The sequence below is a fragment of the Mangrovicoccus algicola genome (genome assembly GCF_014903745.1).
Taxonomy (GTDB): Bacteria; Pseudomonadota; Alphaproteobacteria; order Rhodobacterales; family Rhodobacteraceae; genus Mangrovicoccus; species Mangrovicoccus algicola.
This window is the reverse complement of sequence record NZ_JACVXA010000003.1, coordinates 1-56005: the sequence shown is the minus strand read 5'-3', so window position 1 is coordinate 56005 and position 56005 is coordinate 1. Positions and strand designations below refer to the sequence as shown.

General features: G+C 68.5%; 52 protein-coding genes and 1 pseudogene (1 of these 53 cut by a window edge). 26 read left to right on the top strand and 27 right to left on the bottom strand.

Going from position 1 to position 56005, the window contains the following annotated elements; genetic code table 11:
- The 7 genes from ICN82_RS01075 to manD all read left to right on the top strand — a co-directional run.
- Positions 1–552: the 3' end of a type 2 periplasmic-binding domain-containing protein gene (locus ICN82_RS01075; protein WP_193178979.1), read on the top strand. The gene continues 1011 nt to the left of window position 1, outside the view; the window shows 552 of its 1563 coding nt (coding positions 1012–1563); its start codon lies beyond the left edge, outside the window; the stop codon is at positions 550–552.
- A gap of 77 nt (positions 553–629) precedes the next feature.
- Positions 630–2948 (top strand): DUF4962 domain-containing protein, encoded by a 2319-nt coding sequence (locus ICN82_RS01070; protein ID WP_193178978.1) that lies wholly within the window; start codon positions 630–632, stop codon positions 2946–2948.
- A 42-nt stretch (positions 2949–2990) separates the two neighbouring features.
- Positions 2991–3734, top strand: coding sequence for an SDR family NAD(P)-dependent oxidoreductase (locus ICN82_RS01065; RefSeq protein WP_193178977.1), 744 nt, complete (start codon positions 2991–2993; stop codon positions 3732–3734).
- A 105-nt stretch (positions 3735–3839) separates the two neighbouring features.
- Positions 3840–5273, top strand: coding sequence for a polysaccharide lyase family 7 protein (locus ICN82_RS01060; RefSeq protein ID WP_193178976.1), 1434 nt, complete (start codon positions 3840–3842; stop codon positions 5271–5273).
- A 59-nt stretch (positions 5274–5332) separates the two neighbouring features.
- Positions 5333–6268, top strand: coding sequence for a sugar kinase (locus tag ICN82_RS01055; RefSeq protein WP_193178975.1), 936 nt, complete (start codon positions 5333–5335; stop codon positions 6266–6268).
- Between the two features lie 45 nt (positions 6269–6313).
- Entirely contained in the window at positions 6314–7444 is a 1131-nt protein-coding gene (locus ICN82_RS01050; protein ID WP_193178974.1) for a Gfo/Idh/MocA family protein, read from the top strand.
- Positions 7445–7463: 19 nt separating this feature from the next.
- Complete coding sequence (gene manD / locus ICN82_RS01045; protein WP_193178973.1) at positions 7464–8687, top strand: D-mannonate dehydratase ManD; 1224 nt, start codon at positions 7464–7466, stop codon at positions 8685–8687.
- A 36-nt stretch (positions 8688–8723) separates the two neighbouring features.
- On the opposite strand, the gene ICN82_RS01040 is transcribed toward manD, so the two are convergent.
- The 3 genes from ICN82_RS01040 to ICN82_RS01030 all read right to left on the bottom strand — a co-directional run bounded on the left by ICN82_RS01040 (position 8724) and on the right by ICN82_RS01030 (position 11115).
- Entirely contained in the window at positions 8724–9398 is a 675-nt protein-coding gene (locus tag ICN82_RS01040) for a glutathione S-transferase family protein (RefSeq protein ID WP_193178972.1), read from the bottom strand.
- Positions 9399–9417: 19 nt separating this feature from the next.
- Complete coding sequence (gene yghU / locus ICN82_RS01035; protein ID WP_193178971.1) at positions 9418–10278, bottom strand: glutathione-dependent disulfide-bond oxidoreductase; 861 nt, start codon at positions 10276–10278, stop codon at positions 9418–9420.
- A 162-nt stretch (positions 10279–10440) separates the two neighbouring features.
- A complete protein-coding gene (locus tag ICN82_RS01030) occupies positions 10441–11115 on the bottom strand; it encodes a GntR family transcriptional regulator (RefSeq protein WP_193178970.1) in 675 nt (224 codons plus the stop codon).
- Between the two features lie 106 nt (positions 11116–11221).
- Here ICN82_RS01030 and uxuA point away from each other — a divergent pair, with 106 nt between their 5' ends.
- The 5 genes from uxuA to ICN82_RS01005 all read left to right on the top strand — a co-directional run bounded on the left by uxuA (position 11222) and on the right by ICN82_RS01005 (position 16532).
- Complete coding sequence (uxuA, locus tag ICN82_RS01025; protein ID WP_193178969.1) at positions 11222–12433, top strand: mannonate dehydratase; 1212 nt, start codon at positions 11222–11224, stop codon at positions 12431–12433.
- Positions 12430–13647 carry an AGE family epimerase/isomerase gene (locus ICN82_RS01020; protein ID WP_193178968.1) on the top strand — a complete coding sequence of 406 codons (1218 nt, stop codon included), beginning with the start codon at positions 12430–12432 and terminating at the stop codon, positions 13645–13647. The genes uxuA and ICN82_RS01020 overlap by 4 nt, the downstream gene beginning before the upstream one ends.
- 38 nt (positions 13648–13685) lie before the next feature.
- Positions 13686–14657, top strand: coding sequence for a C4-dicarboxylate TRAP transporter substrate-binding protein (locus tag ICN82_RS01015; protein WP_193178967.1), 972 nt, complete (start codon positions 13686–13688; stop codon positions 14655–14657).
- Positions 14658–14733: 76 nt separating this feature from the next.
- Positions 14734–15249, top strand: a complete 516-nt coding sequence (locus tag ICN82_RS01010; protein WP_193178966.1) for a TRAP transporter small permease — start codon at positions 14734–14736, stop codon at positions 15247–15249.
- Positions 15246–16532 (top strand): TRAP transporter large permease, encoded by a 1287-nt coding sequence (locus ICN82_RS01005; RefSeq protein WP_193178965.1) that lies wholly within the window; start codon positions 15246–15248, stop codon positions 16530–16532. Before ICN82_RS01010 ends, ICN82_RS01005 begins: the two co-directional genes overlap by 4 nt.
- Positions 16533–16565: 33 nt before the next feature.
- Here the strand turns inward: ICN82_RS01005 and ICN82_RS01000 are convergent, their stop codons facing one another.
- From ICN82_RS01000 to ICN82_RS00990, 3 genes are read right to left on the bottom strand one after another with little or no spacing between them, the layout of a single operon-like run.
- Positions 16566–17300: an amino acid ABC transporter ATP-binding protein gene (locus ICN82_RS01000; RefSeq protein WP_193178964.1), complete on the bottom strand. Its 735-nt coding sequence runs from the start codon at positions 17298–17300 to the stop codon at positions 16566–16568.
- Positions 17297–17971 (bottom strand): amino acid ABC transporter permease, encoded by a 675-nt coding sequence (locus ICN82_RS00995; protein ID WP_193178963.1) that lies wholly within the window; start codon positions 17969–17971, stop codon positions 17297–17299. Before ICN82_RS00995 ends, ICN82_RS01000 begins: the two co-directional genes overlap by 4 nt.
- A gap of 4 nt (positions 17972–17975) precedes the next feature.
- Positions 17976–18722, bottom strand: a complete 747-nt coding sequence (locus ICN82_RS00990) for an amino acid ABC transporter substrate-binding protein (protein ID WP_193178962.1) — start codon at positions 18720–18722, stop codon at positions 17976–17978.
- A 458-nt stretch (positions 18723–19180) separates the two neighbouring features.
- Between ICN82_RS00990 and ICN82_RS00985 the strand changes: the two genes are divergently transcribed.
- Together ICN82_RS00985 and ICN82_RS00980 are read left to right on the top strand one after the other, a co-directional pair.
- Positions 19181–20656, top strand: coding sequence for a polysaccharide lyase family 7 protein (locus ICN82_RS00985; protein WP_193178961.1), 1476 nt, complete (start codon positions 19181–19183; stop codon positions 20654–20656).
- A gap of 241 nt (positions 20657–20897) precedes the next feature.
- Positions 20898–21560 carry a L,D-transpeptidase gene (locus tag ICN82_RS00980; protein WP_193178960.1) on the top strand — a complete coding sequence of 221 codons (663 nt, stop codon included), beginning with the start codon at positions 20898–20900 and terminating at the stop codon, positions 21558–21560.
- A gap of 3 nt (positions 21561–21563) precedes the next feature.
- Here ICN82_RS00980 and ICN82_RS00975 read toward each other — a convergent pair whose 3' ends face one another.
- The 3 genes from ICN82_RS00975 to ICN82_RS00965 form a co-directional block, all read right to left on the bottom strand.
- Positions 21564–21881 (bottom strand): hypothetical protein, encoded by a 318-nt coding sequence (locus ICN82_RS00975; protein ID WP_226898192.1) that lies wholly within the window; start codon positions 21879–21881, stop codon positions 21564–21566.
- A gap of 103 nt (positions 21882–21984) precedes the next feature.
- Entirely contained in the window at positions 21985–23757 is a 1773-nt protein-coding gene (locus ICN82_RS00970; protein ID WP_193178959.1) for a sodium:solute symporter family transporter, read from the bottom strand.
- Positions 23758–23894: 137 nt separating this feature from the next.
- A complete protein-coding gene (locus ICN82_RS00965) occupies positions 23895–24230 on the bottom strand; it encodes a cupin domain-containing protein (protein WP_330998941.1) in 336 nt (111 codons plus the stop codon).
- Positions 24231–24703: 473 nt separating this feature from the next.
- Between ICN82_RS00965 and ICN82_RS00960 the strand changes: the two genes are divergently transcribed.
- On the top strand, positions 24704–25585 hold the full coding sequence (locus ICN82_RS00960; RefSeq protein ID WP_193178957.1) for an NAD(P)-dependent oxidoreductase: 882 nt from the start codon (positions 24704–24706) through the stop codon (positions 25583–25585).
- A 66-nt stretch (positions 25586–25651) separates the two neighbouring features.
- Here the strand turns inward: ICN82_RS00960 and ICN82_RS00955 are convergent, their stop codons facing one another.
- The 3 genes from ICN82_RS00955 to ICN82_RS00945 are packed head-to-tail and all read right to left on the bottom strand — an operon-like array spanning position 25652 to position 29357.
- Positions 25652–27883: a TRAP transporter permease gene (locus tag ICN82_RS00955; RefSeq protein WP_193178956.1), complete on the bottom strand. Its 2232-nt coding sequence runs from the start codon at positions 27881–27883 to the stop codon at positions 25652–25654.
- Entirely contained in the window at positions 27880–28377 is a 498-nt protein-coding gene (locus tag ICN82_RS00950; RefSeq protein WP_193178955.1) for a DUF1850 domain-containing protein, read from the bottom strand. The genes ICN82_RS00955 and ICN82_RS00950 overlap by 4 nt, the downstream gene beginning before the upstream one ends.
- A gap of 5 nt (positions 28378–28382) precedes the next feature.
- On the bottom strand, positions 28383–29357 hold the full coding sequence (locus ICN82_RS00945) for a TAXI family TRAP transporter solute-binding subunit (RefSeq protein ID WP_193178954.1): 975 nt from the start codon (positions 29355–29357) through the stop codon (positions 28383–28385).
- A 139-nt stretch (positions 29358–29496) separates the two neighbouring features.
- On the opposite strand from ICN82_RS00945, the gene hutG reads away from it, so the two are divergent.
- From hutG to ICN82_RS00930, 3 genes are read left to right on the top strand one after another with little or no spacing between them, the layout of a single operon-like run.
- Positions 29497–30327 (top strand): N-formylglutamate deformylase, encoded by an 831-nt coding sequence (gene hutG, locus ICN82_RS00940; RefSeq protein WP_193178953.1) that lies wholly within the window; start codon positions 29497–29499, stop codon positions 30325–30327.
- Positions 30324–31736 carry a formimidoylglutamate deiminase gene (locus tag ICN82_RS00935; protein WP_193178952.1) on the top strand — a complete coding sequence of 471 codons (1413 nt, stop codon included), beginning with the start codon at positions 30324–30326 and terminating at the stop codon, positions 31734–31736. Before hutG ends, ICN82_RS00935 begins: the two co-directional genes overlap by 4 nt.
- A 12-nt stretch (positions 31737–31748) precedes the next feature.
- Positions 31749–32498, top strand: a complete 750-nt coding sequence (locus tag ICN82_RS00930) for an IclR family transcriptional regulator (protein WP_193178951.1) — start codon at positions 31749–31751, stop codon at positions 32496–32498.
- Between the two features lie 8 nt (positions 32499–32506).
- Here ICN82_RS00930 and ICN82_RS00925 read toward each other — a convergent pair whose 3' ends face one another.
- The 5 genes from ICN82_RS00925 to ICN82_RS00905 form a co-directional block, all read right to left on the bottom strand.
- The gene (locus ICN82_RS00925; RefSeq protein WP_193178950.1) at positions 32507–34033 is read right to left on the bottom strand and encodes a UxaA family hydrolase; all 1527 of its coding nucleotides are present in this window, start codon (positions 34031–34033) and stop codon (positions 32507–32509) included.
- On the bottom strand, positions 34030–35040 hold the full coding sequence (locus tag ICN82_RS00920; RefSeq protein ID WP_226898191.1) for a zinc-binding alcohol dehydrogenase family protein: 1011 nt from the start codon (positions 35038–35040) through the stop codon (positions 34030–34032). The genes ICN82_RS00925 and ICN82_RS00920 overlap by 4 nt, the downstream gene beginning before the upstream one ends.
- A complete protein-coding gene (locus ICN82_RS00915; RefSeq protein WP_193178949.1) occupies positions 35037–35816 on the bottom strand; it encodes an ATP-binding cassette domain-containing protein in 780 nt (259 codons plus the stop codon). The genes ICN82_RS00920 and ICN82_RS00915 overlap by 4 nt, the downstream gene beginning before the upstream one ends.
- 65 nt (positions 35817–35881) lie before the next feature.
- Positions 35882–36820 (bottom strand): ABC transporter substrate-binding protein, encoded by a 939-nt coding sequence (locus tag ICN82_RS00910; RefSeq protein ID WP_193178948.1) that lies wholly within the window; start codon positions 36818–36820, stop codon positions 35882–35884.
- 80 nt (positions 36821–36900) lie between these two features.
- On the bottom strand, positions 36901–37944 hold the full coding sequence (locus ICN82_RS00905) for an ABC transporter permease (protein WP_226898190.1): 1044 nt from the start codon (positions 37942–37944) through the stop codon (positions 36901–36903).
- Positions 37945–38076: 132 nt separating this feature from the next.
- Here ICN82_RS00905 and ICN82_RS00900 point away from each other — a divergent pair, with 132 nt between their 5' ends.
- On the top strand, positions 38077–38979 hold the full coding sequence (locus ICN82_RS00900) for a GntR family transcriptional regulator (RefSeq protein WP_193178947.1): 903 nt from the start codon (positions 38077–38079) through the stop codon (positions 38977–38979).
- A gap of 3 nt (positions 38980–38982) precedes the next feature.
- On the opposite strand, the gene ICN82_RS00895 is transcribed toward ICN82_RS00900, so the two are convergent.
- A complete protein-coding gene (locus ICN82_RS00895) occupies positions 38983–39948 on the bottom strand; it encodes an aldo/keto reductase (protein ID WP_193178946.1) in 966 nt (321 codons plus the stop codon).
- Between the two features lie 99 nt (positions 39949–40047).
- On the opposite strand from ICN82_RS00895, the gene ICN82_RS00890 reads away from it, so the two are divergent.
- From ICN82_RS00890 to ICN82_RS00880, 3 genes are read left to right on the top strand one after another with little or no spacing between them, the layout of a single operon-like run.
- Positions 40048–40875, top strand: a complete 828-nt coding sequence (locus ICN82_RS00890; protein WP_193178945.1) for an amidohydrolase family protein — start codon at positions 40048–40050, stop codon at positions 40873–40875.
- Position 40876: 1 nt separating this feature from the next.
- Positions 40877–41206 carry an L-rhamnose mutarotase gene (locus ICN82_RS00885; RefSeq protein ID WP_193178944.1) on the top strand — a complete coding sequence of 110 codons (330 nt, stop codon included), beginning with the start codon at positions 40877–40879 and terminating at the stop codon, positions 41204–41206.
- A gap of 36 nt (positions 41207–41242) precedes the next feature.
- Positions 41243–42172, top strand: a complete 930-nt coding sequence (locus ICN82_RS00880) for an SMP-30/gluconolactonase/LRE family protein (RefSeq protein WP_193178943.1) — start codon at positions 41243–41245, stop codon at positions 42170–42172.
- Between the two features lie 19 nt (positions 42173–42191).
- Here the strand turns inward: ICN82_RS00880 and ICN82_RS00875 are convergent, their stop codons facing one another.
- From ICN82_RS00875 to ICN82_RS00855, 5 genes are all read right to left on the bottom strand, one after another.
- Entirely contained in the window at positions 42192–42944 is a 753-nt protein-coding gene (locus ICN82_RS00875) for an SDR family NAD(P)-dependent oxidoreductase (RefSeq protein WP_193178942.1), read from the bottom strand.
- A gap of 10 nt (positions 42945–42954) precedes the next feature.
- Positions 42955–44283 carry a TRAP transporter large permease gene (locus ICN82_RS00870; protein WP_193178941.1) on the bottom strand — a complete coding sequence of 443 codons (1329 nt, stop codon included), beginning with the start codon at positions 44281–44283 and terminating at the stop codon, positions 42955–42957.
- Entirely contained in the window at positions 44276–44764 is a 489-nt protein-coding gene (locus ICN82_RS00865; protein WP_193178940.1) for a TRAP transporter small permease, read from the bottom strand. Before ICN82_RS00865 ends, ICN82_RS00870 begins: the two co-directional genes overlap by 8 nt.
- A 62-nt stretch (positions 44765–44826) precedes the next feature.
- Entirely contained in the window at positions 44827–45831 is a 1005-nt protein-coding gene (locus ICN82_RS00860) for a DctP family TRAP transporter solute-binding subunit (protein WP_193178939.1), read from the bottom strand.
- Between the two features lie 154 nt (positions 45832–45985).
- The gene (locus ICN82_RS00855; RefSeq protein WP_193178938.1) at positions 45986–47167 is read right to left on the bottom strand and encodes an MFS transporter; all 1182 of its coding nucleotides are present in this window, start codon (positions 47165–47167) and stop codon (positions 45986–45988) included.
- Between the two features lie 173 nt (positions 47168–47340).
- On the opposite strand from ICN82_RS00855, the gene ICN82_RS00850 reads away from it, so the two are divergent.
- Positions 47341–48213 (top strand): LysR substrate-binding domain-containing protein, encoded by an 873-nt coding sequence (locus tag ICN82_RS00850; protein WP_193178937.1) that lies wholly within the window; start codon positions 47341–47343, stop codon positions 48211–48213.
- Positions 48214–48269: 56 nt separating this feature from the next.
- Here the strand turns inward: ICN82_RS00850 and ICN82_RS00845 are convergent, their stop codons facing one another.
- Both ICN82_RS00845 and ICN82_RS00840 read right to left on the bottom strand, forming a co-directional pair.
- The gene (locus tag ICN82_RS00845) at positions 48270–49652 is read right to left on the bottom strand and encodes a sensor histidine kinase (RefSeq protein ID WP_193178936.1); all 1383 of its coding nucleotides are present in this window, start codon (positions 49650–49652) and stop codon (positions 48270–48272) included.
- Positions 49649–50320, bottom strand: a complete 672-nt coding sequence (locus tag ICN82_RS00840) for a response regulator transcription factor (RefSeq protein WP_193178935.1) — start codon at positions 50318–50320, stop codon at positions 49649–49651. Before ICN82_RS00840 ends, ICN82_RS00845 begins: the two co-directional genes overlap by 4 nt.
- Before the next feature lie 144 nt (positions 50321–50464).
- Here ICN82_RS00840 and ICN82_RS00835 point away from each other — a divergent pair, with 144 nt between their 5' ends.
- Positions 50465–51559, top strand: a complete 1095-nt coding sequence (locus ICN82_RS00835) for a Bug family tripartite tricarboxylate transporter substrate binding protein (protein WP_193178934.1) — start codon at positions 50465–50467, stop codon at positions 51557–51559.
- A 143-nt stretch (positions 51560–51702) separates the two neighbouring features.
- The gene (locus ICN82_RS00830; protein WP_226898202.1) at positions 51703–53619 is read left to right on the top strand and encodes a tripartite tricarboxylate transporter permease; all 1917 of its coding nucleotides are present in this window, start codon (positions 51703–51705) and stop codon (positions 53617–53619) included.
- Positions 53620–53625: 6 nt separating this feature from the next.
- Here the strand turns inward: ICN82_RS00830 and ICN82_RS00825 are convergent, their stop codons facing one another.
- Positions 53626–54666 (bottom strand): AbrB family transcriptional regulator, encoded by a 1041-nt coding sequence (locus ICN82_RS00825; protein WP_193178932.1) that lies wholly within the window; start codon positions 54664–54666, stop codon positions 53626–53628.
- Positions 54667–54740: 74 nt separating this feature from the next.
- Between ICN82_RS00825 and ICN82_RS00820 the strand changes: the two genes are divergently transcribed.
- Complete coding sequence (locus ICN82_RS00820; protein ID WP_193178931.1) at positions 54741–55415, top strand: GntR family transcriptional regulator; 675 nt, start codon at positions 54741–54743, stop codon at positions 55413–55415.
- Positions 55416–55491: 76 nt separating this feature from the next.
- Here ICN82_RS00820 and ICN82_RS00815 read toward each other — a convergent pair.
- Positions 55492–56005: pseudogene (locus ICN82_RS00815) on the bottom strand (hypothetical protein); the annotation flags it as partial.

The following is a 56005-nucleotide window of genomic DNA, read 5'->3' as shown; positions in this document are numbered from 1 at the left end:
CGCATCCCGATCAAGCCGGATGGCTGGGCGATCTCCTTCTCCAACGAGCACCCGGAGGAGACGATCCGCTATTTCGACTACTGGTTCACCGAAGAGGGCCGGAACCTGTCGAATTTCGGGGTCGAGGGCAAGACCTGGAACATGGTCGACGGCGAGCCCGTCTTCACCGACGAGGTGCTTTCCAGCAGCACGCCGGTTAACAGCCAGATGTACCTGGAAGGCGCGCAGATCTACCGCGGCTACTGGATGGACTACCGCTATGAATGGCAGTGGACCTCCGAGGGCGCGCGCGAGGGGATCAAGCTCTATGACACGGAGGATCTGCTGGTCGACCAGTTCCTCGGCGTCGCGCTGAACAAGGACGAGCAGGAGGTCTATGACCGCTTCTGGCCGTCGATCCAGACCTACATGCTGGAACGCCAGCAGGCCTGGATCCTCGGTTCGGGCGATGTGACCGCCGACTGGGACAGCTATGTCTCCACCCTCGACCGGATGGGGCTGCCGCAGGTGCTGGAGGCGATGAACAGCGCCTATCAGCGCCAGTACAACTGAGCAGTTCCCCAAGGGCACGGCGGACTCTTCCCCCGCCGTGCCTGCCTTCCCAAAGACACGAACCGGAAAGACGCCCCATGCTCGGCACCATCACCCCCGATCTCGACGAACCGCGCGCGGGCCGCCTGACGATCAGCTACGCCCCGGATGACAGTTCGGAGATCCGCGAGAACCCGCCGCGTTTCACCTGGCTGCCCGTCATCGAGGACACGGCGCGCTATGTGCTGCGCCTGTCGCAGGATCCCGATTTCCCCTCCGAGGGGACCCGGCTCTTCGGCCCGATCGACCTGAATTTCTTCACCCCCGACACCGTTCTGCCCGAGGGGGTCCATTACTGGAGCTACGCGGTCTGCGACGATGCCGGCCGCCCCGCCAGCGCCTGGAGTTCCGTGCGCAGCTTCGCCATCGCCGCGGGTCTGCCCGAGACGCCGCTGCCCGCGCGCGCGGCGCGCTACGCCTCCGCGGACATGGCCCATCCCCGGCTGTGGATGGGGGCCGCGCGGCTGCCGGAATTCCGTGCCGCCATTGCCGCCGACCCGGCGCATTGCACATGGCAGACCTTCTACGACAAATCCGTCCTGCCCTGGATGGATCGCGAGATCATGCGCGAACCCGCGGGCTATCCCGGTCACAAGCGCGTCGCGCCGGTCTGGCGCAAGACCTATATCGAGCTGCAGGAATGCATGTATGCCGTGCGGCACCTGGCCATCGGCGGCAAGGTGACGGGCGATGCCGCGATGACGGCGCGGGCGAAGGAATGGCTGCTGGAAATCGCCTCCTGGGATCCGATGGGCGTCACCTCGCGCGCCTATACGGACGAATGGGCCTACCGGGTGAACAACGCCCTCGCCTGGGGCTATGACTGGCTGCATGACGATCTGGACGCGCAGGAGCGCGCGACCGTGCGCGACGCGCTGCTGGCGCGGACCCGCGACATTGCCGAACATGCCATCGTCAACGCCAAGATCCATCTGTTTCCCTATGACAGCCACGCGGTCCGGTCGGTCTCGCTGACGCTGGTTCCGGCCTGCATCGCGCTTCTCGACGAGGATGAGGACGGCGAGGCGCGCGCCTGGCTGGATTACTGCATCGAGTTCCTGTTCACCGTCTATTCGCCCTGGGGCGATGCCGATGGCGGCTGGGCGGAGGGCACCAATTACTGGATGATGGGCATCGCCTATCTGATCGAGGCGGCCAACCGGCTGAAATCCTTCGCCGGGCTCGACCTGTATGCGCGGCCCTTCTTCCAGAATACCGGGGATTTCCCGCTGTATTGCAAGGCGCCCAACACGCGCCGGGCCAGTTTCGGCGATGACAGCACCCAGGGCGACCTGCCCTGCATCAAGACCGGGCTGAACATGCGCCAGTTCGCGGGCGTTACGGGCAAGGGCGCTTACCAGTGGTATTGCGACGAGAACCTGCGCCTGAACCCGGGCACGGAAGGCGCGTTCTACAATTGGGGCTGGTGGGACACGAATTTCGACGAGCTGACCTTCCGCACCGACTTCCCGGTGGTGGAGGCGACCGCGCCGGAAAGCGGGCTGCGCCATTTCCGCGGCATCGGCTGGGTCGGGGTCCAGCACGAGATGGCCGATCCCGACAAGCATGTGCAATTCGTGTTCAAATCCTCGCCCTTCGGGTCGATCAGCCACAGCCATGGCGACCAGAATGCCTTCTGCATGGCGGCCTTCGGCGAGGACCTGGCGATCCAGTCCGGGTACTATGTCGCCTTCAATTCCACCATGCACCGGCTGTGGCGGCGCCAGACCCGGTCCAAGAATGCGATCCTGATCAACGGCAAGGGCCAGTATGCCGAGAAGGACAAGGCGCGGGCGATGGCCGCCTCGGGCCGGATCCTGGCCGCCGAGCAGCGCGAGGACCACATCTTCATCCATGGCGATGCGACCGCCGCCTATCAGAGCCTCTCTCCCGAGGTGACGCGCGCCGAACGCGAGGTCTATTTCGTGCGCGGCAGCTATTTCGTGATCGTCGACAAGGTGGATGCCTCCGAGCCGGTTAGCCTGGACTGGCTGCTGCATGCCAATGGCCGCTACGAGCTGGGCACCAATTCATTCCGCTACAAGGGAGAGCGCGCGGGGTTCTACGGGCAGGTCGTGTGGTCCGAGGGCGGCAAGCCCGAGCTGAGCCAGGAGACCGGGTTCCCCGATGTCGATCCGGCGGAATACGAGGGCCTGCCGGTCAGCACCTGCCTGACCGCGCGCTACCCGGCCGCCACGCGCCACCGCATCGCCACGCTGCTGGTGCCCTACAGGCTGGAGGAGCCGCAGCGGATTTTCAACTTCATGGACGATCAGGGCTATGACGCGGACCTGTATTTCACCGATGCCGACGAGAACAGCTTCAAGGTCGTGATGAAGAAGCTGGCCAATACCTGAGCGACCGCGGCCCGGGACCGGGCAAGACGAGAAGGACAGATCATGAAACTCAAGGGACAGACCGCCATCGTCACCGGTGGCGGGCGCGATATCGGCGCGGCCTGCGCATTGAAGCTGGCCGCCGAGGGCGCGAATGTGGCCGTCAACTATTTCTCCTCCTCCGCCGGGGCGGATGCGGTTGTGGAAAAGATCCGCGCCGCGGGGGGGCAGGCCTTTGCCATGCAGGGCGACCTCAACGACCCCGAACAGGTCATCGCGCTGGTGGCCAGGACGGTGGAGACCTTCGGCGGGCTGAATATCCTGGTGAACAATTCCGGGGGGCTGATCGCGCGGGTGCCGATCGCCGAGATGACGCTGGAACACTGGAACAAGGTCATGGACCTGAACCTGACCAGCACCTTCCTGATGATCCATGAAAGCCTGAAATTCATGGATTACGGCACGATCGTGAACCTTGCCAGCCAGGCGGGGCGCGATGGCGGCGGTCCGGGGGCTGCGGCCTATGCCGCCTCGAAGGGGGCGGTGATGACGCTGACGCGGGGGCTGGCCAAGGAACTGGGGCCGAATATCCGGGTCAACGCGCTGTGCCCGGGCATGATCGACACCGATTTCCACAATGTCTTCACCCGCGACGAGGTGCGCCGCAACGTGGAGGCCGCCACCCCGGTCCGGCGCCAGGGCCTGCCCGAGGACATCGCCAATGCGGTGCTGTTCCTGGTCAGCGACGACTCCGCCTTCATCACGGGCACGAATATCGACATCAACGGCGGCATGCTCTTCAGCTGAGCGGCTGCCTGCGGAACATCCCGGCAGGCGCCGCCGTGGCGGCTGCCGGACAGGGACGGGAGGAGGCCCCGCGGGGCCCGTCATCATCATCCGGGAGGATTCATCTTGCAACGCTTGACACTTGCCTGCGGCACCGCCGCCCTGGCGCTCATGGGCGGGGCTGCCCTGGCGCAGACCGCCTGCACCGATCCCGCGCAGCTGCGCGTGGTCTCGGCCGTCGATGACGGCAGCTTCGACGGGTCCTACGGCCCGGAATACGCCGTGGACGGCATGTTCGACCCGGATTCGCGCTGGTCCTCGAAAGGGGCCGGCAAGACGCTGACCCTGGATCTGGGCGAGGCGCAGCAGCTGCGCGAGGCCGGGCTTGCCTTCTACAAGGGCGACGAGCGGCGGAACATGTTCCGGCTGGAGGCCTCGATGGACGGCGAGACCTTCGCGCCGGTGCTGGGCGAGACCACCAGCCAGGGCGGCACCACCGCGATCGAGCGCGTGGATATCGAGGATGTCGAGGCCCGCTATCTGCGCGTCGTGGGGCTGGGCAACGAGGGCAGCGAATGGAACAGCGTGCTGGAGGTGCAGGTCTATGGCTGCGGCTCCGGCGAGATGGCGGCCTCCGGCGACGGCAGCGACGGAGCGCGGGTCGCGGGGCTGAGCGCCTACGGGCTGAGGACCGATGCCCCGCCCAGCGAAAATTTCGACCTGACGCGGTGGAAGATCACGCTGCCGGTGGATCGCGACGGCAACGGCAAGGTCGACGAGATCGAGGAGAACGACCTTCAGGGCTGGTCGGATCCCGATTTCTTCTACACCGACCCGGTGACCGGCGGCATGGTGTTCCGTGCCGTGCCCGGCGGCGTCACGACCCAGAATTCCAGCTATGTGCGCAGCGAGCTGCGCGAGATGATGCGCGGCGGCGACGAAAGCATCTCCACCCGCATCGATGACGGCACGCCGAACAAGAACAACTGGGTCTTCGGCACGGCACCCGCCGAGGCGCAGGAGCTGGCCGGCGGCGTCGACGGCACGATGCGCGCCACGCTGGCGGTCAACCAGGTCACCCGCATCGGCGAACGCGGCAAGGTCGGCCGGGTCATCATCGGGCAGATCCATGCCAAGGATGACGAACCCATCCGGCTCTATTACCGCAAGCTGCCGACCAACAAGTTCGGCTCGATCTATTTCGCCCATGAGCCGGTCGAGCAGGACGACCTGTATGTCGAGGTCATCGGCGATCGCGGCGACATGGCGCCCAACCCCGAGGACGGGATCGCGCTGGACGAGGTCTTCTCCTACGAGATCCGCGTCAGCACCGAGGATGACGACGGCACGGCGCGCCCGATGCTGCATGTCACCATCACCCGCGACGACGGCAGCGTGATCGAGGCCGAACCCTTCGACATGAGCGACAGCGGCTACTCCCACGGCAAGGACTTCATGTATTTCAAGGCCGGGGCCTATTCGCAGAACAACACCACCACCTGGCCGGAGCGCGATTTCGACCAGGTCACCTTCTACAAGCTCGAGGTCGAGCACGAATGAGCCGGGCGGGGCCGCCTTTGCGGCGGCCCCTTCGCGGCAGGACAGCAGCAGGGCATCCCATGGATCAATCTCCGCCATCCACTCCCCGGATCCTCGCCATCGGCGAATGCATGATCGAGTTCAGTCCCGCCGGGGAGGCGGAGGCCTATCGCCGCGGCTTTGCCGGGGACACGTTCAACACCGCCTGGTACATCCGCCAGGTCCGGCCACAGGCGCTGGTCTCCTACCTGACGGCCATCGGCGACGATGCCGTCTCCGACCGGTTCCTGGCCTTCCTCGACGAGACCGGGATCGACCGGCGTTTCGTGCGGCAGGTGCCGGGCGGGACGATGGGGCTGTACCTGATCGCGCTGAAGGATGGCGAACGCAGCTTCTCCTATTGGCGGGACATGTCGGCGGCGCGGCTGCTTGCGGAGAATTCGCGCCGCCTGGATCAGGCGATGGCCGAGGCGGACACGATCTATTTCTCGGGGATCACCCTGGCGATCCTGTCGGATCCCGCGCGGACGCGGCTGTTCAGGGCGCTGGAACGGGCCCGCGTGCAGGGGCGGCTGGTGGCCTTCGATCCCAACCTGCGTCCGCGCCTGTGGGAGGATGCCGCCACGATGCGCGACCGGACCATGCAGGCGGCGGCGCTGAGCGACCTGGTGCTGCCCTCCTTCGAGGATGAGGCGACCCATTTCGGCGATGCCGATCCGCAGGCGACGATCGCGCGCTACCGCGCGGCCGGGACGCTGGCGGTGACGGTGAAGAACGGGCCGGGGGCGGTCCATTACCTCGAAGGCGCCGCGCAGGGCGTGGTCGAGATCCCCGCCGCCGCGGAGGTGGTCGACACCACCTCGGCGGGCGACAGTTTCAACGCGGTCTACCTGGCCTGCCTGGGCGACGAAGGGATGACGATCCGCGACCGCATCCTCGCCGCGGCGGCCATGGCGCGCCACTGCATCGGCGGGCGCGGCGCGCTGGTGCCGCTGAAGGACGCCGCTGTGCTTTGACACGGGGGCTGGCCGCGCAGGACGCGGCCGGAAGGAGATGACGACATGCTGAAAGTCCTGATTGCCGGAACCGGTTTCGCCGGCGAGGGCCATGCCGATGCCTTCCGCGCGGCGGGATGCGAGATCGCGGGCATCGTCGGGCGCACGCCCCATGTGACCGAGGACGTGGCACGGCGGAAGGGCATCCCCTTCGCCGGCACGGATTGGCAGGCGGCGCTGGAGCGGTGCCGGCCCGACATCGTTTCGATCGCCACGCCGGGCGGCGCGCATTACGATCCGATCTGCCGGGCCATCGCCGCGGGCTGCCATGTCTTCTGCGACAAGCCGATGACCGACCGGGCGGACACGGCGGCGGAGCTGGCCCGGCTGGCGCGCGCGGCCGGGGTGAAGACCGCCTATGCCGCCAGTTTCCGCTATGCGCCCAGCGTGCAGCACGCGAAACGACTGGTGGCCGAAGGCGCCATCGGCGCGCCGACCGAGATCGAGTGCATCTCGCATTTCAACCTGGACCGCAACATCCCCTTCGGCTGGTCCCACCAGAAATCCGCCGGCGGCGGACGGCTGAACAACAACTTCACCCATACGCTGTCCATCGCCTGTGCCGTGGCCGGCGAGAAGATCCTCTCGGTCATGGGCGAGGTGCGCGACGACCTGGGCCGGGCGCCGATCGTCGAGGGGGTGCACAACTTCGCCACGCGGCGGGACCACATCCCCGAGGATCTGGGCGATCCCGCGCTGAAATGGGGCGAAAGCGATGTCGAATGGTCCTATACCGTGCTGGCACGGTTGCAGAGCCCCTTCGCGGAGAAACCGGTCTCCGTCCTGTTCAAGCATGGCGGGCTGGTGCCGCGGTTCCACGAGGATCACATCGTGATCTATGGCGCGAAGGGCGCGATCTACATCAAGGGACACTATGGCAGCGGGCAGCTGTCGCTATGGGGGCCGAAGGCGGGCTGGCGGGATCTGCCGCTGCCCGGCGATATCGCGGCCTCCGTTCCGGATGTGGCGGGCGAGACCGAGCAGTGCTGGCACTATCTTGCGCGCGCCTTCGTCGGCGACATCCGGGGCGAGCCGGTCGAGCCCTACCCGACCTTCCGCGAGGGGGCGCGCTATCAGCAGATCATCGACCTGATCCGCCGCGATGACGGCTGGACGGACGTTTCGGGCCTGGACTGAGCGGGCGGAAGGACAGGACATGAAAATTACCGATGCCAAGGTCTTCGTCGGCGGGCCGGGCAAGAACTACGTGACGCTCAAGATCCTGACCGATCAGGGCGTCTACGGGCTGGGCGATGCGACGCTGAACAACCGCGAGACGCTGCCGGCCGCCTATCTGCGCGATTACCTGATCCCGGCGATCATCGGGATGGACCCGCGCAACAGCGAGGATATCTGGCAGTTCCTCTATCGCGGGGCCTATTTCCGCGGCGGCCCGATCGCCATGGCCGCCTATGGCGCGATCGACATGGCGCTGTGGGACATCAAGGGCAAGATCGCCGGGCTGCCGGTCCATCAGCTGCTGGGCGGACGAAGCCGCGACGGCGCGCTGGTCTATGCCCATGCCGCCGGATCGGACCTGGAGGATCTGGCGGATTCGGTGGCCGCCCGCATCGAAGAGGGCTACAGGGCGGTGCGGGTGCAATGCGGCATTCCCGGCATGCCGGGGGCGGGCTATGCCGTGCCCGGGACGCGCGGCGCGCGCCATTACATCACCGATTTCGGCGGCCTCCGCCCGAGCGTCGAATACTGGGACAGCGGCCGCTATCTGCGCTACATGCCCGGCGCCCTGTGCGAGTTGCGCGACCGCTTCGGGCCCGAGCTGAAGATCCTGCATGACGTGCATCACCGGCTGATGCCGCGGGAGGCGGCGGCCTTCGCCCGGGCGGTGGAGCCTGCCGACCTCTTCTGGCTGGAGGACCCGACGCCTGCCGAGGACCAGGATGCGCTGCGGCTGCTGCGGCAGCATTCGACCGTTCCGGTCGCCATCGGCGAAGTGTTCCAGTCGCTCTGGCAGTGCAACAGGCTGATCAAGCAGGAGCTGATCGATTTCATCCGCGTGGCCGTCACCTATGCCGGGGGGATCACGCCGGTGCGCCGGATCGTCGACCTGGCCGGGATGCATCATGTGCGCACCGGTTTCCACGGCGCCCCCAGCCATTCGCCCGTCTCGATGGCGGCGCAGGCGCATCTGAATGCCTGGGCCCCCAATTTCGGCATCCAGGAATACCTGGTGCTGGGCACGGCCGAATGCGACGCGCTGTTTCCCTCGGATCACCGCATGGAAGGCGGGCTGTTCCATGTCAGCGACGCGCCGGGGCTGGGGGTGGATTTCGACGAGGCCCTCGCCGCGCGCTACGTCTATGCGCCGGGCAGCCACCCGGTGGTGCGGCTCGAGGACGGGACGATGTGGGATTACTGAGGCGCAGAGGGGCGGCAGGCCGCCCCCCGGCCGGGATCAGGCGTAATTGCCGGGATAGAGCGCCCGCAGCGACGCCGCGTCGCCCGGGGTCTTGAAGGGAATGCCTTCGGCGATGCGGCCGGCCACTTCCACGGCGGGGCGGGCATTGATCGCCTCGAACCAGCGCGCGACCTCGGGAAAATCGGCCAGCGCGTCCTCGCCCATCACCCGCGGCGCGCGCATCACCCAGCCCCAGGCCGAGATGTCGGCGATCGAATAGCTGTCGCCCACGATGAAGTCGCGGCCCCGCAGATGGTCGTTCAGCACCTGGTAATGGCGGCGCGCCTCCTTCATGTAGCGGTTCCGGGCATAGGGGATTTCCTCGGGCGCGGCATGGTGGAAATGCACCGATTGCCCCGAGAACGGCCCGAGCCCCGTGCCGATGAACATCAGCCATGACAGGAGGGCGCCGCGCTGTTCCGGCGCCGCGCCGAGCCGCCCGGTCTTCTCCGACAGGTAGAGAAGGATCGCCGTGCTGTCGAAAACTGCGGTGCCGTCCTCGTCGACGATGGCGGGCAGCTTGCCATTGGGATTGATCGCGCGGAAGGCGGGATCGTGCTGTTCGCCCTTCGCCGTGTCGATCGGCACCAGGTCGAAGGGCAGGCCGGTCTCGGCCAGGAACAGCGCGACCTTCATCGGGTTGGGCGTCGGGTGATAGTAGAATTTCAGCATGTCTCTTCCTCTGCGCCGGTCAGGTTTCCGGGGCGATCTTGTCCTGGGTGCGCAGATCGAAATCCGAGGCGTCATGGCGTTCATGCAGCTGCTCGGACAGCGGTCCGGAGGTGCGGTTCACGATCCGCCCGCGCTGCACGGCGGGCCGCTCCAGGATCTCGCGGGCCCAGCGGCCCAGATTGGCATAGCTGTCCACATCCAGGAATTCGCCCGCATCATAGGCCTTGCCCAGCACTAGGTTGCCGTACCAGGGCCAGGTCAGGATATCGGCGATGGAATAGCTGTCGCCGCCGAGAAAGCGCTTCTCCGCCAGTTCGCGGTCCAGCACGTCCATCTGCCGCTTGGCCTCCATGGTGAAGCGGTTGATCGCGTATTCGAATTTCTCGGGGGCATAGGCATAGAAATGCCCGAAGCCGCCGCCCAGATAGGGGGCCGATCCCTGCAGCCAGAACACCCAGTTCATCACCTCGGTGCGCGCGGCGGGGTCGGAGGGCAGGAAGGCGCCGAATTTCTCGGCCAGGTACAGCACGATCGACCCGCTTTCGAAGACCCGGATGCCGGTGTCGCGGTCCAGCATGGCGGGGATCTTGGAATTGGGGTTCAGCGCCACGAAGCCCGAGGAGAACTGGTCGCCCTCGCCGATGCGGATCAGGTGCGCGTCGTATTCCGCCCCCGCGTGACCCAGCGCCAGCAGCTCCTCGAGCATGATGGTCACCTTCTGGCCGTTCGGCGTGCCCATCGAATAAAGCTGGATCGGATGGCGTCCCAGCGGCAGTTCGGCCTCATGGGTGGGGCCCGCGACGGGACGGTTGATCTTGGACCAGTTGCCGCCGCTCTGCGCATCCCAGGTCCAGACCTTGGGCGGGGTGTAATCGGACATCGCTCGGTTCCTTCGATTGCCGCGGCACCGCCTGCCTGTTTCGGGACGGGGGCCGCGCTGATGCGTTCGGGCGAAGGCTAGGTCCCGCGGCAGGCCTCGGCAAGCCACCACTGGAGCGATCACTCAAAATTGCGGAAGGCTCTGGCCGGTCGGCCCGGCGGCTCAGATGAAGTAATCCGGCAGGGACAGCTTCATGGCCTCCAGATGTTCCAGCACGCCGCGCAGATGCGCGCGGACGGCACCCTCGGCCCGGTCGGGATCGCGCGCGGCCACGGCCTCCACGATGGCCGCGTGCTGATCGACCAGCGGCGCCACGGGCAGTTCCGCGGCGGTCAGGTGCCGGACCCGGTCCATGTGCATCTTGATCGATTCCAGGTGCAGCCAGGCGCCGGCCTGTCCGGCGGTCTCGGCCAGGGCCCGGTGGAACTGTTCGTCGAGCTGCATGAAGACCGGGCCCCCCGCGCCCAGGCTGGCGCGCTGCCGGTCCAGCATGTCGCGCAAGAGGCGGATGGCGGCATCATCGGCGCGGGTCGCGGCAAGCCGGGCGATATCGGCCTCCACCGCCTCGCGCACGAAACGCGAGGTCATCACGTCCTCTATCTTGATGCGGCACACGAAGGTGCCGCGCTGCGGGCGCACCTCGACCAGCCGGTCGGCGGAGAGCTTGATGAACGCCTCGCGCACGGGCTGGCGCGACAGGCCGTAATCGGCGGCGATCTCCTTCTCGGACAGGCGCGTGCCGGGCACCAGTTCGCCGGTCACGATGCGCCGCCGCAGCGTCAGGATCAGCTGGCTGCCCACGGGGGCGGACAGTTCGAAGGAGGGATCGAGGCTCATGCCCGGACTGTACCGGCCTGTCCAAAATAAATCAAGCAAGCCATACTACCATACTTGTCAAACAAGATAGACGATTCTAGGATCCAAGTTGAAGAGGGAGGTGCGCATGCGACAGACATGGCGATGGTTCGGTCCGCTGGACGGGGTCGGCATCGACGACATGATGCAGGCCGGGGTGGAGGGGGTCGTCTCGGCGCTTCATCACGTGCCCACGGGGGCGGTCTGGAGCCCCGAGGAGATCCGCCGCCGCCAGGACGAGATCGGGCGCCGCCGCGACGGCCGCCCCTCGGGCCTGGCCTGGGAGGTGGTCGAAAGCCTGCCGGTTTCCGAGGACATCAAGAAGCAGCAGGGCGACTGGCGCACGCATATCGCGCATTACCGCGAAAGCATGGCCAACCTGGCCCGTGCCGGGATCGAGGTGATCTGCTACAACTTCATGCCGGTGCTGGACTGGACGCGGACCGACCTGGCCTGGGAGGTTTCCCATGGCGGCACGGCGATGCGTTTCGACCTGGCGGATTTCGCCGCATTCGACATCCACATCCTGCAACGCCCCGGCGCGGCCGAAAGCTTTCCCGAGGCGGTGGTGGCCGAGGCGGCGGTGCGGTTCGCGGCGATGGACGAGGCCCGCCGGCAGCAGCTGATGGACAACCTTGTCTGCGGCCTGCCCGGTGCGGCCGAGCAGTTCACGCTGGAGGATGTGCGCGCGCATCTAGCTGAATATGCCGGGCTGCCGACGGCGACGCTGCGCGGTCACCTGATCGATTTCCTCGCCGAGGTGGCCCCCGAGGCCGAGCGGCTGGGGCTGCGCCTGTGCTGTCATCCCGACGATCCGCCCTTCCCGCTGCTGGGCCTGCCGCGGATCATGTCGACTGAGGCGGATTACCGCGCGGTGCTGGATGCGGTGGACCTGCCCGCCAATGGCGTGACCCTGTGTTCGGGCTCGCTGGGCGCGCGGCCGGACAATGACCTGCCGGGCATGATGGAGCGGCTGGGCGATCGCGTGCATTTCCTGCATCTGCGCAATGTCACCCGCGACACCGATACCGTCCCGTGTTCCTTCTACGAGGCCGAGCATCTGGGCGGCGGCACGGACATGGTCGCGCTGATGAAGGCGGTCGTGGCCGAGGAGGCGCGGCGGCGCGCGGCAGGGCGGGCGGATGTCTCCATCCCGTTCCGTCCCGATCACGGGCAGGACATCCTCGACGATCTGGGCCGCAAGGCGCAGCCCGGCTATCCGGCGATCGGGCGGCTCAAGGGGCTGGCGGAACTGCGCGGCATCATGGCGGCGCTGGAACACGGGGCCGCACGGGCATGACCGCGGTGGCGATGCCCGACGGCCTGCAGGGCTGCCGGATGGCGGGGGCCTTCGCCTCCGCGCTGATCCCGGCCTGGCTGGACCTGGCGCTGCCTGCCGGGACGGATCCGGCCCCGGTGATCGAGGAACTGGCCCGCGAGGGCGGGCCGGTCACCACGCTGACCCAGGCGCGCACGGTCTTCATGCTGGCGCATCTGGGGCGGCTGACGGGCGATGCCCGGCTGGTGGCGGCGGCAGGGCGCATCTGCGATTTCCTGCGGGCCCATCTGCGCGATGCCGATGGCGGCTGCCGCTACAGCGTGGCGGCGGACGGCACGCCGCTGGAGGATCCCGGTGCCGCGCTGCGGCGCAGCTATGACCAGACCTTCGTGCTGCTGGCGCTGGTGACCCTGCGCGATGCCGATCCGCAGGCCGTCGCCGCCGCCGAAATCGACGGCTGCTGGGACTTCATCGACACGGTTCTGACCGATCGCGTCAGTGACGCCCTGTGGGAGGATGACCGCATGGCGGCCCGGGGTGCGGGGCCGGATGATCTGCGCGCGCAGAACCCGCACATGCACCTGCTGGAGGCGGTGCTGCAATGCCTGGAGCTGACCGGCGACCGGATCTGGGCGGATCGCGCCGACTGGCTGGTCGCGGTGGCAGAGCGGTATTTCATCGACCCCTCCACCGGGGCGGTGCGCGAATTCACCGGGCCGGATTTCCGCCCGCTCGACACGGCCGCGGGGCTGCGGCGCGAACCGGGGCACCAGTATGAATGGGCCTGGCTGCTGGAGCGCCACGCGCTGCTGACCGGCCGCGCCGGGGCGGCAGGCCTGGTCCCGGCGATGCATGGCTTCGTCACCGCGCATGGCTGGCAGGGCAGGGGGCCGATGGAAGGCGCGCTGTTCGACGCCGTCGATGCGCAGGGGAGGGTGACGGAGGAGACGCATCTTCTGTGGCCGCTGACCGAGGCGGGGAAATTCTATGCCGCCCGGGCGCGCGAGACAGGCGACGCGGCCGCGGCGGAGCGGGCGCGGCAGATCGCGGAGGTGATCTTCGGGCGCTATTTCGACGGCGACGGCCGCCCGGCCTGGGTCAACCAGTTCGACGCGGGGGGGAACGTGTCCTGGCCCGCGGGGCTCAGCCGGCTTCTGTATCACGTGGCGCTTTTCGTGACCGAAGGCGCCTCGGCCGGGCTGTGGCCGCTTGCGGCCCCGGCCTCCCGGTCCTGACGACCGGATCCGACGCATACCAAAAGGGAGAGTAGACCATGAAACACCTGATTTGCAGCACCGCCGCGCTTGCGGCGATCCTGGGCGCCGCGCCGGTCCTGGCCGCGGATTACCAGCTGGCGCTGTCGACCTCGCAGCCGCAGACCGATCCGATGGTGATCGCGATGCAGCAGGCCGAGGAGAAGATCGAGGCGCGCAGCGAGGGCGCCATCGAGATCACCATCTATCCCAGCTCGCAGCTGGGCGAGGACAATGACGTGCTGGAGCAGATCCGCAACGGCGCGCCGATTGCCGTTCTGGTCGATGCCGGCCGCCTGGCGCCGTTCCAGAAGGAACTGGGCATCCTCGCCGCGCCCTATCTGGTGGATGACTATACCGGCTATGCCGCGATCACCGACACCCAGGTCTACAAGGACTGGGTCGAGGGGCTGGCCGAGGCCAGCGGTCTGCGCCTGCTGGATTACAACTGGTTCCAGGGCACCCGCCAGATGTTCACTCGCAAGCCGATCGAGAGCCCGGCCGACCTGGAAGGCGTGCGCGTGCGCACCATCGACGCGCCCGGCTGGGTCGCCACGATCGACGCGATGGGCGCCACCCCCGCGCCGATGCCCTGGTCCGAGGTCTATTCCGCGCTGCAGCTCGACGCCATCGACGGGGCGGAGGCGCAGCTGACCGGGGCCTACGGGATCAAGCTGCACGAGGTGACGACCAATGTCGCCTTCACCAACCATATCCAGCTGTTCACCGGCCTGGTGACCTCCGACCAGTGGTTCCAGGCGCTGCCCGCGGATCTGCAGGCGATCGTGACCGAGGAACTTGCCGCGGCGGGCGATGCGGCGACGCAGATGACCGTCGACAAGCTGGCCGAGGTGCAGGCGGAAATGGAAGCCGCCGGGGTCACCTTCAACGAGGTCGACCTGGCCCCGTTCCGCGAGGCGGTCGCCCCGGTCTATGACGAGATCGGGCTGAGCGAGGCGCGCGCCGCGCTCGAGGCCGAACTCGACGACTGAGCGCGGCCCGGCCCGCCCGCGCCACCGCCGGGCGGGCCGTTTCCTTGCGCAACCCCGAAGCTTCAGGGAGGAGCCGATGAGGTTCTGGAAAATCTATGACGGGGTAGAGACGGTTCTGACCCTGGCCGCGCTGGCCGGGGTCGTGATCGCCGTCCTCGCCTCGGGGATCGGCCGCAGCATCGGCGCACCGCTGGCCGCTGCGCCGCAATATGCGCAGCTGTGCCTGATCTGGACCATCATGCTGGGGGCGGATATCGCCACGCGCTCGGGCGAACATATCCGCGTCTCGGCGCTCAGCGATGCGCTGTCGCCGCGCGGGCGCGCCGCGCTGTCGCTGCTTTGCGCGGCCATCATCCTGCCCTTCCTGATCTTCATGGCCTGGCATGGCTGGCACCTGGCGCTTGGCAACTGGCAGCGCGAACTGGGCGCCTCGGGCCTGTCCTACGGGCTGGTCACGCTGGCCCTGCCGGTGGGCGCGGCGCTGCTGGCCATCTCCTTCCTGCGCCGGCTGGCCGCCGCGGGTCCCTCCAAGCTCCTGGAGCCCGACATCGCGCGGGTGGAGGATGCCACGACTTCCGAGGAACTGCTGTGATTTCCGGTCTCATCCTGGTTTTGACCCTCGTCCTGATCGTCATCGGGATGCCCGTGGCCTTCGCCATCGGCATCGCGGGGACGTCCTTCTTCCTGATGCCCTCGACCTTCCTGCCGGATTCCACCGCCGCGCAGCGGATCGTCGCGGTCAGCCAGTCCTTCCCGCTTCTGGCGGTGCCGCTGTTCATCCTGCTGGGCAACCTGATGAACGGATCGGGGATCACCCACCGGCTGATCGGGCTGGCCACGGTGCTGGCGGGCTGGATGCGCGGCGGGCTGGCGCAATCCTCGCTGCTGCTCAGCGCGATGATGGGCGGCGTGTCGGGCTCGGCCGTGGCCGATGCGGCCATGCAGGCCCGCGTCCTGGGCGTGCCGATGGTGGAGAAGGGCTATCGCCCGGGCTTCGTCGGCGCGCTTCTGGCCATCGGCGGGCTGATCACCGCGACCATCCCGCCCAGCCTGGGGCTGATCCTCTACGGCTATCTGGGCGAGGTTTCCATCGGCAAGCTGTTCATCGCCGGGATCGTGCCGGGGGTCCTGCTGACCGTCGCGCTGATGATCGCCACGCGGATCGTGGCGGGGCGGCGGGACTACCGGCCGGAAACCGCGCGGGCGCCGAGCCTGTGCGAGGTCTGGGTGGAGCTGCGCGGCGCCTTCTGGGCGGTGCTGTTCCCGGTCTGGCTGCTGCTGGGGATCCGCTTCGGCATCTTCACCCCCTCCGAGGCGGGCGCCTTCGCGGTGGCCTACACGCTGGTGATCGGCATGCTGGTCTATCGCGAACTGACCCCGCAGAAGGTGCTGGAGGCCTGCCTGCGCAGCATCCGCGACATCGGCATGATCATGATCATCATCATCTTCTCGGGGGTGTTCGGCTATGTCATCACCTTCGAGCGCGTGCCGCAGGACATCGCCGAATTCGCCCTGACGGCGGTGACGGATCCGACGGTTCTGCTTCTGGCGGTGTCGGGGTTCCTGCTGGTGCTGGGCATGCTGGTGGAGGCGACGGTGCTGGTCATGCTGCTGACGCCGATCCTGGTTCCGGTGGTCACCGCCGCGGGGATCGACCCGGTGCATTTCGGGCTGATCATGATGACGCTGGTGACCTTCGGCGGCATGACCCCGCCGGTGGGCGTGTCGATGTTCACCGTCTGCGGGATCCTGGGCTGTTCCTACAAGGAATACACGCTGGAATCGCTGCCCTTCATCGCGGCGGTGCTGATCACGGTACTGGTCATGATCCTGTTTCCGCAGGTCGTGATGTATCTGCCCAACCAGCTGATGTAGCGGCCGCGCGCCCGGCCCCGCGGGGCCGGGCGCTCAGCCCGACACGCGCGCCAGGAACCGCCTGAGCCGCGCGTCCCGGGGGGCGTCGAAGATCCGGGCGGGCGGGCCCTGTTCCACGATCCGCCCGCCATCCATGAACACGACCCGGTCGGCGATCTCGCGGGCGAAGCGCATCTCGTGGGTGACGATCAGCATGGTCTGCCGCGTCTGCGCGACCGAGCGCATCAGGTCGAGGACCTCGCCGACCCATTCGGGATCCAGCGCCGAGGTCGGTTCGTCGAACAGCATCAGATCGGCGCCGATGGCCATGGCGCGGCCGATGCCGACGCGCTGCTGCTGCCCGCCCGAGAGGCTGGCGGGATAGCTGTCGGCCTTGTCCGCCAGCCCGGTTTCGGAAAGGATCTCGCGGGCGCGTGCCTCGGCCTCGGCGCGCGGGCGCTTCTGCACGGTGACCAGCGCCTCCATGATGTTCCCCAGCGCGCTGCGATTGGCGAACAGCCCGTAATTCTGGAAGACGAAGGCCGTCGCCCGCCGCAGCGCCAGGATATCGGCCCGTCCCGCCCGGGCGGCATCGACGGAGATGGCGCCGATCGAGATGCGCCCCGCATCCGGCCGGTCGAGGAAGTTCACGCAGCGCAGGAGCGTCGATTTCCCGGTGCCCGACGGGCCGATCACCACGACGCGTTCGCCCCGCCCGATCTGCAGGTCGATTCCGTCCAGCACGGTCGTCGCGCCGAAGCGCTTGGTCAGTCCCTCGATCCGGATCATCGCGCATAGGCCCTGTTCAGGAAGATCTCCAGCCGCTTCTGCGCCTGGCTCAGCCCCTCGACCATGATCCAGTAGAGGATCGCCACGACGAGGAAGGCCTCGAAATAGAGGAAGCTGCCGGCGGCCTCCTTCTGGGTGGCACCCATCATCTCGGTCACGCCCAGGGTGAAGGCCAGCGAGGTGCCCTTGATCATGTCGATGAAGTAATTGACCAGCGTGGGCGCGGCGATGCGGGCGGCCTGGGGCAGGATCACGCGGCGCATCATCTGCGCCTGGGTCATGCCGACGGATTGCGCCGCCTCCCACTGGCTGCGATCCACCCCGGTGATGGCGGCGCGGATCGTCTCGGCCATGTAGGCGGCGAAATGCAGGGTCAGCCCCATGACCGCGGCCGTCACCCCGTCGATGGCGGTGAGGAAGGACATCACCTGGGGCAGGCCGTAATAGAACAGGAACAGCTGCACCAGGAGCGGCGTGCCCCGGAAGAAGCTGATGAACAGCAGGACCAGCCCGTCCAGGACCGGAACGCGGATCACCCGTTCCACCGCCAGCGCCACCGCAAGGATCAGCGCCAGAACCATCGCTGCCGCCGCCATGGCCAGGGTCAGCGGCACATAGGACAGGATGACCGGGACCAGTCCCAGCATGTAGTCGAGGTCCAGTCCCCTCATTCCGTCATTCCGCGGTGGTGATGTCTGCGCCGAACCACTTCTGCGAAATCCCGGCCAGGGTCCCGTCCTCGCGCAGCGAGACAAGCGCGGCATCGACCCTGTCGCGCATCGCGCGCCCCGCCTCGTCGTCGCGGAAGGGCAGGGCATTGCGGATCTCCGAGAAGGGCTTGCCCGCCAGCGCCAGCGGCAGCGGGCTTTCGGCGATCAGCTGGGCCGAGGAGACGCGGTCCATCACGAAGGCATCGACCCGGCCGAGCGCGGTATCCTGCGCGATGTTCGATTCATAGGTGCGGATGTCGATCTCGTCGGCATAGGGCAGATCGTTCAGGAGCTGCTCGAAATTGGACCCCAGATTGACGGCGACCGTGCGGCCGCGCAGATCCTCCACGCCGGCGATGGCGTCATTGCCTTCGCGCACCACGACCTGGGCCCCGTCATGGACATAAGGCTGGCTGAAGGCGAAACGGGCCTCGCGCTCGGGGGTGATGGTGATCTGGTTCGCCACGGTGTCGATCCGCCCGGCCTCCAGCGCGCCGATCAGCCCGGAGAAGGACATGGTCTGGAACTCGATGTCCAGCCCGGCCTTTTCGCCGATCGCGTTCATCACATCCACCTCGAAGCCCTGGAGCTGGTCCTGTTTCACGAAGGTGAAGGGAAAATAGCCGCCGGACATGCCGACGGTCAGGGTCTCGGCGGCGGCGGCGGCCGGGCCCAGCCCGAGGGCGAGAATGGTCGCGAGGATGCGGTTCATGACGAAACTCCGTGACTGTACTGGCGGTAGAGATGGTTCCCGCGCAGGCCGGTTCAACCGTCGGCGGAAGGGATAGGACTATCGGACCGGCATCGGGCAGGAGCGCGGGACGGCATTTCGGCATCTGCGCGGCAGGAGGAAGGATCTCCCGCGGCCATGCGGGGACGTGCCGCCGGAGCCTCCCGTGGAGGCCCGGCATTGTTGCGCCTGTGTCGGGAGGTTTTCCCGCGGGAACTGAGGCGAAACGCATTCGGGGCAGATGTGAAATGAAAAACCGCAAACCATGGAAATAAAAGTCGCTTTTTCACCCGAATAAAACCGCGGTTTCTTCCGGTGAGCGGATTGCCTCCTGTGTTTGTTTTGCTAGCTAAATGCACGTTGACACCAATTTTGATTCTAGGATACGAACTTGTCTACAAGAACCCGGCGCGGGGAGGCGACGGGATGGAGGAGAAGCAATGCCCTGGAATCACAGTATTTTTGACCTGAACAACTGGAAGGTCACCCTGCCGGTCGATGCCGATTATTTCAAGAGCGACGGCGGAGACGGGAATTTCTTCGACGATACTGCCTATGAGGTGAAACCGCCGAATTTCGAAGGTTTCGAGGCGGAAGAGTTTTTCTACTACGATGCCAATCAGGACGCGATGATCTTTCGCGCGGATGTGAATGGCGCCAGAACCAGCGCGAATACCAATTATACCCGCTCCGAGCTGCGGGAAATGAATGACGATGGCAGCAATGCGGCCTGGTCGGTCAGCCAGGGGGGCACGCTTTCGGCGACGCTGAAGGTCACGGAGCTGGCAGAGGAGGATGACGGAGACCCGGCCCGCGTCATCGTCGGGCAGATCCACGGCGCCAATGACGAGCTGTGCCGCCTGTACTACAATGCCGACGGGGACCTGTACTATGCCAACGAACTGACCGGCAGCGACGGCGACGAACGGCTGTTCTATTTCGAGAACGCCGCCGGGCAGCGCCCGAATGTCGCCCTGGGCGAGACCTTTTCCTACATCATCGAAGTGGTCGACGGAAAGCTGATCGTCGCGATCTATGCCGACGGGCAGACCTATTCGGCAGTGCCCACCGACGGGGTGGACCCGACCGAGATCATCGATGACTGGAACGGGGACAGCTTCTATTTCAAGGCAGGCGTCTATCAGGGCGTCACGCATGTCTCCGGCCATGCGTCGGAAGGGTCCGGCGCGGCCGAGGCGGCCTTCTTCGGCATCGATATCAGCCATGACGAGGGCGGCGGCCGCGATGCCTGGCTGGGTGACAACCCGGGCGGCGGATCGGGCGGCGGCGGCACGGGCGGCGGGTCGGGAAACACCATCGATGGCACGTCCGGCGCCGATGACATCTCCGGCACCTCCGGCGCCGATCTGATCAATGCGGGCGCGGGGGCCGATACGGTCTCGGGCGGCGGCGGCAATGACACGATCAATGGCGGCGGCGGCTATGACAGCCTGAAGGGCGATGCCGGCAATGACGTGCTCAACGGCAATGCCGGGAATGACACGCTCAAGGGCGGTGCCGGAAACGACACGCTGACCGGCGGGTCGGGCAGCGACGAGCTGTGGGGCAATGACGGCGATGACGTGCTGGTCGCGGGCAGCGGTTCGGACTGGCTGAAGGGCGGCGCGGGGGCGGATACCTACGTGTTCACCGACCTGCACGGCACCGATGTCGTCGCCGATTTCAGCCGTCCCAACGGCGATGTCCTCGACCTGTCGGAGATCCTCGACGGGGCCTCGGGGCTTGGCGGCTCCAACGCGATCTCGGGCGGCTATGTGGAATTCGTCCAGGACGGGGCGGATACCCGGCTCTATGTCGATCTCGACGGCGATGCGGGCAGCGGCGCGCGGGTGCATCTGGCCACGCTGCTGGACGAGACCGCTGCCGATTTCGGACTGTCGGACCTGATCCTCTGACCACCCTGTCCGGCGCGCGGCCCTGCCGCGCCGGATGGCCCCGGGGCCCCGATGGGGCGGGCCCCGGGGCCGTTTCGCATGCGGGCGCCAGCCCGGGAATCTCCGGAATTCTACGCAATTCCGCGATACTTCACGGCCACAGTCACGCAGAAGCGCGCCTCCCGGCATTGGACCCGGCGGCCCGTCAGGCTAGAGTCCCCCGGTATCGTTGCTACCTGTCTTAGCCGGGAGATTTCCGCACATGATGGCAAGACGCCATTTCCTGATGAGCGGCGCCGCGCTCTTTTCCGCGCCGCTGGCATTTCCCTCTGCCGCCCCGGCCCAGACCGCGGGTCAATGGGCGCGCTGGGATGCGCAGGTCACTCCCGCCAATTACGACCCGGCGACCACCAATCCCTGGGGCTTTCATCCGCGCTTCCTGCCGACCCGGGTGGAGGCGAATGCGGGCCTGACGCCGGGCGACATCCATGTCGATGCCGTCGCGCGCTATCTGTATCATGTCCGCGATGACGGCACGGCCGACCGCTATGGCGTTGCGATCGCGCGCGGCCAGCTTTACGAGCCGGGCAGCTACACGATCAAGCGCAAGGCGAAATGGCCCGGCTGGACGCCCACGCCGGAGATGATCGAGCGCGACCCGGAGCTTTATGCCCAGCATGCCGACGGGATGCCCGGAGGGCCGACCAACCCGCTGGGGGCGCGGGCGCTGTATCTCTATACCGGCAACCGGGACACCTATCTGCGCATCCATGGCACGCCGCATCCGCGGTCGATCGGCGGCCGGGCCAGCTCGGGCTGCGTGCGCATGGTGATGGCGCATATCATCGGGCTTTACGATACCGTGGCCCTGGGCAGCCGTGCGGTCCTGCATCCGGCGGAGCCGACCGTCACGGCCCAGAGCTGAGGCTCAGGCGGCGGGGGCCTCGGCCTCCGTCGCGGCATCGGGGGCCGCGCGGCAGATCGGCCGCCCCTCGGCGGTCAGCAGCGGCAAGGGCGTGGTCTCCACCGGCCCGGCATGGTCGTACCAGTAGCAGTTGTCTTCCAGCACCCGCGCCGTATCGACATTCTGGCCCGGCGCAGCCATGGCGCGCACGGCCTCGGGCACGGGATCGGCCGTGGCGCCGCCCATGTTGAAGGCGGCAGGATCGCAGCCGGCAAGGCCGGTCAGCAGCAGAACGGGAAGCAGGCAATGGCGCATGGGGCGGGATTCCGTCAGTCGTGTCATGCCGCGACTCTCTCATGCCCGGCGTGCGAGGCAACCGCGAACTGCGCCGGGGCGGGGCGGAAGGGGCATTTCTGCACCAAATTCCGCCCCCGCGCCCGGCGGGCTAGCCCCGGCCGCCCCGGGCCGACAGCCGCAGCAGCGCGCCGAGGCCCAGGACGATCCCGCCGGTCAGCGCGAAGCCCAGGATCGCGCGGCCCTGGTGATCGGGCTGCGGGATCAGCGGCAGCAGCAGGATCGTGGCCCCGTAGATCATCGACAGCGTGCCCAGCTTGCGGCGCTGTTCCTGGTCGGTGACCGCGTCGGCTTCCTCGGGTTCGACGGGCGTGGCGATATCCTCGAAGAAGGCATCGATCTCCTGCTGGCGGCGCTCGCTCACGTCGTCATGGAACCGGCGCGTCCAGAAGAAGAACCCCGTGGTCACCACCAGGTGCAGCAGCATCGAGACGATGAAGACCAGGTCGGCGCTTTCGCGGCCGGTGAAGCTGACCCCGCCCAGCGTCGCCAGAAGATCCGGCGTCAGCAGGTATTTCGACGCCAGCGAGACGCCCAGCCCGACAAGCACGGTGGCCCAGGGCGCCCAGTCCGGCACCTTGCGCACGAAGATCGCCAGGAAAAGCGGGATCAGGATCGGCATCTGGATCAGGCTGCCCATCTGCAGCATGATGTCGAACAGGCTGAGTTCCTTCAGCGAGGCGATGAACAGCGCCACCAGCACGATCAGCACGCCGAAGAGCACCGTCGTCACCTTGCCGAAGATCACCAGTTCCGCGTCGCTGCAGGATCCGCGGCGGATCACCGGCTTGTAGAAGTTGATCGACATGATGCCCGCGCTGCGGTTCAGGCCCGAATCCATGGAGGACATGGTCGCCGAGAACAGCGCGGCCATCATGATCCCGACCATGCCCACCGGCATCGCGACATCGACGAAGGCCAGATAGGCGGCATCGGCGGCCTTGCTGCCCAGGGTCGGATAGGCCGCCTGCAGATCCACCCCCATCAGGGCCGTGGCCATGGGCGGCAGGAACCAGATGAAGGTGCCCGCGAACATCAGGATCGCCGCAAGCAGCGCCGCCTTGCGGGCATTGGCGCTGTCCTTGGCCACCAGATAGCGCGAGGCGTCGAACATGTTGTTGGTCGAGAAGATCTGCTTGGTGATCGACATCAGCGCCCAGATCACGAACAGCCCGGCATAGTTCAGGTCGTTGGTGAACAGCTCGGCGGGGAATTCGACGATCACCCGGGTCAGGCCGAATTCGAAGCCGACGAAGATTACCGCGGTGATCGAGACGGCCATGATGACCAGCATCTGCACGTAGTCGGAGGCCACCACCGCCCAGGCCCCGCCGGTCAGCGACACGAACATGACGACCAGCCCGGTGATGATGATCGTGGTCTCGATCGAGACGCCAAAGACGGCGGAGGCGAAGATCGCCAGCCCGTTCAGCCAGATCCCGGCCTGGATCACGCCCAGGGGCACCTGCGCCCAGGTGAAGACCTGTTCGTTCACCGCGCCGTACCGGCGGCGGATCGCGTCGACCGGGGTGATGCAGCGCGTCTGGCGGAAGATCTCGGCCACCAGCAGGAAGGACAGGAAATAGCCGATCGCGTTGCCGATGAAGATGACTGCGACCGCCAGGCCGTCCGTATAGGCCTTGCCCGCCGCGCCGGTGAAGGTCCAGGCGGAGAACTGGACCATGAAGGCCGAGGCCCCGGTCATCCACCACAGCAGCTTGCCGCCGCCGCGGAAATAGTTGCTGGGACTGTCGGACTTGCCGCGGAAGAGAAAGCCGATCGCGACAATGAAGATCAGGTAGAGGACGACCAGGCCAAGGTCGACCCTGCGTTCGAAGAGGGAGGTGGTAAGATCGTAATCCATCGGATGTCCTGCCTGCCCGGCATCGGCCGGGCGCAACGGGGCCGGGACCGGTCAGGGCGACCGGCGGCGGGATCAGCGCGGCGGCTGAGCGGAGCGGGCGGGGGAGGGTGCGCGGGGTCGCGACGGCCCGGGACGGGCTATTTCACGAAGTCTTCGCGATGCGGCGTGAAGAAATCCAGCAGCATGCCCTCTTCCAGGCAGGTTGCGCCATGCTCGATGCCGGGCTGCTTGTAGGTGGTGTCCCCGGCGCGGACGATCTTCTTTTCGCCGCCGATCTCGAATTCGAAGACGCCGGAGACGACATAGCTGATCTGCTCATGCGGGTGGCTGTGCAATGCGGCGACGGCACCGGTGTCGAAATGCACCTCGACGCACATCGCGTTGTCGTTGAAGGCGGCCATGCGGCGCCGGATGCCGCCGCCGAGATCCTCCAGCTCGTGATCCTTGCCGTAGAAGAAATTCCGGATGTCCACTTGTCGTCTCCCTGATCTCTGGCGGATGAGCCCGGCGCCGCGCGCTGGCGCGATGCCGGAAAGACTGTCGCCCGTTGCCTGCGGGGCAGGGCCGCAGGGCGCCATTCGGCCCCGGTTTCGCAGCTTTCCCCGGCGTGGCGCACCGCGCCCCGGCGATGAAGCGACCCGCCAGATTGCCCCCCTGACGGTGCGGTCCTTCTAGAATATGATTCTCTTGGCTACAAGTTTCTTTGCCGGAAAATATGATGAATCCAGCGCGGTTCGTGTCTCGTGCTTCCGGGTCTTCATTTAGAAGTTATTATTTACAGTTAGTTATAGCGCTTAGCTCATCTAGATTTGTCCGGGTGGAACCGTAACATTCCGAACATCATGGAGATAACCGCACATGCCATTAACTGGGATCCAAGTATGGATTTACCGGAAGAATTGCTTTACCGGTGCGCGGTACGACGCAAATAATTCTGGAGTCAGCTATGACCAAACCCGTCATCGGATTCATCGGCCTGGGCCTCATGGGCGGCAACATGGTCGAAAACCTTCAGAAGAAGGGCTATGAGCTGGTCGTCATGGACCTCAACAGCGATGCGGTCGCGGCAGTCACCGCACGCGGCAATGCCCGCGAGGCGGCCTGCGGCCGCGACCTGGCTGCGGCGGCCGATATCGTGATGCTGTGCCTGACGACCTCCGAGGTGGTCGAGAAGCTGGTCTATGCCGAGGACGGCATCCTGGCCGGGATCCGCGAGGGCGCGGTCCTCATCGATTTCGGCACGTCCATCCCCGCATCGACCCGCCGGATCGGCGCCGATCTGGCGGCGAAGGGCGCGGGCATGATCGATGCGCCGCTGGGGCGGACCCCGGCCCATGCAAAGGACGGGCTTCTGAACATCATGGCCGCCGGCGATCGCGCGGTCTTCGACAAGGTGCTGCCCGTGCTGCAGGACCAGGGCGAGAACGTCTTCCATCTCGGGGCGCTCGGCGCCGGGCACACGACCAAGCTGATCAACAACTTCATGGGCATGACCACGGTCTGCACCATGAGCCAGGCCTTCGCCGTGGCCGACAAGGCCGGGGTCGATCGCGCGCAGCTCTACGAGATCATGTCGACCGGCCCCTCGGCATCGCCCTTCATGAAGTTCTGCAAGAATTACGCCGTGGACGGGGTCAGCGACCTGGGCTTCTCGATCGCCAATGCCAACAAGGACCTGGCCTATTTCCTGGCGATGGCCGAGGACCTGGGGACCCGCGCGCAGATCGCCGAGGGCACGTCGGCCAATCTTCAGGCGGCCTTCGAGGCGGGGATGGGCGAGGGCAACGTGCCCGAAATCTACGACTATTTCCGGACGCTGCCGCGCTGATCCGCGACGCGGATCGCCCGGCATGAAAACGCCCGCCGGATCGCTCCGGCGGGCGTCGTCTTTTTGTCAGGCGGCGGCGGCGCGGGGGCCCGGCCGCAGAAGGATGGCCGCCACGATCAGGACGCCCACGCTGATCGCCGCCCAGTGGGTGGAGATCAGGAGAAGCCCCGCGATCGTCAGCAGCACCTTTTCCCACAGGACCAGGGGCCGGCGGAACCAGCCGATATAGGCGGCCGACAGTGCCAGAACGCCCAGCAGACCCGAGACCAGCGCCGTGGAGAATTCCACCCAGGTGAAGTTCACGAAAAGCAGGCTCGGCGCGTAGATGAACATGAACGGCACCAGCGCCTTGCCCATCGACAGCCGGAAGGCGGTCGTCCCCGTCGTCATCGGTTCGGACCGCGCGAGCCCCGCCGCGGCATAGGCGGCCAGCGCCACGGGCGGCGTCACGTCGGCCAGCACCCCGAAATAGAAGACGAAGAAATGCGTGGCGATCAGCGGCACGTCGAATTCCATCAGCGCGGGCGCGGCGATCGAGGCCAGGATGATGTAGGTCGGCGTGGTCGGGATGCCCGCGCCCATGATGATGCAGGCGATGGCCACGAAGATCAGCCCGAAAAACAGCGCCAGCCCGTTCTCCGACAGGAGCCCGGTGAAATCGAGCGCCGTGACCAGCGTCGCCAGGTCATGGGCCAGCTCGACCACCGCCGCCGAGAACTTGAAGCCCAGCCCGGTCAGCGTCGTCATCCCCAGCAGGAAGCCCACGCAGGCACAGGCCGCGCCGATGGCCAGCGCGAATTTCGCGCCATCCTCGAAGCCGCGCACCAGCCGCGGCGGCGTCAGCACCGTGGACGTGTCCATCGTGGTGTTGCCCAGGCTGCGCATCACCAGCGGCACGTAGCTGAAGACGATGGTCAGGATGATCCCCCAGAACGCGGCGAGGAAGGGCGTGTACTGCATCAGCAGCATCGCGACCATGACGCCGAGCGGCACGAAGAGGTGCCAGGACCGGGCCAGGACCGCCCCGAATTGCGGGATCTTGTCCTTCGACATGCCGGTCAGCCCCAGCTTCTTCGCCTCCAGATGCACCATCAGCAGGATGGCGATGTAATGGAAGCAGGCCGGCACGATGGCGATCAGGATCAGCTCGTTATAGGGGATGCCCAGCATCTCGGTCATGACGAAGGCGGAGGCGCCCATGATCGGCGGGGTGATCTGCCCGCCGCAGGAGGCAGAGGCCTCCACCGCGCCCGCGAAGCGCCCGGAGAAGCCCGATTTCTTCATCAGCGGGATGGTGAAGGCGCCGGTGGTGACGGTATTGGCGATGGGCGAGCCCGAGATCATCCCGAAGAAGCCCGATGAGACGACCGAGACCTTGGCCGAGCCGCCCGAGGCGCGCCCGGCGATGATCGTGGCCAGGTCGATGAACAGCTGCCCCAGCCCGCTCATCTGGGCGAGGATGCCGAACAGCACGAAATGGAACACGTAGGTCGCCACCACCCCGACCGCGACGCCGTAGATGCCCTCGGTGCCGACGAAGAGGTGGTTGATGATCCGGGTGATCGAATAGCCGCGATGCGCCAGGATCCCCGGCAGGTACGGACCGGCCAGCGCGTAGATCAGGCAGCCGACGCCGATCCAGGCCAGGGTCGCGCCCATCGTGCGCCGCGTCGCCTCCAGCGTCATGACGATGGCGATCAGCCCCATCATGTAGACCGGCTCCGGCGGGTTGCCGACATTGTCGATGAAGACATGCTGGAAGAAGACCGACAGATAGGCCGAGAACCCCGCGCCGAAGGCCGCGAAGACCCAGTCGCGCAGCGCGATCCGCCCCGGCGTGGCGCCCTTGCGGTTGATGGGCAGCGTCAGCACGATCAGCACGGCCATGACCGCGGTGAAGACGGTCTTGAGCGTGCTTGCGGGCAGCGCGGTGAAAAGCCCATAGAGAAGGTACAGGTAGAAGGCGGCGAAGATCAGCGACTCGATCCACATGCGCCGGTCGGGGGTGGCGCGCTTCCTCGGGAAGACGAGGAAGATCAGCCCCATGACGAAGCTCAGGTGGATGGTGCGGTGCATCACCTCGTTCAGCAGGCCGAAGCCCGCCGTATAGACATGGAACAGCGACAGCGCGACCGAGGCCACGGTCACCAGGATCGCGACCGGTCCGACGAGGTCGCGGAAATTCGATTCCGCGTCATATTCGCGGACCAGCGCCTCCACCTCGTCGGGGGTGAAGTCGCGGTCGCCATCGGCGGCCGTATGGCCGTGATTGTCCGTCTGGGGCGTCCCTCGGGTCAAAGCGGTGTCTCCTCGTCGCAGGGGGCAAGGGTGAGCGCCGAATGGCCCAGATCCGCCAAGGGCAGATCGGTCCCGGCAATGTGAAGGGTGTTCTCGTATTGCGCCTGGATGCGCAGCGGGATCGGTCCGGTCCGGCGGTGCATGTCGAGGATGAAATGCCCGTCCTCGTGGCGCCAGCCGGTGGCGTCGATGTCATTGGCGATGGAGGGCAGACCCGCGCCATGCGCCATGAAGGTCTCGCGCGTCTGCACGATCTCGCCCCTCTCGACGCGATAGGCATCGGTGACGGGGGTGCGCGACACGGAATGGATGAAGCTCAGCTCGAAGGTGCCCTCGGGCCCCAGCGGCAGCCGCGCGATCTCGCGCCCCGCGCCGCGGGTCTCGCTCAGGCACAGCCAGCCGTCCCCGGCCCGGGCCGCGCCGGGCAGGGCCGCACAAAGCAGCAGGAGGGCGGCCGTGGCCGCCCTCCCCGTGCCGCGGAGGATCCGCAGCATTGCCATTACTGGCTGATGCCCTTCTCGTCGTAGTATTTCTGGGCGCCGGGATGGACCGGGACCGAGACCGACTCGAGCGCCTTGTCGATCGAGATCTGCTTGCCCATCGGGTGGACATTGCCCAGCGTCTCGGTGTTCTCGTACAGCGCCTTGGTCACGGCATAGACGACATCCTCGGGAACCTCGGCATGGGTCGCCCAGATGGCGCGCACGGCCAGGGTTTCCACATCCGCGTCCACGCCCTTGTAGCTTTCCGCGGGGATCACGGAATTGGCGTAATAGGGCTGGGTTTCCTGCAGCTTGGCGATGGCCGGGCCGTTCAGCGGCACGATGCGGATGTCATGGCCGTTGGCCAGGTCGGTGACCGAGGAGGTCGGCAGGCCCGCGGTGATCAGCGACGCGTCCAGGTTGCCGTCCTTGATCTTGTCGACCGACTGCGAGAAGGAGGAGTAATCTTCCGACACGTCCTCGCGCACCATGCCATGGGCTTCCAGCAGGTCGCCCAGCAGCTGCCACTGGCCCGAACCCGGCGAGCCGGAGGAGATCGACTTGCCCTTGAGGTCCTCGAAGGTCTCGATGCCGCTATCGGCGCGCACCACCAGCTGGACGGTTTCGGGATAGAGCGCGCCGATCGCGCAGATATTCTCCACCGGCTCGCCCTCGAACTGGCCCTTGCCGTGATAGGCGGCGTCCAGGATGTCGGCGGCGACGAAGGCCGACTCGATCTCGCCGCGGCCCAGCAGCTGGGCATTGGCGACCGAGGCATTGCCGGTCTCGGCGGTGGCCGACAGCTTGGTGTCGGGCAGTTCCGCGGTGTTGGAGATCAGCTGCGCCAGCATGCCGCCCAGCGGGTAGTAGGTGCCGCCGGTGCCGCCGGTGGCGATGCCGAAGAAGGTGCGGCCCGCGGCAAGCGCCGGGGTCGCCAGCGCGGCGACGGCCAGCGCGGAGGTGCCGAGGAAATGGCGCCGGGAAAAGGTCATGGGAAGCCTCCATGGACTGTTGCGGTGTCCCCGTTCTCTGCGTGCCGCAAGGCGCGCCCGTCGCGGGGTTGGATGAGATGTTTCTTGACGGGAAGTTTTTGCATGTCAATAACAGTTTTCAGCTGCAAAAGGGAATGACATGGCGAACGATACCCCGCAACAGGTTGAAACGGCTCTGTTCAACGGGATTTCAGGGGACGGCCCGGTGCTGCTGAACGTCCCGCATGCCGGGGTGGACCTGCCGGAGGGCTTGCGCGCGGCGCTGACGCAAGAGGCGCTGGATCTGTGCGATACCGACTGGCACATGGACCGCATCGCCCGTGACATCCTGCCTGCGGGCGGCTCGCTTTTGGCGGCGCGGATGTCGCGCTATGCGGTCGATCTGAACCGGCCGCGGGATGATGCGCCGCTTTATGCGGGGGCGACGACGGGGCTGATCTCCACCATCGATTTCGACGGCAGGCCGCTTTACCGCGAGGGGATGGAGCCGGATGCCGAGGAACGCGCGGCGCGCATCGCCGATTACTGGGCGCCCTATCACGCCGCGCTGGCGGCCGAGATCGCGCGCATCCGCGACGCCCATGGCTATTGCCTGCTGCTGGACGTGCATTCGATCCGCAGCCACGTGCCGCGCCTGTTCGAGGGGCGTCTGCCCGATCTGAACCTGGGCACCAATTCCGGTGCCTCCTGTGCGCCGGCCCTGTCGGATGCCGCCTTCGCCGCGCTCGAGGCCTCGGGCTTCAGCGCCGTGCGCGACGGGCGGTTCAAGGGCGGGTTCATCACCCGCCATTACGGCGACCCGGCGGCGCATGTGCACGCGCTGCAGATCGAGATCGCGCAGGATTGCTACATGCTGGAAGAAAGCCCCTGGACCTATCTGCCCGAACGGGCCGACCGGCTGAAGACCGCGCTCGGCGCGCTCGTCGCCGCGATGACCGGCTTCGTGCCGGGCGCGGAGGCGGAGGCATGAGCGGCGACCGTCTGCAGGGCGCGCATTTCCGCCAGGTGCTGACCGCCGATGGCTGGCGGCGGAACGTCTCGGCCGAATTCGCCGCCGACGGCACCATCGCGGCGCTTGCCGAGGATGGCAACCCGCTGGGCCTGCCGGTCTATGAGCGCCCGGTCGTGCCGGGGATCACCGACCTGCACAGCCATGCGTTCCAATACGCGATGGCGGGGCTGACCGAGCTGCGCCGCAATCCGGTGGACAGTTTCTGGTCCTGGCGTGACATGATGTATTTCTTCGCGCTGACGCTCTCGCCCGAGGACATGCAGGCGATTGCCGCGCGGCTCTACCTGTCGCTGCTCAAGGGCGGCTATACCGGCATCGCCGAATTCCACTATGTCCATAATGACCTCGACGGCCGCCCCTATGCGCGCCGCGAGGAACTGTCGCTGGCGATCTTCGCCGCCGCCGAGGCGACCGGGCTGGAACTGACGCATCTGCCGGTTTTCTACGCGCATTCGGGCTTCGGCGGGCTGCCCCCCGGCGAGGGGCAGCGGCGCTTCATCCAGGATCTCGACGGCTATGCCGCGATGCTGGGGGCGCTGAAGGCGCCGGCCGAGGCCGCGGGCCACGTGTTGGGCATCGCGCCGCATTCGCTGCGCGCCGTCACCACGGTGGAAATGGCCGGGCTGATGGATCTGCGTGCGGCGATCCTGCCGGGCTGCCCGGTGCATATCCATGTCTCCGAGCAGGTGAAGGAGGTCGAGGACGCGCAGGCCTGGAACGGCCGCCGCCCGGTGGAACAGCTTTTCGACATCGCCCCCGTCGACCGCAGCTGGTGCCTGATCCATGCCACCCATCTGACCGATGCCGAGCTGGCGCAGATCGCGCGTTCCGGCGCGGTGGCGGGGCTGTGCCCGCTGACCGAGGCCAATCTGGGCGACGGCATCTTCCGTGCCGCCGAGTTCCTCGACCAGGGCGGCGTCTTCGGCATCGGTTCGGATTCCAACATCGCCACCGTCGCGGCGCAGGAATTGCAGATGCTGGAATACAGCCAGCGCCTGCGCGACCGGCAGCGCAACGTCCTGGCCGCCATGGACGCGCCTCATGTCGGCACCAACCTGTGGGGCCGCGCCGTCACCGGCGGCGCCCGTGCGGCGGGCCGCCCGGAGGCGGGGCTGGCAGTGGGCGGCATGGCCAGTTTCGTGGAACTGGCCAGCGACGAGCCCGCTGCCATGGCCCCGGTCGCGCCGGAGGCGGCGCTGGATTTTCACGTCTTCGCCGGGCGCGGGTTCCATGTCGGCGATGTGGTCGTGCGCGGCCGCCGGGTCGTGCAGGCCGGGTGCCACCCGCAGGAGGACCGCATCCGCGCGGATTACGCCGCCGCCATGGCGCGGATCTCGGCGCGGCTGGCGGCGCGCGGCGCAGGCTGAGGAGGGCAGGCCATGGCAAAGGAGCCCGATTACCGCTCGAACTCGCTGTTGCGGGGCCTGAGCATCCTTGAATGCTTCGAGCCGCGCCGCCCCGAGATGACGCTGACCGAGATCGCCGAGGCGATCTCGGTGACCAGTTCGGCCGCCTACCGGTTCATCGTGACGCTGGAACGCGAAGGCTACCTGATCCGCCAGGAGAACCGCTATCGCCTGGCGCCCAGGGTGATGGACCTGGGCTATCGCTACCTCGCCTCGCTGGATGTCTATGACCTGGCGCGGCCGCTGGCGGAGGCGCTGCGCAACGAGACGGGCTTCACCGTCCATGTCGCGGTGCTGCAGGAAACCGAGATCGTCTATGTCCATCGCGCGCTGTCGGACCGGGCGATGGTGTCGAACGTGCCGGTGGGGTCGCGCCTGCCGGCCTTCTCGACCACGATGGGGCGGGTATTGCTCAGCGATCTGCCCGAGGAGGAACTGGACCGCCGCTTCGCGGGCTATGCCTTCGACCGGATGAGCCCGGCCGCGCCCGCCTCGCTGGCCGAGCTGAAACCGCTGCTGAAGGCCGACCGCAGGCGCGGCCATGTCGCGCAGGGCTCTCACCTGGCGACCGGCACCTATTCCATCGCCGCGCCGCTGGTGTCGCGCCACGGCCATTACGTGGCGGCGATGAACCTCTCGGGCCACGAGATGCAGATGCAGCCCGACCCCGCGCTGACCGCCCGCGTGCTGGCAGTGGCGGCCGAGATCTCGAAACTGCTCTGAGGGCGGGTCTACATGACCGCGCCGATCTGCCAGGGAACGAATTCCACCGCGCCGAAGCCCTGCGCCTCGCTCTTGGTCTTCTCGCCCGAGGCCACGCGCAGCAAGAGCTCGTAGATCTGGCGCCCCTTGTCGGCAATTGGGGTCCCGTCGAGGATGTCGCCGCAATTGACGTCCATGTCGCCCTCCATCCGCCGCCACAGGTCGGCATTCGACGCGATCTTGACCGAGGGCACCGGCTGGTAGCCCGAAACCGAGCCGCGCCCGGTGGTGAAGGCGATGAGGGTGGCGCCCGAGGCGGTCTGGCCGGTCACCGAACAGGGGTCGTAGCCGGGGCTGTCCATGAAGACGAAGCCGGGGCGGTCGATGGGTTCGGCGAATTTGTAGACCCCCGCCAGCGGCGCGGTGCCGCCCTTGGCGACGGCGCCCAGCGATTTCTCCAGGATCGTGGTCAGCCCGCCGCGCTTGTTGCCGGGGCTGGGATTGTTGTCCATCTCGCCGAAATTGCGGGCGGTGTAATCCTCCCACCACTCGATCAGCCCGACCAGCCTGCGCCCCGTGGGCGCGTCCACCGCGCGCCGGGTCAGAAGGTGTTCGGCGCCGTAGATTTCCGAGGTCTCCGACAGGATCGATGTGCCGCCCTGGCGCACCAGCAGGTCCGAGGCATGGCCGAGCGCGGGATTGGCGGTGACGCCGGAATACCCGTCCGAGCCGCCGCATTGCATCCCCAGCACCAGCGCCGAGGCCGGGGCCGGGGCGCGCCGGGCGGTGTCGGCGGCGGCGGCCAGTTCGCGCAGAAGGCCCAGCCCGCGATCCACCGTGGCGCGGGTGCCGCCCTCGTGCTGGATCGTCATGTAGCGGAACCTCTCGCGGTCCTTCATCGCGGCGCGGTCCACCAGGTCGGGGATCTGCATCACCTCGCAGCCCAGCCCCACCATCAGGATCGCGCCGAAATTCGGGTTGCGCCCATAGCCCGCCAGGGTGCGGAACAGCGTGTCATAGCCTTCGCCCTTGCCGGACATGCCGCAGCCCGATCCATGGACGATGGGCACGATCCCGTCGACATTGGGATAGGCATCGAGCAGACCCCCGCGCGTGGCGGCCTCGGCGATGAAGCGCGCGACGGAGCCTGCGCAATTCACCGAGGTCAGGATGCCGATATAGTTGCGCGTCCCGACCCGGCCCGAGGGCCGGTGGAACCCCAGGAAGCTGTCGGCGCCCGCGGCCGGGGGCAGGGGCCGTGCATCCAGGGCGAAGCCGTAATCCTGCCGGTGCGCGCCCATGCCGAGATTATGGACATGGACATGCATGCCCGGGGCCACGGGCTGCGTCGCCGCGCCGATGATCTGCCCGTATTTGCGTACGGATTCGCCCGCGGCGATGGCGGCGGCGGCGATCTTGTGCCCCGCCGGGACGGGCTCCGCCGCGGTGATCCCGCCGGGCAGGACCGTGCCCGCGGGCACGGCGCGCAGCGCCACCAGGACATTGTCCTCGGGGTGCAGATGCAGCGCGCAGGGGGGATCCGTGAGGTCCTTCATGGCGTCACCAGCACCTTGACGATGGCGCCGCGCTCGGCGGCGAGGCCGGGGAAGCGGCCGGGCAGGTCGGCCAGCGGCAGCACCTCGGTGGCGATGGCGTCCGTGGGCACCTGTCCGTCGCGGATGGCCGCGATCACCCGGTCGAAATCGGCGCGCAGGGCGTTGCGGCTGCCGATGATGCGGGTCTCGCGCTTGTGGAACTCGGCATCGGCGAAGGTGATGTCGTCCTTGACCACGCTGACCAGCACGCTCGATCCGCCATGCGCGACCAGCGGAAAGCCCGCCATGATCGATGCCGCGCTGCCGGTGGCGTCGAAGACCGTGTCGAACCCCTCGGCCAGGTCCCCCGCCAGGATGTCGCGGCCCGCCTCCTGCAGGCGCTCGAAGCCGAAGAGCCGCCGCGCCGTGGCCAGCCTTTCGGCGGAGAGGTCGCTCAGATGCACCTCCGCCCCGGCGAGCCGCGCGAAGATCGCGGTGCCCAGCCCGATGGGTCCCGCGCCGGTGACCAGCACGCGGTCGCCCGGGACCAGCCCGGCGCGGGCCACGGCATGGGCGCCGATGGCGAGGAATTCGACCATCGCCGCCTGGATCGCGCTCAGCCCCTCGGCGGGATAGAGGTTCGCCTCCGGCACCGCGATGCGGGCGCACATGCCGCCGTCGCGATGCACGCCCAGCACCTCGATCGCGGCGCAGCAATTGGGTTTCCCGCGCAGGCAGGCCCGGCAGGTGCCGCAGGACAGGTAGGGGTTCACCACTACCAGCTGACCGGCATCCGGCCCGTCCGCCAGGTGGCCGGACAGCTCGTGCCCGATCACCCGCGGATAGTCGAGGAACGGGTGCTTCCCCTCGAAGATGTGGTAATCCGTGCCGCAGATGCCGATCGCCGCGATATCGACCAGCCGCCAGCCGGGCGGGGCGATCATCGGCCATGCGCGCGGCGCGACCTCGAACCGGCCGGGCGCGACGCAGATGCCGCAATCCATCAGGTCGCCGGGAAGATCCCTCATTGCGCCGCCTCCGCCATCAGGTTGCGCGCCGACCAGTCGGCGGGCAGCTCGCCCTTGACGATCAGGCTCAGCACGTCGTCCTTCGACACTTCGTGGATGGCATGGGCGCCGACCAGCCGGCCCTTGTTCATCACCACGACCCGGTCGCACAGCTCGAACACGTCATGCATGTCATGGCTGACGAGGAAGATGCCGATGCCCTCGTCGCGCAGCTGGCGGATCAGGTCGGCGACCATGGCGGTTTCCGACGGTCCCAGCGCCGCGGTGGGTTCGTCCATGATCAGGATTTTTGTGTCGAAATAGATCGCGCGGGCGATGGCGATCACCTGCCTCTGCCCGCCGGACAGCGACGAGACCGGATCGCGCAGGTTCTTGAAATTCGGGTTCAGCCGCGCCAGCACGGTCCTGGCCTCGGCCAGCATCCGCGCGTCGTCGAGATTGCCGAACCGGGTCTTGAGTTCGCGGCCCAGGAAAAGATTGGCGGCCGCGTCCAGGTGATCGGCCAGCGCCAGGGTCTGGTAGATCGTCTCGATCCCGGCCGCGCGGGCGTCATTGGGGCTGGAAAAGGACGCGGGGCTGCCGTTGACGCGGATCTCGCCGGCCGAGGGCGTCATCGCCCCGGACAGGATCCGCATCAGGCAGGACTTGCCCGCGCCGTTATGGCCCAGCACGCCGACCACCTCGCCCGGCCAGAGGTCCAGCGAGACGCGGTCGACCGCGCGGATGCCGCCGAAATGCTTCTCGATATCGATGAGTTCCACGAGGGGGCGGGTCATGCTGTGGCTGCCTTTCTGCCGGAAGGGGCGGGGGGCGGCGCCCCCCGCGGTCGCGCGGATCCGGCTCAGTAGAGGACGTTCTGCGCGGTGTCGGTGTCGATGTTGTCCTTGTCGACCAGCACCACGCCGGTATTGACGAAGGGCTCCACCGCGTCATCGCCGAGGATGCGGATGATCGTCTCGATCCCCTTCTCGCCCATGGCGAAGGATCCCTGCACCGCCGTCGCGTCCAGCACCCCGTCGCGGACGAATTGCTGAAGATCGGCATTGCCGTCGAAGCCGAGCGCGACCAGCTGCCCCGCCTTGCCCGCCTGAACGATGGCGCGGCCCATGCCGACCGCGGTGGGTTCATTGGCCCCGAAAATGCCCACCAGGTCGGGATTGGCGGCCAGGATGTCGGTGGTCTGGTTCAGCGCGTTGGCCATCTGGCTCTGCGAATAGAACGGCCCGACGATCTCGAGCTGGGAATTGGCCGCGAGGTAGTCGGAGAAGCACCCGACCCGCCCGATCTCCGAGCCCACGCCCGCCACATAGGACATGATCGCGACCTTGCCCTCCGTGCCGGCCTTCTCGATCATCCGCTTGGCGACTTCCTCGCCCGCGGCGCAGTTGTCGGTCGACAGGAAGGACTGGTAGGTGCCCTCGGCGCTGTCGGCCAGGGCGCTGTCGATGATGACGACGGGGATGGCGGCCTCGTAGGCGCGCTTGACCGCCGGGGCCAGCGCCTCGGGATCCGACGGCGCCAGGACGATGCCCGCGACGCCGCGATTGATCGCGTTCTCCACCAGGTTCACCTGGTCGGCCACCGCGCTTTCGGTGGCGGGGCCGTCGAAGGTGAAGCTGTGCTCGCCCTGGGCGGCGATGGCGGCCTCGGCGCCGCGATTGACGTTCTGCCAGAAATTCGAGCTGGTGGTCTTGACGATCACCGCGATTTCGCCCGCCTGCGCGAAGCCCGCGGCAAGGGCAAGTGTCGATGTCACAAGTGCAAGCTTGATCGGACGCATCTCATTCCTCCTCAGTAGAGACTGTTCCCTGTTCCGCCGCGCCCGGGCTTCTTGCGTCCCGGGGCGGGCCTTCCGCAGCCTCAGGGCCGGTTGCGGATATGGTCGATCCAGACCGCGGCGATCACGACGGCGCCGATGACGATCTGCTGGATGAAGGCCGACACCCCGGCCATGTTCAGGCCGTTGCGCAGGATGCCGATGATGAAGGCGCCGATCATCGTGCCGGGCACCGTGCCCACCCCGCCGGAGAGCGACGCGCCGCCGATCACCGCCGCCGCGATGGCGTCGAGTTCGTACATCACGCCCTCGCTGGGCTGGGCGGTCACCAGCCGCGACATCAGGACGATCCCCGCCAGCCCCGCCAGCGCGCCGGACATGGCATAGGCATAGAGCTTGGCGCGGTCGGTGCGCACGCCCGAGAGCCGCGCGGCCTCCTCGTTCGATCCGGTGGCATAGATGTGGCGGCCGATCTGGCGCCGGCGCAGCAGGTAGGCGGCGGCGATGGCCACGATCAGCAGCACGATGGCCGGGTAGGGGATGCCGGGAAAGATCACCTTGGGAAAGCCGTTGGGGCGCATTTCCACGATCCGGAACAGCGCGCCGTTGCCCAGCCGCCCGAAGGCCTCGCCCAGCTGCGAGATCGGCGCCGCCCCGGTCAGCTGCAGCGCCAGCCCCCGCGCCATCAGCATCATGCCCAGCGTGGCGACGAAGGGGGGGATGCGCATCCGCGTCACGATCAGCCCGTTGAGCGCGCCGCAGGCCGCGCCCACCGCCACGCCGAAGGCCATGCCGGGGCCGACCGGAACGCCGGCCTTGATCGCCATGCCCGAGGCCACGCCCGACAGCGCCAGCACGGAGCCGACGGACAGGTCGATGCCCCCGGTGATGATGACCATGGTCATGCCGATCCCAAGAAGCCCGATCACCGAGGTCTGCAGCAGGATCGTCAGCCCGTTATTGACCGAGAAGAAGGCCGGGCTGGCCAGGGCGAAGCCGAGGATCAGCAGGAACAGCGTCGCCAGCGCGGAAAGGCGGTGAAGCTTTGCCGCATCGGGCAGGAACTGAAAGGCGGCGGCGCGGCTGCGCCGCGCGCTCATGGCGGCGGGTCTGGATGCCAGGGTCATGCGCCTCCCTTTCGCACGATGTTTTTTATTATTTGATACATAAAAACGTGCTTTGATTCCCGTCAACGGTTTTTTATGATTTCGTACAAATACAGTCCGGCGCCCGGCGCGGGACAGCAGAAGGAGCAGATCATGGCGCGCAGCGACACGCGGTTCCGCGAGGCCTATAACCGGATCCTCGATTACTGCGGCGCGCTGCCGCCGGGATCCGTGATGCCCTCGGAGACGGGCCTGGCCGAGATTGCCGGGGTCAGCCGCACGATCATCCGCCGCTGCCTGGGCCGGATGGAAGAGACCGGGCTGCTGGCCTGGTCGGGGCGGGAGAAGCTGCTGCTGCGCGCGCCGCTGGCGGAGGACCGGATCGACCTCCTGCGCCCCGAGGGGGGGGCGGAGGATCTGGAACAGAGATTCCTCGACTGGGTGCTGCGTTTCGACGTGCCCGCGGGGACGGCGCTGTCGGTGGCCGAACTGTCGCGCCATTTCGATGTGCCGCAGCACGAGCTGAAGGAATTCCTCGCCGGGCTCAGCCGCTTCGGCCTGGTCTCGCGGCGGCCGCAGGGGGGGTGGATGCTGCTGGGCTTCACCCGCGATTTCGCCATCGAGCTGTCGGATTTCCGCTCGGTGCTGGAACTCGACGCGGTGGCGCGGCTGGCGGAGGCGCCGGTCGATCACCCGGTCTGGGCCGAGCTGGCTGAGCTGCGGGCGGCGCATCTGCGCCTGCGCGCCGCGATCGAGACCGATTTCCACGCCTTCTCGAAGCTGGACGAGCGGTTCCACCAGGCGCTGAACTCGGTCGTCACCAATCGGTTCACCGCCGAGTTCCAGAAGGTCATCTCGCTGATCTTCCACTATCATTTCATGTGGGACAAGACCGAGGAGAAAACCCGCAACGCCGCCGCGATCGAGGAGCACCTGGAGATCATCGATGCGCTGGAGGCGCGCGACGCCCCGGCCGCGCAGGCGGCGGCGGGGCGGCATCTGCGCACCTCCAAGACGACGCTGCTGTCTTCGCTGCGCCATCACGAACTGGCCTGAGGTTCAGGCCAGCGCCGCCTCCGCGCCCGCAGGCATGGCGGTGGCAAGGGCGTCGAGATTGCGCCTGAGGCTGGCGGGCTTGGCCGTGCCCAGCAACACCGCGGCCGTTGCCGGATGGCGCATCGCGAAATGCAGCGCGGCGGTGGCCAGCGGCAGGCCCTGCGCCCCGGCGCGCGCCTGCAGATCCGCGACGCGCTCCAGCACCTCCCCCGGGGCGGGACCGTAATCATAGGTGGCGCCGGGGACGGGGCCGGTGGCGAGGATGCCGGAATTGAACACGCCCCCCAGCACCAGGCTGGTGCCCGCCGCGCGGCAGGCCGGGACCAGCGCCGCCTCGGCCGAGCGGTCCAGAAGCGTCAGCCGCCCGGCCAGAAGGATCACGTCCAGCGGACCCGCCTCGCGCATCACCTGCAGGCAGACCTCGTTCTCGTTCACCCCCAGCCCGAAGGCATGGATCCGCCCCTGTTCCTTCATCCGCCGCAGCCGCGCATAGCCCGAGCCGAGGAAAGCCTCCATATGCGCCTCATTGGCGGCGCCATGGGTATAGGCGCCGATATCGTGGACATAGAGGATGTCGACGCCGCTGCGCCCCAGCCGTTCGCAGCTCTGCTCCAGGCTTTCCTCGATCCCGTCGCCGGAATAGTCGTAGCGCATGTCGTTCTGCGCGGGGCGGACATAGCCGTCAGCCTCGGCAATGGGGCTGCGCGCGGGCGACAGCAGCCGCCCCACCTTGGTGGAGATCACCGCGCCGGGCTTGTCGGCCAGGAACCGGCCCAGCCGCATTTCCGACAGGCCGCGCCCGTAATGCGGTGCCGTGTCGAAATAGCGGATGCCCGCCTCCCATGCGGCGTCCAGCACGGCCTGCGCCTCTGCCTCCGTCACCTCGCGATACAGGTTGCCGATGCTCGCACAGCCGAAGGCGATCTCGCTCACCTCCAGTCCGGTGCGTCCGATATGGCGGGTCTTCATCCTGGCCTCCCTGCGCCCCTCCGGCGGAATTGCGGTTGACGGCGCCTCTGACGTGTACGTTATTATTTAGTACAAAGTGCTGGCAAGGGGGGAGTTGGCGTGATCGACGCGCATCAGCATTACTGGCGGATCGGCCGGGGGGATTACGGCTGGATGGATGACGGCGTGGCGGCGATCCGGCGCGACCTGCTGCCTGCGGATCTGGCGCCTTTGGCCCGTGCGGCGGGGGTGACGGGCACGGTGGCGGTGCAGGCGGCGCCCACGCTGGCGGAGACCGAGTTCCTGTTGTCGCTGGCCGATGCGACGCCGCAGATCCGCGCGGTGGTGGGCTGGGTCGACCTGGAGGGCGACGTGCCCGCGCAGCTGGCGCGGATCGCGCATCCGCGGCTGCGGGGGATCCGCCCCATGCTGCAGGATATCGTGGCGACGGACTGGATCCTGCACCCGCAGGTCCTGGCGGGGCTGGAGGCGGTGGCGGCGGCGGGTCTGCGGCTGGATGCGCTGGTCACGCCGCGCCATCTGGGGGTGATCGGCGATCTGGCGGCGCGGCTGCCCGATCTGCCGCTGGTGATCGACCATTGTGCCAAGCCGGTGTTCCGGGACGGCGATCCCGGCGATGACTGGCGCGGCGGCATGGCGGCGCTGGCGCGGCATCCCAGGGTCTTCTGCAAGCTCTCGGGACTGGCGACGGAATGGGGGCCGGGCTGGCAGGCGGAGGATTTCCGCCCCGTCTTCGACCATGTCCTGGCGTGTTTCGGGGCCGGGCGGGTGATGTGGGGCAGCGACTGGCCGGTGCTGCATCTGGCCGGCGATTACGGCGGCTGGCACCGGGCGGCACAGGCCCTGGCGGCGGATCTGTCCCCGGCGGAACGGCAGGCGCTGTTTTCCGGAACGGCGGCGCGGTTCTATGGCATCGGGGAGGCGTGAGATGCAGCGGATGGGAATGATGATCGGCCTGGCGCCGGAGCATGTGGCCGAATACCGGCGTCTTCATGCCGATGCCTGGCCTGCCGTGCTGGAGCGGCTGCGCGCCTCGAACATCACCAATTACTCGATCTTCCTGCGCGAACCCGAGATGGTGATGTTCGGCTACTGGGAATATCGCGGCACGGATTTCGCCGCGGACAGCGCCGCCATCGCCGCCGATCCGGTGACGCGGGACTGGTGGGCGGTCTGCGGGCCGATGCAGCGCCCGCTGGACAGCCGGGCGGAGGGCGAATGGTGGGCGCCGATGGAGGAGGTGTTCCACCTTGACTGACCCCTGTCCCTGCCTCCGCGAAAGGAGCCCCTGCCGATGAGCCTGCTGCCCGACCACCTGCATTACGCCGATGACCGGTTCCGCCGTCTCGTGCACCGCACCGCGCCGCTGGAACGGATCGCCGGCGGATTCACCTGGGTCGAGGGGCCGGTCTGGTTCGGCGACCATGGCTGCCTGCTGTTCAGCGACATTCCCTCCGAACGGGTGATGCGCTGGAGCGAGGCGGACGGGGTCAGCCTGTTCCGCGGCGCCTCGGGCTTCGCCAATGGCCATACCCGCGACCGGCAGGGGCGGCTGGTCTCCTGCCGCCACGGGAGCCGCGACGTGGCCCGGACCGAACCCGACGGGCGCATCACCGTGCTGGCCGACAGCCACGGGGGGCGACGGCTGAATTCGCCCAATGACCTGGTGGTCGCCTCCGACGGCGCCGTGTGGTTCACCGATCCGACCTATGGCATCCTGTCGAGCTTCGAGGGCTACCGCGCGGAGCCCGAGCAGCCGGGCCGCCATGTCTACCGCATTGCCCCGGATGGTGCGGTTGAGGCGATGATCACCGATTTCACCCAGCCCAACGGCCTTGCCTTCTCGCCCGATGAAAGCCTTCTCTATGTCGCCGAGAGCGGGCGCAGCCATGATCCCTCCGTCGCGCCGGTGATCCGGCGGTTCCGCATGACGGCGGCGGGGCCGGTCGATGACGGCATCGCCTGCGAGGTCGATGCGGGCTTCCCCGACGGGTTCCGGGTGGATGCCGAGGGCAATCTGTGGACCTCCGCGCTGGACGGGGTGCAGTGCTTCGCCCCCGACGGGGACCTGCTGGGCAAGGTCCTGGTGCCCGAGAGGGTATCGAACCTGGCCTTCGGCGGGCCGCGGGGGCGGACGCTGTTCATCACCGCGACGACCGGCGTCTATCGCCTTTTCGTCGATGCGCAGGGGGCGGAGCCCTGGTGCCGCGGCGCCCGGCCCTGAGGCCGGGGCAGGGCGGGGCTCAGCCGCGCAGGGCCGGCAGGCCCACCCCCGTCGCCTGGAACCCGCCATCCGAGGCAATGGTCTGGCCGGTGACATAGCTGGCCGCCTCCGAGCAGAGGAAGGTGATGACCGAGGCGATTTCGTCCTCCGAGCCGTAGCGGTTCAGCGGGATCGCGTCGTGATAGGCGGCGATGATCTGCGGCGAATGCACCGCCATGGCCAGCTTGGTGCGCACCGGGCCGGGCGCCACGCAATTGGCGCGGATGCCGTATTCGCCCAGCTCGGCGGCCTGCTGCATGGTCAGGTGGATCACCGCCGCCTTGGAGGTGCCGTAGGCCACGCGCAGGGTCGAGGCGCGCAGCCCCGAGATCGAGGCGATGTTGACGATCGCGCCCCGCGTTTCGCGCAGATGCGGGATCGCCGCCTGCGAACACAGGAACACGCCGTCGAGGTTGGTCGCCATCACCTCGCGCCAGCGGGCGAAATCCGTGGCCTCGATCGGGCCGAAATCGGCGACGCCCGCATTGTTGACCAGCGCGTCGATCCGCCCGAAGGCGCCCGCCGCCTCGGCGGTCATCGCCGCCACCGCATCGGGATCCGACACGTCGCAGACCACCGGCAGCACGCCGTCGAGCCCTTCGGCCGCCTCCGCCAGGGCCGCCGCGTCGCGGTCGATCATCGCCACGCGGTGCCCCCGGGCCAGGAATTGCCGCGTGGTGGCCAGGCCGATGCCGCGCGCGGCGCCGGTGACGATGGCTGTTTTCTGGGTCATGCGCCCGTCCTCAGTCTGCGGCCCCGAGCAGGGCCAGGGAAAGCTGCGGCACCAGCCCGATCACCGCCAGCCCCGCGAGGCTGACCAGCAGGAAGGGCAGGGCCCCGCGGGCGATGCGCTCGATCGGCAGGCGGGTGACATTGGCCGCGACATAGAGGTTGATGCCCACCGGCGGGGTGATCAGCCCGATGGCCAGGTTGACCATGACCAGCACCCCGAACCAGACCGGGTTCCAGGCCAGTTCATGCACCACCGGCATGAAGATCGGCAGGCAGATGAACATCACCGTGACCGCGTCCATGAACATCCCGGCGATCAGCAGGATCGCCATGATGACCAGCAGGATCACCGCCTCGTTGCCCGACAGGCCCAGCAGCGCGCCGGAATAGCTGCCCACCAGGTCCTCGACCGTCACCACCCAGCCGAAGAGGCTGGCATAGGCGACCACCAGCATCACCGTCGCCGAGGAGGCCGCCGCATCGCCGAGCGACCGGTAGAGCCCCGCGATGGTCAGCGTGCGGTAGACCAGCCCGCCCACCAGCAGGGCATAGACCGTCGCCACCAGCGCCGCCTCGGTGGGGGTGAAGATGCCCGAATAGATGCCGCCCAGGATCACCACGGGGGTCATCAGCCCCCAGAAGCTTTCGCGGAAGGACAGCCATAGCCTGCGGCCATAGGGCCGGTCGGCATGGGGCATGGGGCTCAGCCGCTCCAGCGCCGCCCGCCCCGTCCCGCGCGGCTTGGCGAAGGGCAGCGTCACCAGCATGGTCAGCCCCATGAACAGCCCCGGCAGGATCGCGGCCAGGAACAGCTGGGAAATCGAGGTCTCGGCGATCACCCCGTAGATCACCAGCCCGATCGAGGGCGGGATGACGATGGACAGCGCCGCGCCGGTGCAGACCAGCCCGGCGGCATAGGCGCGCGGATAGCCGTCCTCCTCCATCCCCTTGATGATCATCGGCCCGATCGCCGCGACCGAGGCCGGGCCCGAGCCGCTGACCGCGCCCCAGAACAGGCAGACCACGGTGCCGACGACGCCCATCCCGCCCGGCGTGCCGCCGATCAGCACGCGGAAGAACCGGATCATCCGCTCGGCGATGCCCAGCGATCCCATCAGCGTGCCCGCCAGGATGAAGAACGGGATCGCCAGCAGGGAGAACTTGGTGATGCCGGTGGCGATCAGGTCGCCCGCCAGCTCCAGCCCGAAGCCCATCTGCCACATCGCGTAGATCGCCGAGAGCCCTAGCGAGAAGGCCACCGGCACGCGCAGCGCCAGGAGCAGGAAGAACAGGATCACCATCTCGGTGCCCGCGGGAAGTCCGGGGATCAGGTCATGCATCGGGGATCACCTCGTCGCCGGCGCGGCCCTGCCAGACCTCATGCGCGTGCTGCAGGTAGCGGATCAGCACCAGCGCAAAGCCGAAGGGCACCGCCGCCTGGTAGTACCAGGCCGGGATCTGCAGCCCGTAGGAGCGCATGCCGTTGCCCATCAGGTTGGTCATCGCCTGCCAGGAGAACCAGGCCGACATCGCCAGGAGCAGGGCGGAGGCCAGTACCGACAGGACCAGCACGGCGCGCTGTGCCGCAGGCGGCAGCAGGTCATGGACCAGCCCCACGGCCAGATGCTCGCCGCGCCGCGCCGCGATCGCCGCGCCGAAGACGGTCAGCAGCAGGAAGCCGTTGGTCAGCAGCTCCTCCGTGGCGGCCAGCGAGTAATGCGTGCCGTAGCGCACGACCACATTGGCAAAGCCGAGAAACGTCATGGCCAGGAAGAGCACCGCGCAGATGATCTTCTCGGCCTCGCGCAAGATGAAGGCCATGGCCCCTCCGGATGCTCGACAGGCAGGCGGGGGCCGCCCGGGGCGCCCCCGCCTGCGGGGGTTCAGTTCGCGCCGTCGATGGCGGTCTGGAAGGACTGGACCAGCTCGGGGCCGACCTTGGCCGCCCAGGCGTCGAAGGCGGGCTGGGTCGCCTCCTTGAAGGCGGCCAGTTCCTCGGCGGAGGGTTCATGCACCTCCATGCCCTTCTCGCGCAGGAACTCGATGCCCGAGGCGGTGGCCTCGCGGCTGATCTGGCGCTGCCACGCCATGGCCTCCTGGGCCGCCGCGCGCAGCTTCTGCTGCGTCTCGGCGTCGTAGCCGTCCCATTTCTTCTGGCTGATGCCCAGGAAGATCGGGTCGTACGAGTAATGCCAGGTCGTCATGTATTTCTGCATCTCGTAGACCTGCTGCGGGATGATCACCGCGCCGATCGGGTTTTCCTGCCCGTCGACCACGCCCTGCTGCAGCGCGGTGAGGGTCTCGGACCACTGCATCTGCTGCGGATTGGCGCCGAGCGCGTTCATCACGTCGATATACATCGGCCCCGCGACGCGCATGTTGAGGCCCTTCATGTCCTCGGGCGCCTGGATCGGGCGGAGATTGTTGGTGACCTCGCGGAACCCGTTCTCGCCCCAGGCCAGGACGATGATGCCCTTCTCGGCCAGGATGCCGGCCAGGGTCTCGCCCGGCGCGCCCTGGGTGGTGGCGTCGACCTGGTCGTAATCGGCATAGAGATAGGGCAGCGAGAAGGCGGCCATCTCGGGCACCAGCGGCGTGACGTTGATCGCCGAGGTCACCACCAGGTCCAGCGCGCCGCGCCCGACCATCTCGGCCTGGCGCATCTGGTCGCCGCCTGCCAGCTGGGCGTTGGGGAAAACCCGCACCTCGATCTCACCGCCCGTGGCCTCCGAGATCAGCTCGCCGAATTTCTCGGCGCCCTTCTGCCAGGTGGTGGTGTCGCCCGTGTTCTGCGACAGGCGCAGGGTTTCCGCCCCTGCCGTGCCGATCATCACCGCCCCTGCGAGCACGGTGGCCAGGGCGGTGCCGCCCAGTTTCGCGAAAGTCATTCTGTCCTCCCAGACTCCTCGGTCGCGGCCGCTCCGGCAATGGGGGCGGGGTCGCGGAAGCGGTTAGTTGCCACGGGACGGGGGAACTTGCAATATTGTGAAACGAACAAATTGGGGCGGAGCAATTTCCCGAAGATCCCCCCGCCCCCGGCGCTCAGCCGCGTTCGGGCAGCAGCGCGGTCAGCAGCCCCAGAAGCAGCAGCAGCGGCAAGAGCGCGAAAACCTGCTCCATCCCGATCCGGTCGGCCAGCGCCCCCAGCGCCGCCGCCCCCAGCGCGCCGATCCCGAAGGCGAAGCCGAAGACGAAGCCCGCGACCATGCCGACCCGGTGCGGCATCAGCTCCTGGGCATAGACCACGATCGCCGAGAAGGCCGAGGACAGCACCAGCCCCACCGCGATGCTCAGCGCCACCGCCCCCCAGAGCGAGGCGAAGGGCAGGGCGGCCGCGAAGGGCAGCGCGCCGAGAATCGAGCCCCAGATGACCCGCTTGCGCCCGATCCGGTCGCCCAGCGGCCCGCCGGCGAAGGTGCCGAAGGCCACCGCGGCCAGGAACACGAACAACAGCCCCTGCGCCGCGCCGATGCCCAGCCCGAAGCGTTCGATCAGGAAGAAGGCGTAATAGGCCTTGAAGGTCTCGACATAGACGAACTTGCTCAGCAGCAGCGCGCCGATCACCGCGAAGGACAGGATCAGCCGGGCGCGCGGCAGGGCGGGGGCGGCGGCCCCCGCGGTTCCGGCGGCGCGGATGGTGGCGTGATGCTGAACGACCCAACCCCCCACCCGCAGCAGGACCATGACCGAGGCGACGGCCAGCAACCCGAACCAGACGGTGCTGGCCTGTCCCAGCGGCAGCACGATCATCGCCGCCGCCAGCGGCCCCAGCGCGGTCCCGGCATTGCCGCCGACCTGGAAGCTGGACTGCGCCAGCCCGTAGCGCCCGCCCGAGGCCATGCGGCAGATCCGCGAGGCCTCGGGATGAAACAGCGCCGAGCCGATCCCCAGCACGGTGGCCGCCAGCAGAAGCAGCGCGAAGGACCCCGCGACGGCCAGCAGGACGACCCCCGCGGCGACCACCGCCATGGAGAGCGCCAGCATCCGCGGCTTGGGCCGCAGGTCGCCATAAAGCCCCAGGACGGGCTGGAGGACGCAGGCGGTGATCTGCTGCGCCAGGGTCAGCAGCCCCAGCTGGAAATAGCTCAGCCCGTATTGCGGCTTCAGCACCGGATAGAGCGCGGGAAGGAGGAACTGGATCAGGTCATTGACCAGGTGCGACCCGCTCACCGCCAGGATGACGGGAAACGAGACGGGAAGAAGGCGCGGCGGCTGGGCGATCATGGCGGGTCCCGGTCTGGGCGCCGGCTGCGGCCGGGAGTGGTGCGGCAGCGCTGCGGGCGCGGGGTGGAATCAGCGGTGGTGTCGCCGCGCAGACTGCCTTGTTCCGCGGGGGCTTTCGCGCCAGAACGACCGCTGCGAGACTGTAGGAAATCTATCGGGTGAGGAAACCATCGATGCGCCGGACCCTGCCGCCGCTGAACGCGCTGCGCAGCTTCGAGGCCGCCGGGCGGCGGCTGAGCTTCCGCGCCGCCTCCGAGGAGCTGGGCGTCACACAGGGCGCGGTCGCCCAGCAGGTGCGCCTGCTGGAGGATCACCTGGGGCTGGCACTGTTCCGGCGGCTGCCGCGCGGGCTGGCGCTCAGCGCCGAGGGTGCTGCCTATCATGCCGAGATCGTCCGGGCCTTCGACATCCTGCGCCGCGCCACCGGCGAGGTGGCGGGCCGCGCCGGGGTGGTGACGATCAGCGTCACGCCGACCTTCGCCGCGCGGCTGCTGATCCCGGCGCTGCCCTCGCTGGCCGCGGCGCTGCCGGGGATCGACCTGCGCACGCTGGCCACGGTGGCGGTGTCGGATCTCGACCGCGACCAGGTCGATATCGCCATCCGCGAGACGCGCCCGCCCTTTCCCGCCGCGCTGGAGGCGCGGTTCCTGTTCCGGCAGGACCTGGTGCTGGTGGCCAGCCCGCATCTCCTGGGGGACCGCGTTGCGCCGCTGGACCCCGCCGACATCGCTGCGCTGCCGCTGCTGCATGATGCCTATGACCACTGGACCCGCTGGTTCGGACGCCCGGGCAAGCGGCCCGGCGCGGTGTTCAACCAGGTGTCGCTGGCGCTGGACGCGGCGCTGGCCGGGCAGGGCGTGGCGATTGCCTCCCGCGCTTTCGTGCGGGCCGATATCGCGGCCGGGCGGCTGATCGATCTGGGCCCGGCCGGGTATGACACGGGCGCCGATTACTACCTTCTGCGCAGGCGCGGCGCCCCGCCCCGGCCGGCCGCGCAGGCGGTCTGGGACTGGTGCCATTCCGCCTTTGCCGCGCCGCCGGAGTGACGCATCCGGGCCGCGTCCCGGGACCGGCGCGACACGCCTCCGGCGGCGGCGGTCGATCAGCCCCGCAGGCTCACGCGGATCGTGCAGCCCCGGGCGGTCCCGGCGAGACAGGCATCGCCGCCATGGGCGCGGGCGATGTCGCGCACGATGGCCAGGCCAAGCCCGGCGCCGGGGCCGCTGCCCGGCGCGGCGCGGAAGAACCGGTCGAACACCCGCTCGCGCAGGGCGGGCGCGATGCCCGGGCCGCGATCGGCGACCTCCAGCACCGCCTCGCCGGAGCAGAAGCGCAGGGTCACGGCGATCCACCCGCCCGCGCCGCCATGGGCGACGGCATTCTCCAGAAGGTTGGTCAGCATCTCGCCCAGCATCACCGGATCGGCCGTGACGGGGCGGGGATCGCCGTCGATATCGAAGCTCACGTCGATCCCGCGGGAGAGGGCGCCGGCGGCGAAATCGCGCGTCGTCGCGGCCATCAGCGCGGCCAGGTCGACCGGTTCGGCCATCGAGCGCAATTCCCGCCCGCGCACGCGTTCCTGGGACAGAAGCTGGTTGACCAGCCGCCCGGCGGCGCGCGCGGCCTCGGCCAGGGCGGCGACGCGCTGGCGCAGCCGCGCCTCGTCGGGGGCGGTCAGGCAGGCCTCGGCCCGGGCCTGGATCGCGGCGACGGGAGTGCGGATCTGATGGGCGCTGTCGGAGATGAAGGCGTCGCGCAGCACGAAGGCGCGGTCGAGCCGGGCGAAGAGCCCGTTCATCGCGGCCACCAGCGTCGACAGCTCGGCCGGGACCGCGCGGCGGATCGGCTGGAGGTCCTGCGGGCTGCGGGCGAGGATCGCCTCCTCCAGCCGCCGCAGCGGGCGCAGACCCGAATGGATGCCGAACCACAGCAGGGCGGCCGCCGCGGCGAGGATCGCGGCGAACTGGATCGCGGTCTGGCCCAGCAGCTCCATGCTCAGCGCGCGGCGCTGGTTGACGGTGGTCCAGACCTCGACCGTCACCACCCCGTCCAGCGGCCGGTCATGCATCGCCTCGCTGATCGACAGCACCCGCACCGGCATGGCGCCCACGCGGCTGTCATAGACCTGCGGCTCGCCCGGCGCGGCGGCGGCCAGCGCGGCGGGGCGCGGCGGGGCGTCGGAATAGCCGGTGATCCAGGCGCCGTCCGGTCCGACGATGCGGTAATACAGCGTGTCGCCGAGCGCGCCGGTCAGGCTGGTCAGCAGCTGGGTCTTCAGCATGTCCCCTTCCGAGATCATCACATCGCGCGAGATCGTCAGCGCGACGGTCAGCAGGGTGTTGTCGTAGACCCGCTGCGACAGGCCGGCGAACTGGTGATAGCGGATCGCGGCGGATCCCAGCGTGATCAGGATCAGCGGCCCGATGATGGTCAGGAACAGCCGCCGCCGCAGGCTGCCCGAGACGGTGGCGCCGGGGGCGCTCATCGCGCAGCCGCATCCAGCATGTAGCCCAGCCCCCGCGCCGTGCGGATGACCACGCCCGAACCCTCCAGCTTGCGCCGCAGCCGCGACACCAGCAGGTCCAGCGCATTGGTTTCGACATCCGCGCCGGTGCCGTAGAGCGTGTCGGCGATCCGTTCGCGCGGCACGACGCGCCCGCGATGCGCCAGCAGGCATTCGAACAGCGCCAATTCGCGCCGGGGCAGGGCGAGGGACCCGTCCGGCCCGTCCAGCCGGCGGCTGGCGCGGTCGAAGCGCAGCATGCCCAGCTGCTCCACCGGGTCCGAGACCTGCCGCCCGCGCCGCCCCAGCGCCCGGATCCGGGCGATCAGCTCGGCCATCTCGAAGGGTTTCACCAGGTAGTCGTCGGCGCCGGCCTCCAGCCCTCCGACCCGGTCCGAGGTGCGGCCCATCGCGGTCAGCACCAGCACCGGCACCGGGTTGCCCGCCGCGCGCAGCCCGCGCAGGATCTCCAGCCCGTGGCGGCCGGGCAGGTTCAGGTCCAGCACCGCGACATCGGCGCCCTCGGCGGCGAGGAAGGCCGCGCCCTCCGCCCCGTCGGCCAGCCAGTCGACGCCGAATCCGTGATCCTCCAGCGAATCCCGGATCGCCCCGGCGAGCCCTTCATTATCCTCGATCAGCGTGACGCGCATTTTTCCTCTCCCGGACAGGTTCTGGACAGGTGGCTGCCCTATGGTGGCCCCGGGGAGACAGGCGGTGCTGGAGACACGCCCGATCCCTATGGCAGAACCGGCCATGACGGAAATGCAATTTCGCTCTGGGAGGAGAGAATCGCAATGACGACCGGAATTTCGCGTCGCGGGGCCCTCGGGCTCGCGGCCATGGCGCCCCTTGTCCTGATGGCGGGGCCGGGGGCGGCGGATGACTTCTCGGGGGGCAAGATCGACTGGCTCGTGCCCTTCTCGCCCGGCGGCGGCTCGGGCACGATCGCGCAGTTCGAGGCGCCGATCCTGACCAAGTACCTGCCCGGCAATCCGGTGATCTCGCTGACCTACGAACCGGGCGGCGGCTCGATCAAGGGGGCGAACCTCTTCGCGCTGCGCGCCAAGCCGACGGGGCGCGAATGGCTGATCACCTCGGCCTCGACGCAGTTCCCCTACCTGCTGCAGGATCCGCGGGTCAAATACGAGTATCAGGACTGGCGCATCGTCTCGGCGGCGCCCACCGGCGGGATCGTCTTCGTACGCCCCGAATCCGGCGTGACCGGGCCGGGGGACATCGCCAAGCTGGAGGGGAGCAAGCTGACCTATGGCAGCCAGGGGGCGACCTCGCTCGACCTCGTGCCGCTGCTGGGATTCCGCCTGCTGGGGCTCGACGTGCAGCATGTCTTCGGCTTCAAGGCCCGCGCCGATGCGCGGCTGGCCTTCGAGCGCGGCGAGATCACCATCGATTACCAGACGACCTCGGCCTATATCCAGAACGTCCAGCCGCTGGTCGATGCGGGCGAGGCGGTGCCGATCTTCACCTGGGGGATGATGGATGGCGAGGGCAACCTGGTGCGCGATCCCAACTATCCCGACCTTCCGCATTTCGGCGAGGTCTACGAGATGCTGCATGGCGAACCGCCGGCGGGCCCGGAATTCGACGCCTACATGGCCTTCTTCACCGCGGGCTTCCCGGCGCAGAAGATGATCTTCGTGCCCAGGGACACGCCCGACGAGGTGGTCGACACGCTGGTCGCCGGGTTCGAGGCGATGAAGGACGATCCCGATTACCAGGCCAACCGCGCCGACGTTCTGGGCAATTACGACCAGGTGAACGGCAGGGCGGCCGAGGCGCTGTTCCGCAAGGGCACGACCATCTCGGAGGAGCACCGCAAGGCCGTCGTCTCGCTGCTGGCCGAGGAATACGGCGTCCGCCTGGGCGAATAGCGCCCGGGCACGACCGGGCAGGCGGCGCTCCCGATGCCGCCTGTCCGCCCATCCCCCCCTGAAAAACCTGTCGGAGAGTTCCCGTGGCAGAAACCCTGCTGGCTGCGCTGGCGGCCCTGTTCACCGTCCAGCACCTGTTCTTCATGCTCCTGGGCGTCTCGCTCGGGCTGGTCATCGGGGTGATCCCCGGGCTGGGCGGCATTGCCGGGCTGTCGCTTCTGATGCCGTTCCTCTACGGGATGGACCAGATCTCGGCGCTGGCCATGCTGGTCGGGCTGGTCGCGGTGATCCCGACATCCGACACCTTCGCCTCGGTGCTGATGGGGATCCCCGGATCGACCGCCAGCCAGGCCACCGTGCTTGACGGATTCCCGCTGGCGCGCAGGGGCGAGGCGGCGCGGGCGCTGTCGGCGGCCTTCGTCTCCTCGATGATGGGGGGCGTCTTCGGGGCGGTGGTGCTGACCGGCTTCGTCGTCATCGCCCGGCCGCTGGTGCTGATGTTCGGCGCGCCGGAGCTGTTCATGCTGGCGGTGTTCGGCCTGTCGATGGTCGCGGCCCTGGCGGGGCGCAGCCTGGCCAAGGGGCTGGCGGCGGCGGCGCTCGGCCTGCTGATCGGCGCGATGGGAGGGGCGCCCTCGACCGGCGAGTTCCGCATGACCTTCGGCACCGGCTATCTCTATGACGGGGTGCCGCTTGTCGTGGTGGCGCTCGGCCTCTTCGCGGTGCCCGAGATCGCCGATCTGCTGCGCGGCGGCGGCGCCATCTCGCAGAGCGCCACGCTGGGCAAGGGGTGGCGGCGCGGTGTCCTCGACTGGTGGGGCAACCTGTGGCTGTCGCTGCGCTGCGCGGGCATGGGCTGCATGATCGGGGCGGTCCCGGGGCTGGGCGGCGCGGTGGTCGACTGGATGGCCTATGGCCACGCGGTGCAGACGGTGAAGGCGCCCAAGAGCTTCGGCCAGGGCGACATCCGCGGGGTGATCGCGCCGGAAAGCGCCAATAACGCGATGCAGGGGGGCGCGATGCTGCCCACCGTGCTGTTCGGCATCCCCGGATCGGGGGCGATGGCGGTGTTCCTGGCCGGGCTGGTGCTGCTGGGCATCGATCCGGGGCCGGGCATGGTGACGCGCGATCTGGACATCACCTATTCGCTGATCTGGTCGCTGGCCATCGCCAATGTCATGGGGGCGGGGATCTGCCTCGGCCTGGCGGCGCCGATCGCGCGGCTGACGCGCATCCCCTTCCCGCTGCTGGCGCCCTTCATGATGGTGGTGATGTGCTTTGCCGCCTTCCAGGCGACGCGCGATATCGGCGACCTGCTGGCGCTGCTGGCCCTCGGCGTCGCGGGGATCCTGATGAAACGCTTCGGCTGGCCGCGCCCGGCGGTGCTGATCGGCTTCGTGCTGGCCTCCCAGACCGAGACCTATTTCTACCAGTCGCTGCAATTCCACGGCTGGGCCTTTCTCCTGGATCCCGGGGTGCTGGTGATCGGCGCGCTGGCGGCGGCCTCTGTCCGGGTCGGGCTGAGGAACCGCATCGACGAGCATGGCGCGGCCGATCCGCAGGAGGCCCCGGCTTCCGCCGGGGCGGGACGGCGCGGGCGGGGGCCGCAGATCCTCTTCGCGCTGGCCGTCGCGGGGTTCCTCGGGATCGGCCTCGCCGATGCGCTGGGGCAGAGCTTTCTCGGCGGGGTCTTCCCGGCCACGGTCACGCTGCTGGGACTGGCCATGACGGGGCTTCTGCTGTGGCAGCTGATCCGCGGCGGCGCGGGACATCCGGCGCATCTGGATGCCGAGGCGGGCGGCGCCGGGCCGCCGGTCTGGGGCGGGGTCGCCTGGATCGCCGCGCTGATCGCGGGCTCGGCGCTGGCGGGATTCTTCGCCGCGATGCTGGTCTTCCTGCCGCTCTTCCTGATGCGCCGCGCCGGGACCGGGCCCGTCCGGGCGCTGGCCATGACCGCGGTCGCGGCCTGTGCGGTGGCGGGGCTGGCGGCGGCGCTGGGGCTGAATTTCCCCATGGGATGGCTGCAGGCCCATGCCGACCTGCCCTGGCCCTTCCGCTAGAGCGGCTCAGGGATCGCCGCGCGGGGGCATCAGCCAGCGCGCGGCGACCGGCGCGCCGAGGATCACCGTCACCATCCGCACCATGTGATGGACGATGACGAAGCCCAGATCCGCCCCGGTGACGATGGCCAGCACCGTCATCTCGGACTGGCCGCCGGGGGCGAAGGCGAGGAAGGCATCGACCGGCGGCGCCAGGCCCGCGAGGCTGACCACTTCGGTGAACAGTGCCGAGAGGATCGCCAGGATGCCGACATAAAGCGCCCCGGAGGCGACATAGCGGCGGATCTCGGCCAGGGTGACGCCGACATAATGCACGCCGATGCCCAGCCCGATGAAGAACTGCGCCGCCAGGATCGCCTCGCGCGGGGGGCGGTGATGCAGCAGCCCGCATTGCGCCAGGATCACCGTGGCGATCAGGGGACCGAGGATCGAGGCGCCGAACAGTCCCGCCCGCGCCGCCAGCTTCCAGCCGCCGAGCGCCGCCGCCGCCATCAGCGCCAGCTCGCCCGCGGGCAGCGACACGAAGGGCTCGCCCACCGGATTGTCCAGCCCGCGCCCGTAGAGATGCACGATCAGCACGGGCGCCAGCGTGACGATGAACAGCACCCGCGTCGCCTGGATCAGCGACAGCGCGCGCACATCGGCGCCCGCTTCCTGTCCGAAGACCACCATGTCCTGGAAGCCGCCGGGCATCGCGGCGTACCAGGCGGTCGGCGCGTCATAGCCCAGGCGGCGGAAGAAGGGCATGCCGATCAGCCCGATCAGCGCCACGAAGACCGGCACCAGCGCGACGGAGACCGCCATCGAGGGCAGCATGCCCACCACTTCGGGCGTGATCGCCGCGCCCGCGGCGACACCGAGGATGGTGCGCGCCCCGGCCGAGACCGCCCCCGGCCCCTTCAGGTCCTGCCCCGCCAGCGCCGCCGCGAGGCAGGCGGCGAGCGGCCCGAAGAGAAAGGGCAGCGGCATGCCCGCCCAGCGGAACAGCAGCGCCCCCCCGAGGCCGAGGGCCAGGGTCTTCAGGCGCAGGGCATGCAGGGTTTTCATCGCGGCCTCCATGGGATATGCGATGTGTATCCAACAGTATCCAGAAGGATGCAAGAGAGGGGAAGCCACGGGACATGACACAGGACCCCACGGAGCCGGTGCCGCCCTCCCAGGGGCAGGCGGCCTATCAGCGGCTGATCGGCGATATCCGTTCGGGCGCGCTCGCCCCCGGGGCGCGGCTGCGCGAGGTGGAGCTTGCCCGGCGGCTGGGCCTGTCCCGCACGCCCGTGCGCGAGGCGCTGCGGCTTCTGGAATCCGAGGGGCTGGTCGCGCATCTGCCGCGCCAGGGGGCCACGGTCCGGCAGCTCGATTACGCGGAGGTGGCCGAGCTCTACGAGATGCGCTCGGTGCTGGAAGGGACGGCGGCGCGGCTGGCGGCGCGGATCGCCTCGGAGGTGGAGCTGGAAGAGCTGGAAGTGCTGCAGGCCGGCGTGGAAGCGGCGCTTGGCGGCGGCGATGACCGGGCCAGTTCCGAGGCCAACCGGCGCTTCCATGCGGCGCTGCATGACGCGGCGCGCAACCGCTTCCTGACCGGGGCGATCCGCGGGCTGGAGAGGACCATGCTCATCCTCGGGCCCACGACACTGGGCGATCCCGAAAGGCAGCAGGGCGCAGCGGCGGAGCATCGCGCGATCCTGGCCGCGCTGCAGGCCCGCGACGGCGCCGCGGCCGAGGCGGCGATGCAGGCCCATATCCGCAACGCCCATCGCGCGCGCCTGCGCGGCCCGCGCCCCGGCCTGCCGGGCTGACGCGCCTCCGGGGACGCGGGCAGACATCGACCCGCCCCGCCGTGCAGGCGGGGCGGGCCACCGGGCGGGGCCGGGCTCAGACCTGGTCGTCGCCGGTGTCGAGCTCTGCCAGCAGGTCCGTCGCCGCGGCGATGTCTCCTTCCGCGAAGACGCCGCCTTCACCGAAGATCCCGCCGCTCAGACCGGCCGACGGGCCCTCTCCCCCGGTCAGGCCGCCGATCAGGTCCTGCTTCGCGTCGGCGAGCCCGCCGAGGAGTCCGTCCCCGCCGAAGGCCCCGTCCGCCGGGTCATGCCCCTCGCCGAGCAGTCCCCCCAGGAGCCCGTCCTCGCCGGTCAGCCCGTCCAGCGGATCTTCGCCGCCCCCGCCGGTGCCGCCGCCCAACACCCCGGTGCCGGTCAGGTCGCCGACCAGCCCGTCTGCGCCGGTCACGGCGCCGAGCGCGCCGTCATTGCCGACCAGATCGCCCAGCACCCCGTCGGAGCCGCTGATCTCGCCCAAAGCCCCGCCATTGCCGGTCAGATCGCCCAGCACCCCGCCATCGGCGATCACCGGATCCAGCAGCCCGGCCTCCGGCGAGACCGGCCCGTCA

Bases quoted from the DNA above. Each gene is read 5' to 3' on its own strand.
- ICN82_RS01070 (WP_193178978.1), top strand. From the start codon at position 630: ATGCTCGGCACCATCACCCCCGATCTCGACGAACCGCGCGCGGGCCGC.
- ICN82_RS01065 (WP_193178977.1), top strand. From the start codon at position 2,991: ATGAAACTCAAGGGACAGACCGCCATCGTCACCGGTGGCGGGCGCGAT.
- ICN82_RS01055 (WP_193178975.1), top strand. From the start codon at position 5,333: ATGGATCAATCTCCGCCATCCACTCCCCGGATCCTCGCCATCGGCGAA.
- ICN82_RS01050 (WP_193178974.1), top strand. From the start codon at position 6,314: ATGCTGAAAGTCCTGATTGCCGGAACCGGTTTCGCCGGCGAGGGCCAT.
- manD (WP_193178973.1), top strand. From the start codon at position 7,464: ATGAAAATTACCGATGCCAAGGTCTTCGTCGGCGGGCCGGGCAAGAAC.
- ICN82_RS01040 (WP_193178972.1), bottom strand. From the start codon at position 9,398: ATGCTGAAATTCTACTATCACCCGACGCCCAACCCGATGAAGGTCGCG.
- yghU (WP_193178971.1), bottom strand. From the start codon at position 10,278: ATGTCCGATTACACCCCGCCCAAGGTCTGGACCTGGGATGCGCAGAGC.
- ICN82_RS01030 (WP_193178970.1), bottom strand. From the start codon at position 11,115: ATGAGCCTCGATCCCTCCTTCGAACTGTCCGCCCCCGTGGGCAGCCAG.
- uxuA (WP_193178969.1), top strand. From the start codon at position 11,222: ATGCGACAGACATGGCGATGGTTCGGTCCGCTGGACGGGGTCGGCATC.
- ICN82_RS01020 (WP_193178968.1), top strand. From the start codon at position 12,430: ATGACCGCGGTGGCGATGCCCGACGGCCTGCAGGGCTGCCGGATGGCG.
- ICN82_RS01015 (WP_193178967.1), top strand. From the start codon at position 13,686: ATGAAACACCTGATTTGCAGCACCGCCGCGCTTGCGGCGATCCTGGGC.
- ICN82_RS01010 (WP_193178966.1), top strand. From the start codon at position 14,734: ATGAGGTTCTGGAAAATCTATGACGGGGTAGAGACGGTTCTGACCCTG.
- ICN82_RS01000 (WP_193178964.1), bottom strand. From the start codon at position 17,300: ATGATCCGGATCGAGGGACTGACCAAGCGCTTCGGCGCGACGACCGTG.
- ICN82_RS00995 (WP_193178963.1), bottom strand. From the start codon at position 17,971: ATGAGGGGACTGGACCTCGACTACATGCTGGGACTGGTCCCGGTCATC.
- ICN82_RS00990 (WP_193178962.1), bottom strand. From the start codon at position 18,722: ATGAACCGCATCCTCGCGACCATTCTCGCCCTCGGGCTGGGCCCGGCC.
- ICN82_RS00985 (WP_193178961.1), top strand. From the start codon at position 19,181: ATGCCCTGGAATCACAGTATTTTTGACCTGAACAACTGGAAGGTCACC.
- ICN82_RS00980 (WP_193178960.1), top strand. From the start codon at position 20,898: ATGATGGCAAGACGCCATTTCCTGATGAGCGGCGCCGCGCTCTTTTCC.
- ICN82_RS00975 (WP_226898192.1), bottom strand. From the start codon at position 21,881: ATGACACGACTGACGGAATCCCGCCCCATGCGCCATTGCCTGCTTCCC.
- ICN82_RS00970 (WP_193178959.1), bottom strand. From the start codon at position 23,757: ATGGATTACGATCTTACCACCTCCCTCTTCGAACGCAGGGTCGACCTT.
- ICN82_RS00960 (WP_193178957.1), top strand. From the start codon at position 24,704: ATGACCAAACCCGTCATCGGATTCATCGGCCTGGGCCTCATGGGCGGC.
- ICN82_RS00950 (WP_193178955.1), bottom strand. From the start codon at position 28,377: ATGCTGCGGATCCTCCGCGGCACGGGGAGGGCGGCCACGGCCGCCCTC.
- ICN82_RS00945 (WP_193178954.1), bottom strand. From the start codon at position 29,357: ATGACCTTTTCCCGGCGCCATTTCCTCGGCACCTCCGCGCTGGCCGTC.
- hutG (WP_193178953.1), top strand. From the start codon at position 29,497: ATGGCGAACGATACCCCGCAACAGGTTGAAACGGCTCTGTTCAACGGG.
- ICN82_RS00935 (WP_193178952.1), top strand. From the start codon at position 30,324: ATGAGCGGCGACCGTCTGCAGGGCGCGCATTTCCGCCAGGTGCTGACC.
- ICN82_RS00930 (WP_193178951.1), top strand. From the start codon at position 31,749: ATGGCAAAGGAGCCCGATTACCGCTCGAACTCGCTGTTGCGGGGCCTG.
- ICN82_RS00925 (WP_193178950.1), bottom strand. From the start codon at position 34,033: ATGAAGGACCTCACGGATCCCCCCTGCGCGCTGCATCTGCACCCCGAG.
- ICN82_RS00920 (WP_226898191.1), bottom strand. From the start codon at position 35,040: ATGAGGGATCTTCCCGGCGACCTGATGGATTGCGGCATCTGCGTCGCG.
- ICN82_RS00915 (WP_193178949.1), bottom strand. From the start codon at position 35,816: ATGACCCGCCCCCTCGTGGAACTCATCGATATCGAGAAGCATTTCGGC.
- ICN82_RS00910 (WP_193178948.1), bottom strand. From the start codon at position 36,820: ATGCGTCCGATCAAGCTTGCACTTGTGACATCGACACTTGCCCTTGCC.
- ICN82_RS00905 (WP_226898190.1), bottom strand. From the start codon at position 37,944: ATGACCCTGGCATCCAGACCCGCCGCCATGAGCGCGCGGCGCAGCCGC.
- ICN82_RS00900 (WP_193178947.1), top strand. From the start codon at position 38,077: ATGGCGCGCAGCGACACGCGGTTCCGCGAGGCCTATAACCGGATCCTC.
- ICN82_RS00895 (WP_193178946.1), bottom strand. From the start codon at position 39,948: ATGAAGACCCGCCATATCGGACGCACCGGACTGGAGGTGAGCGAGATC.
- ICN82_RS00885 (WP_193178944.1), top strand. From the start codon at position 40,877: ATGCAGCGGATGGGAATGATGATCGGCCTGGCGCCGGAGCATGTGGCC.
- ICN82_RS00880 (WP_193178943.1), top strand. From the start codon at position 41,243: ATGAGCCTGCTGCCCGACCACCTGCATTACGCCGATGACCGGTTCCGC.
- ICN82_RS00875 (WP_193178942.1), bottom strand. From the start codon at position 42,944: ATGACCCAGAAAACAGCCATCGTCACCGGCGCCGCGCGCGGCATCGGC.
- ICN82_RS00870 (WP_193178941.1), bottom strand. From the start codon at position 44,283: ATGCATGACCTGATCCCCGGACTTCCCGCGGGCACCGAGATGGTGATC.
- ICN82_RS00865 (WP_193178940.1), bottom strand. From the start codon at position 44,764: ATGGCCTTCATCTTGCGCGAGGCCGAGAAGATCATCTGCGCGGTGCTC.
- ICN82_RS00860 (WP_193178939.1), bottom strand. From the start codon at position 45,831: ATGACTTTCGCGAAACTGGGCGGCACCGCCCTGGCCACCGTGCTCGCA.
- ICN82_RS00855 (WP_193178938.1), bottom strand. From the start codon at position 47,167: ATGATCGCCCAGCCGCCGCGCCTTCTTCCCGTCTCGTTTCCCGTCATC.
- ICN82_RS00850 (WP_193178937.1), top strand. From the start codon at position 47,341: ATGCGCCGGACCCTGCCGCCGCTGAACGCGCTGCGCAGCTTCGAGGCC.
- ICN82_RS00845 (WP_193178936.1), bottom strand. From the start codon at position 49,652: ATGAGCGCCCCCGGCGCCACCGTCTCGGGCAGCCTGCGGCGGCGGCTG.
- ICN82_RS00840 (WP_193178935.1), bottom strand. From the start codon at position 50,320: ATGCGCGTCACGCTGATCGAGGATAATGAAGGGCTCGCCGGGGCGATC.
- ICN82_RS00835 (WP_193178934.1), top strand. From the start codon at position 50,465: ATGACGACCGGAATTTCGCGTCGCGGGGCCCTCGGGCTCGCGGCCATG.
- ICN82_RS00830 (WP_226898202.1), top strand. From the start codon at position 51,703: ATGCTCCTGGGCGTCTCGCTCGGGCTGGTCATCGGGGTGATCCCCGGG.
- ICN82_RS00825 (WP_193178932.1), bottom strand. From the start codon at position 54,666: ATGAAAACCCTGCATGCCCTGCGCCTGAAGACCCTGGCCCTCGGCCTC.
- ICN82_RS00820 (WP_193178931.1), top strand. From the start codon at position 54,741: ATGACACAGGACCCCACGGAGCCGGTGCCGCCCTCCCAGGGGCAGGCG.